Raw genomic sequence first — 57,671 nt, forward strand, 5'->3', positions numbered from 1 at the left:
TGGATCTGCTCGAATCCCGTGGTGTGGTCGGACCGTCCGAAGGCTCGAAGGCTCGTGAAGTGCTCGTCCAGCCTCAGGATCTGCCGGCGGTACTCGCCTTCATCCGCGGCGAAACCGATGGCATCACCCCCTCTTCAGCCCCCTCCGGCGACGGCGAGGCCTGAAGCGAGCCGGCACGCAAGGTAGAGCATGACGGGTAATGTGTGGGGGTATGACTGAAGAACAAACCCAATCGAAGAAGTCGTCGCTGTTGGACGGATGGAACGCCCCGCCGAATCTGGTCACCTACTGCCGCATCGTGCTGGTCGTGGTGTTCCTCGGCCTGTACATCGCCGCCGGCGCATGGGGGGTGAACAGCGCCTCCATGCGCTGGGCTGCGGCTATCGTGTTCATCATCGCCGCCAGCACCGATAAGCTCGACGGGTGGATGGCCCGCAAATACAATCAGGTGACCGAACTCGGCAAGCTGATGGACCCCATCGCCGACAAGCTCATGACCTGCGGCGCGCTCGTCGTGGCCTCCGTGTTCGCGGAATTCCCGTGGTGGGCCACCATCTTGTTCCTGATCCGCGAGATCGGCATCACCGTGATGCGCTTCTTCGTCATGGAACGCCCCGGCGGCAAGGTCATCGCCGCCGCATGGCCCGGTAAGCTCAAGACCCTCTTCCAGTGCATCGGTCTGGCCATGCTGCTGCTGCCCGCCCATATCGGAGGCCCCGCGCAGGGTGTTGCGGCATGGGTGAACGTGTACTACATCGTCACCTACGTCATGCTGTACGTCGCGCTGGTGCTGTGCCTGTATTCCGGCGGCATCTACCTGTACAACACGTTCGTCGGTTCCCGTAGGAACGCGGACGACTGAAGCCATGGGCATGGATGGGTCGTCGATTCGGCGCAGGCTCGCGTCCGACTTGCTGCACGGCCTCGAAACCCGTGGCGTGAAGTTGGCCTGCGCGGAATCGCTCACCGGCGGACTGCTCGCGGATGCTCTGGTGCGCATCCCCGGTGCGTCCGCCGTGTTCCTTGGCTCCGCGGTCACCTACGACATCCGGGCGAAAGCTTCGATCCTCGGCGTGGATCGCGCTTTGCTGGAGCGTGAAGGTGCGGTGCACCCCGAAGTCGCACGTCAGATGGCGGCATACACCGCCCGCCTGTACGACCAGCCGCAATACGAGGGGCGCGTCATCGGACTGTCGACCACCGGCGTGGCCGGTCCCGGCCCGGACGGTGACAAACCGGCCGGACTGGCGTACGTCGCCGTGGCGGTTCCCGACACCATGGCATCCGTTGCATCGGACCGTTTGACATCCGTGAACGTCGATCATGCACGCATGGTCGGTGAGGGGAATGCGGCGTTGAAGGACATGGGCGACGGATGGCATGCCGTGGCCTATGAGCTGAGGTTGGACGGCTCGCGCGAACAGGTGCGCGAAGGCGTCGTGACCCACGTGCTGCGGATTGTGACGCAGCTCACACTGCCTGTCGTGGAATAAAACGTCCTCCTTTCGCTGTTGGAGTATATGGACAGTGAACAGCCTCAGGAGCAAAGGGGACTGGATATGGAAACGATGACTCAGGTTCGCAGGACCTCGGATATGAACGAACTGAAGGCCGCGGCGCCGATGGTGAAGCCCGGTGCCGCCCGTATGCGTGAACTGGCCCCCGCACAGCGCCGTGCCGTCGCGCTGGCACAGCAGCAGGTGCTGAAGGCCCGTGCCGCCAAGAAGGCGAAGGATGAGGCCGCCGAAATGCGTCGCCGCATGTGGAGCGACGAGGAGCATGGCGCCCAGATCGCATTGCGCGGCGAAACCAAAACCAGCGAGCAGCAGGAGGACACCTTGTCCCTGCGCGGTGCCATCGGCTTGGTACTGCGTGACCTGCGCTCGCGCGACCACAAGACCCTGCGCGAGGTCAGCGAGAAGGCCGGCGTCTCGCTCGGATACCTTTCCGAAGTGGAACGTGGGCAGAAGGAGGCCAGCTCCGAACTGCTCAGCTCCATCGCCGAGGCCTTGGGCGTGAGCACCGCGCAGCTGCTGCGCATGGTGGCCGATCGACTCGATATGGCCGCGTGAAAACAGGTTCGTTCCGTCCGGCGCTGGTGATTCGGCGCCGGGTATGCATTCGATGGGGTGGGTCCATGCGGGCCGGCCCCATTTCTCATATTCCGGCAGATTAACGGGTTCGTAGCAAACGCCCCCTACGTTGTCCTTGTATCGGCCCACCATGTATGGGTCAAAGGATGAGAGAGGTTGCACAATAATGTCATTCAGAAGAATCAAGGCCGCGCTGGCGTTGTCGTTGAGCGCCGCCATGCTGCTTTCCACCGCCGCCTGCGGCACCACCGACGATTCCGGCTCCGATGGTGAGGCATCCGGTTCCTCCAAGATCGAAGGTTACGACGTGAGCTCCGTCGCCAAGGACGAGTCCATCGCCAAACTGCTGCCGGAATCCGTCACCAAGGACGGCAAGTACACCGTCGGCATGGACCTGTCATACCCGCCTGCGGAGTTCCTCGCCGAAGACGGCAAGACCCCGGTCGGTTTCGACGTCGACCTCGTCAAGGCCATGTCGAAGGTGTTCGGTCTGACCGCCGATCCGCAGAACGCGAACTTCGATTCGATCATCCCCTCGGTCGGCGCGAAGTACGATGTCGGCATCTCCTCCTTCACCATCACCCCCGAACGACTCAAGGCCGTCGACTTCGTGAGCATGTTCAAGGCCGGTTCCACCTGGGTGGTGCGCAAAGGCAATCCGAACAAGGTCGACACCTCCGACGTGTGCGGCCTGAAGGTCACCGTGCAGACCGCCACCATCCAGGAGGAGGAAGTCAACAAACTCAACGAGCAGTGCAAGGCCGATGGCAAGAAGGCCATCGACGTGCTGTCGAACAAGCTGCAAACCGATGTGACCACCAACGTGACCACCGGCAAGGCCGACGTCTCCTACGCCGACAGCTCCGTGGCCGGCTATGCGATCGCGCAGACCGACGGCCAGCTCGAGGCCCTCGGCAAGGCCAGCGGTATGGCCAAGGAGGCCGTGGCCATCAAGAAGGGCGACACCGCTACCGCGCAGGCCGTGCAGAAGGCGCTGCAGAAGCTCATGGATGACGGCACGTATATGAAGATCCTCAAGCACTGGGGCGTCGATTCCGGTGCCATCGACAAAGCCGAGATCAATCCGACCGATGTCAGCGAGTGACCGGTAAATCGGATCACCCCACGAGAAGCTCCGATTGCGATCGGGGCTTCTCCCGTTTGCCGGGTGTTGCATGTGGACGTTTATCGTGCCCATTGGCGATACTGGCATAGTTTGGAATTGCATGACGCGCGGAAGAGCGCGGGCATGCGGAAGAGAACAGAAGAACAAGAGAAAGACGACAAATGGCATTGAAGACCACGAAGAAACTGAGGGCCCTGACCGCAGCCGCGTTGAGCGCGGCCATGCTGGTCTCCTTCGCCGCGTGCGGCACCAGCGACGCCACGGACAAGGATTCCGGCGCGTCCAAGACCACCACCGCGGGCTACGACGTGAGCTCTGTCAAGAAGGACGCCGAACTCGCCACGCTCGTCGAAGGCAACACCGTCAAGGACGGCGAGCTTTCCGTGGGCATGGAACTGTCCTATGCCCCGGCCGAATTCCTCGCCGAGGACGGTAAGACCCCGACCGGCTACGATGTCGACATCTCCAAGGCCATCGGTAACGTGCTGGGGCTGAAGACCAAGATCGTGTCCTCCATGTTCGACACCATCGTGCCGTCCGTCGGCTCGAAGTACGATCTGGGCATCACCGCCATGACCATCACCAAGGAACGCATGGATTCCGTCGACTTCGTGAGCTACTACCGTGCCGGCTCCACGTGGACCGTGCAGAAGGGCAACCCGAAGAAGGTCGACACCTCCGACCTGTGCGGCAACAAGATCGCCGTCCAGACCGGCACCGTGCAGGAGGACGAGGCGAACAAGATCGCCAAGCAGTGCGAGACCGACGGCAAGAAGGACGCCGAGGTCGCTTCCTACAAGCGTCAGGCCGAAGCCGCCACCGCCGTGGCCACCGACAAGGCCGATGTGTTCTACGCCGATTCCCCCGTGGCCGGTTACGCCATCTCGCAGACCGACGGCCAGCTCGAAGCCCTCGGCAAGGATGTCGGTGTGGTCAAGGAAGGCATCGCCATCCAGAAGAACAACACCAAGATGGCGACCGCCGTGCAGAAGGCCGTGCAGAAGCTTATGGATGACGGCACGTATATGAAGATCCTCAAGCATTGGGGCGTTGAATCCGGCGCCCTCGACAAGGCCGAGATCAATCCGACCGATCTCGACTGAGTCCGACCGATCATCCGATAGGCATATCAGATAGACATATCAGAAGGAAGCAGGAAGCATGGCGAAGAAACAGGTTGATGGCGCGAACCTCGACATCCCCAATCGCATCACGGCATTGCCGGTAAAAAGGACTGGACCCATTTTGGCCGGCGTGGTCGTCGCGATCTTCGCCGTCCTTCTTGCGCAGGGACTGATCACCAACCCGCGCTTCGAATGGAACGTGGTATGGAAGTACCTGTTCAACGAGAACGTGCTTGAAGGCATCAAGTACACGCTGCTGCTCACGGTGATCTCCATGGCCATCGCCATCGTGCTGGCCGTGCTGCTCGCCATCATGCGCAAATCCATCAACCCGGTGCTGCGCAGCGTGAGTTGGTTCTACATCTGGTTCTTCCGCGGCACCCCTGTGTACACGCAGCTCGTGTTCTGGGGTCTGTTCGCCGTGCTGGTCCCGCGCATCGGCATCGGCGTCCCGTTCACCTCCGTCGAATTCTGGAGCATCGACTCGCAGTCCGTCATCACCGCGTTCAACGCGGCATGGCTTGGCTTGGCGCTGAACGAGGCCGCCTACCTGGCGGAGATCGTGCGTGCTGGCCTCGAAGCGGTTGACCCGGGTCAGGCCGAAGCTGCGCAGGCGCTCGGCATGAAGCGCTCGCTCATCATGCGTCGCGTCATCCTGCCGCAGGCCATGCGCATCATCATCCCGCCCACCGGCAACGAGTTCATCGGCATGCTCAAGACCACGTCGCTGGTCAACGCGGTGCCGTTCACCCTCGAACTGCAGTTCGCCACCACCGCCATCGCGACCCGCCTGTACAAGCCGATCCCACTGCTCATCGTGGCGTGCATCTGGTACTTGGTAATTACATCAATCCTGATGGTGATCCAGTCCAGGCTGGAGAAGCATTTCGGCAAGGGCTTCGATGCCCGTCCGGTGGGGTCACGTGGCAAGCAGACGCCTCTGCCCGGCAAAACCGAAGGTGAGCCAAAGGATGACGTCAACAAGCAGAACGAAGCCGTGTTCACCGGCATGACCGCGTGAGGGGAGCGACAATGACCAACGAAACGACAGCAACCTCGAAGAGCACCCCGGCCGTGAAGGCCGTCCAGGTACATAAGGCGTTTGGTGATTTGCACGTGCTCAAGGGTGTGGATATGACCGTCGAACCGGGCAGCGTCACCGTGATCCTTGGCCCGTCCGGTTCCGGAAAGTCCACGCTGCTGCGCCTCATCAACCAGCTGGAAACCCTGACCGGCGGCAGCATCGAGGTCGACGGCGAGATGATCGGCTACAAGTATGTCGAGAAGAAGGGCCAGCGTGTGCTGCAGACCCTGAACGACAAGGAAGTGGCCGCGCAGCGTGCCAAGCTCGGTATGGTGTTCCAGCGGTTCAACCTCTTCCCGCACATGACCGCGTTGGAAAACGTGATGGAAGCCCCGGTGCACGTGCGCCACATGGGCAAGCAGGAAGCTAGGGAACTGGCCATTCATGAGCTCAAACGCGTCGGTTTGGGAGAGCGCTTGGATTACTACCCCTCGCAGCTGTCCGGTGGCCAGCAGCAGCGTGTGGCCATTGCCCGCGCACTCGCCATGAAGCCGGAGATCATGCTCTTCGACGAGCCGACCTCTGCGCTCGACCCCGAACTGGTGGGAGAAGTGCTCAACGTCATGCTCGAACTTGCCCGTGAAGGCATGACCATGATCGTCGTGACGCATGAGATCGGATTCGCGCGCGAAGTCGCCGACCAGATCGTATTCATGGACGGTGGCGTGGTCGTGGAACAGGGCGGTCCGGAAATCATCGATAATCCGACCGAACCCAGATTCAAGGACTTCCTGCAGCATGTGTTGTGAGTGTCATTGACGCCGTTGCATGGTTGCGTAGTATAACGGGTTGAGCCCCATGGCATTCGTGCCGTGGGGCTTTTCGTTTGCGGCGAGTCCGGGTGGCATGAGGTGCATCGTTCCGATGGCGTACACTGGGACCCCATGCAGGAACGGGAATTTTGGCAGTTGGTCGAAGAGGTGTTCGGGCGCAGCTATGGCAGGGCGTTGGCTCAGGATCAGGAGCTGACGGGGCTGGAGGATCTGACGGCGGTGGAGGCGCTGAAAGCCGGTGAAGAGCCGCGTGTGGTGTGGAACGTGCTGTGCGATCAGATGGATATTCCCGATACGAAGCGCTGGGGGCGTGGCCATAATGCGCCTCCCATGCCCATGCGATGAACCGGGCGTCTTCGGACGGCCCGGGTATGACGCGCCGACGTTGCCGCGGAATGATGGGCATACGGTGATTATCGGCGCATCGATTCGAACAAATGTTCGCATGTGAGGTATAGTTGTCCACAGCGAATATCGCGGACACCTGCAACGGACGTCGTCGATGGTGGTATGAAAGGCGTTGTCCTGATTGGGATTCGTCGTCATCCGTGCATTCCGGCAGGGGCGTGTCGACCACAGGGGTGGGCCGTTCTTGACCGGTGGCGCATCGGCCCCATACCGTGGAAGGCATGTTCGTCAACTGATTCCCGAAGGAGAACATCATGGCACAGAACACCGGCGCCGGTCAGGCGAAGCACGAGCTTGATCCCAGGCGCAAGGCCGCCCTCGACACCGCGTTGGCGCAGGTGGAGAAGAGCTTCGGCAAGGGGTCCGCGATGAGGCTGGGCGACAGGCCGGAGCAGAACGTCGAAGTCATTCCCACCGGTTCGCTGGCCCTTGATATGGCGCTTGGCATCGGCGGTCTGCCGAAGGGGCGCATCGTGGAAGTGTACGGTCCAGAATCCTCCGGTAAGACCACGCTGGCATTGCATGTCGTGGCCAATGCGCAGAAGGCCGGGGGAGTGGCAGCGTTCATCGACGCCGAGCATGCGCTCGACCCGGTGTACGCCCGTAAGCTCGGCGTCGATACCGATTCGTTGATCGTGTCGCAGCCCGACAACGGCGAGCAGGCTTTGGAGATCGCTGACATGCTCATCCGTTCCGGCGCCCTTGATGTCATCGTGATTGATTCCGTGGCGGCGCTGGTGCCGAAAGCTGAAATCGAAGGCGATATGGGCGACAGCCACGTCGGCCTGCAGGCTCGTCTGATGAGCCAGGCGTTGCGCAAGATGACCGGTGCCCTGGCGCAGGCCGGCACCACCGCCATCTTCATCAACCAGTTGCGTGAGAAGATCGGCGTGTTCTTCGGCAATCCGGAGACCACCACCGGTGGCAAGGCGCTGAAGTTCTACTCCTCGGTCCGTCTTGACATTCGCAGGATCCAGACCATTAAGAACGGTGACGAGGCGGTTGGCAACCGTACCCGCGTCAAGGTGGTGAAGAACAAGATGGCGCCGCCGTTCAAGTCCGCCGAGTTCGACATGCTGTACGGCGAGGGTATCTCCCGCGAGGGTTCGGCGCTTGACATGGCCATCCAGGTGGGCGTGGTGAAGAAGTCCGGCTCCTGGTTCACTTATGAGGGCGATCAGCTCGGTCAGGGTCGTGAGAATGTTCGTAACTTCCTGAAGGACAATCCCGCCATCACCGAGGAGATCGAGAGTAAGGTGAAGGCCGAGTTCGGCTTGATTGATCCGATGGACCAGTTTGCCGAGGATGGTGCGACCAAGGCCGCCGCCGAGGCGGATAAGAACGTCGAAGCCGTGTCCGCCAGCGAGAAAAACACCGGTGCGAAGAGCGCCGGTGAGAAGAGTGCGGGCGCGAAGCCGGCGGATGGCAAGGCCTCCAAGGCGAAGCCCGCGGTGAAAGCCTGACAGGCATGATCTCCGTGCAGGAGTTCCTCGCGCAACACGGTTTCCCGGATGGGAAAACGGTTCCGGATGCCTTGGGGGATCCGGAACCGTCGAAGTCGTGCGGAGTGGTTGATGCCGCCGACCGTGATACCTCTGCAAGAGGCGCGTTCGGGACGGGTGCGGCCTTGGCAGGGAGAGCCGGATCGGGGCTTCCCGATGGCGGTCGTTCCCGTTCCGGGTCGTTCGGAATACCGTCGGCCCGGCGTATGGGGGCATCGCGTTCCTCTCATGTGGCTTCCGATGTGGCCGAAGCCTCTGATGCGGCCGGTGCCGCCGATGCTTCCGATAGATATTCCGCACCGCATGCGGGGAAATCCGAATCCTTCGATCCGCATGATTTCGACGCCTGTCGTGAGGCGGCGTTCCGTCTGCTCGATGCCGCACCCCGCTCTACCGGGGCGTTGCGCCAACGCTTGGCAGGCAAGGGATACGACGATGGCATGATCGATGATGTCATCGACCGTCTGGCCGAATTGCATCTGCTGGATGACGAGGCATACGCCAGATCAGTCGTCCGATATTGCTCGAATCGCATGATGGGCTACCGTGGCGCGGTGATGGAGATGCGCCGCAAGGGCGTTGCGCCGTCGCTCGCGCACAGGATCGCCGACGAGGCTGCCGCCCAGGGCGTATTCGAGGAAGCGGCTTGGGAGCTGGGGCGTAAGGTCGCCAAAAAGACCCGTGGACTGGACAGGCAGGTGCGCTTGCGCCGGTTTTGGTCGGCAGGGGGTCGCAAAGGGCATGATTCCGACACGCTGCGGCGTGTCGCGCATGAGTTGCTGAACGATTGATTCGGCGTGTCGCACGGCGTGTCGCGTCGTGTCGCCTTGACGGGAAGGAAGCGCAATCGACGTGAATCACGGGGGCGTAGGGGAGCGCGATTGCTTGGAATCATTGGCGTTACCGCCGGTGTGCCGCGTCCTCGAATCGGTGATGAGACAATTGCAAACAACGTACCGGTGAAAACGTGAACCCGTGACATCGCGGAATCGCCGGTCGCATAATCGCGTAACCATGCAGTCCCGAAGTACTCGCGTTTCGAAGTACCTGCGTGGAAAAGTATCTGAAAGTACCTGCGTGAAAAGCGTTGGATCCCCGAAACATGCATCGGCGCGACCGTGCGCTGATGCATGGAATGCAAAAAATGAAATGAGACCTCTTATACCCCGGGTTCTGTCGTGTGCCAGGCACACGGATGGCCATCCATCTCGACCCAACGTCACCGCTGGGCTCTAGCAGCCTACCCGATGGCACGGGCGAGCAGCCCTTGCCGCCATCTGTTTGGCCTTGCTCCCGATGAGGCTTGCCAAGCGACCCACTGTTACCAGGGGCCCGGTGGTCTCTTACACCGCCGTTTCACCCTTACCTTCCGGCCGAAACCGAAAGGCGGTCTGTTCTCTGCTGCGCTATCTCTCAGGTCACCCTGGGCGGACGTTATCCGCCATCGTGCTCTATGGAGCCCGGAAGTTCCTCAGACGGACATGCGAACACGTCCGACCGCGGCCATCAAGAGGTCTCAAACGCACAACTATACCAGCTTTTGCGAATATGAAAAACCAAGGAAATTCACAGATTTTTCTGCGGTTTGTTCCCGGTGTTTGCCAAAAGCTCGTTTACAATGAAACGTACCCGGTCAGTGAAGACACGGCTGGAACGCAAATAGCGGTTGGCGCCGCTTGAGTTTACTAGGAGGTCCACATGGAAATCGTCATTACCGGACGTCACACTCAGATCAAGCAAAGGTTCCGTGATGTCGTTGAAAGCAAGATGAATCGTGTGACCGCTATCGCTCCCGACGCGCAGCGCGCCCAGATCGTTCTGTCCCATGAGGGCAATCCGCGTCAGGCGGATACCGCCAAGCGCGTGGAGATCACCATCATCGCCGGCAGCACCGTGGTTCGTGCCGAAGCCTCCTCCGCCGACGAGTTCAGCGCGCTGGATATGGCGCTCGACAAGCTGACCCTGCGTCTGCGCCGCACCCGTGACCGCCGCAAGGATCATCGCCGCGGCTATGAGAACCCGGTTCCGGTCGATCTGGGTACCGTCGAGCCGCAGACAGAGCCCGAAGTCGAGGTCGAGGAAGAGCCCGCCGAGGATGTCGAGAACAGTCCCGCGGCCGCCGTCGCATCCGATCTCGGCCCCGGCGAATCCGTCGAAGTCCAGGTTGGCGACACCCCGATCGTGATTCGTCGCAAGCTGCACATCGCCGAACCGATGACCATCGATGAGGCGCTGTACGAGATGGAGCTCATCGGCCACGACTTCTTCCTGTTCGTCAATAAGGAGACCGGTCGTCCGTCCGTTGTCTACCACCGTCACGGTTGGAGCTACGGTGTGTTCGAGATCGATACCCCGGAGAACGTGAACTGACGATTATCCATAGACGATCATGAGTCAGAGATGACGGGGCCCGCGTCGTTCGTATACGGCACGGGCCCCGACTCATGTTCGGATCTTTCACCATCCAGCACGGCAATGACAGCGTTATCGGCAATGTCGCGTAAGATGGTTGGCAGTGTGCCCGGCCATAATGGCATAGAATGCCTCACGGGTACTTAATATCGCGACCGACACAGGAGCAGAACGTGGTAGATATTGTCGACAAGGCACTGCGCATGGGCGAAGGCCGTCAGATCAAGAAGCTTGAGGGTGTCGCAAAGGCCGTGAACGCTCTCGAAGATGAGATTTCGGCGCTTTCGGATGAGGAACTCAAGGGCCAGACTGCGAAATTCAAGCAGCAGCTGGAGAACGGCAAGAGTCTCGACGAGATGATGCCGGAGGCGTTCGCAACCGTGCGTGAAGCCTCCAAGCGTGTTCTCGGGCAGCGGCACTTCGATGTGCAGCTTATGGGCGGTGCGGCCCTGCATTGGGGAAACATCGCGGAAATGAAGACAGGTGAAGGCAAGACCTTGGTCGCCACCCTGCCGAGCTACCTGAATGCGCTGGAAGGCAAGGGCGTGCACGTGGTCACTGTGAACGACTACCTCGCCAGCTACCAGAGCGAGATCATGGGTCGTATCTACCGCTTCCTCGGCATGAGCGTCGGCTGCATCATCACCGATCAGAAGCCGCCGGAGCGTCGCAAGCAGTACAACGCCGACATCACCTACGGCACCAACAACGAGTTCGGCTTCGATTACCTGCGTGACAACATGGCGTGGGAGAAGTCCGATCTGGTGCAGCGCGGCCACCACTACGCCATCGTCGATGAGGTCGATTCCATTCTTATCGATGAGGCCCGTACCCCGTTGATCATCTCCGGCCCGGCCGAAGGTGACGTCACCCGCTGGTACCGCGAGTTCGCCAAGCTGGTCGTCAAGCTGACCCGTGACGAGGATTACGAGGTCGACGAGAAGAAGAAGACCATCGGCATCCTCGATCCGGGCATCACCAAGGTCGAGGACTTCCTCGGCATCGACAACCTGTACGAGCCGAACAACACCGCGCTGATCGGTTACCTGAACAACGCCATCAAGGCCAAGGAACTCTTCCTGCGTGACCGTGACTACGTTGTCACCCACGGCGAGGTCCTCATCGTCGACGAGCACACCGGCCGTGTGCTGCCGGGCCGCCGTTACAACGAAGGCCTGCATCAGGCCATCGAAGCCAAGGAAGGCGTGGAGGTCAAGGCCGAGAACCAGACCTTCGCCACCATCACCCTGCAGAACTACTTCCGTATGTACGACAAGCTCGCGGGCATGACCGGTACCGCCGAAACCGAGGCCGCCGAGTTCATGAGCACCTACAAGCTGGGCGTGCTGCCGATCCCGACCAACAAGCCGATGCAGCGCATCGACCAGGAGGATCTCATCTTCCGTACCAAGAAGGAGAAGCTCGCCGCCATCGTCAAGGATGTCGCCAAGCGTCATGCCGCCGGCCAGCCGGTGCTGCTCGGTACCGCGAGCGTCGAAAGCTCCGAGGTCGTGTCCACCCTGCTCGGCGTGGCCAAGGTCCCGCATCAGGTGCTGAACGCGAAGCAGCACGACAAGGAAGCGGCCGTCGTGGCCGTCGCCGGTCGTAAGGGCGCCGTCACCGTGGCCACCAACATGGCCGGCCGTGGTACCGATATCATGCTCGGCGGCAACGTCGAATTCCTCGCCGACGCCAAGCTCAAGGCCGACGGCTACTCCCCGGAGGACACCCCGGACGAGTACGAGAAGCGTTGGCCGGGCGTGCTGGCGGAGATCAAGGAACAGGTCAAGGACGAGCATCAGGAGGTCGTCGATCTGGGCGGTCTGTACGTGCTCGGCACCGAACGCCACGAGTCCCGTCGTATCGACAACCAGCTGCGCGGTCGTTCCGGCCGTCAGGGCGATCCGGGCGAATCCCGCTTCTACCTGTCCCTCGAAGACGATCTGATGCGCCTGTTCAACACGCAGCTCGTCGCCCGCATCATGGCCAAGGGCCTGCCGGAGGGCGAGCCGATCGCCGCCAAGAGCGTCTCCAAGGGTGTGCGCACCGCACAGAAGGCACGCGAATCGCAGAACTTCGAAATCCGTAAGAACGTGCTGAAGTACGACGACGTGATGAACAAGCAGCGTACCGTCATCTACGCCGAGCGCCAGGCCGTGCTGAAGGGCGAGGACATCCACGAGGACATCCTGCGCTTCATCTCCGACACCGTGCTGAGCTACGTCAAGGGCGCCAACAACAGCTCCGACAAGCCGGGCGACTGGGATTGGGACGGCCTGTTCAAGGCGTTGAACAGCGTGATCCCGACCGATGTGACCATCGACGAAGCCAAGAAGGCCGCCGAAGGCAAGAAGGGAGAGAAGGCCGCCGAAGCCGTTCGCGATGTGATCGTGGCCGACGCCAAGGCCGCCTACGAGGGCTTCGAGGACAAGCTCGGCGGCGAGGGCCTGCGTCAGCTCGAACGCCGTGTGGTGCTCGCCGTGCTCGATCGCAAGTGGCGTGAGCACCTGTACGAGATGGACTACCTGAAGGACGGCATCGGCCTGCGTGGCATGGGCCAGCGTGATCCGCTGGTCGAATACCAGCGCGAAGGCTACCAGATGTACAACTCCATGATCGAGGCGATCAAGGAGGAAACCGTGCAGCTGCTCTTCCACGTGGACATCCAGCAGGTCGCCGAAACCGAGGATCTCGAATCCGAAGCCGATGAGGACGCCGCGGTGAGCGCCACCCAGGCCGAACTCGGCATCGCATCCTCCGCGTCCGCGAACACCGAGGCCGAAGGTCCCAGCGAGGACGGCGATGAGGTCGTGCGCGATGAGGACGGCAACCCTGTCATTGTCGGCCCGGCACCGGTCAGCCACGCCGAAGGCAAGGTCCCGGCCAGCAAGCAGCCGAAGAGCGAGGAGCTGAAGACCCCGTGGGCCGACGGCCGCACGTTCCCCGGCACCGGCAAGAACGCCCCGTGCCCCTGCGGTTCCGGTCGCAAGTACAAGATGTGCCACGGCCAGAACGAGAAGTGAACGGCTGAACGGCTGAACGTTACGGCGTAACGCCTTACCGAGTGAGCCGCCGCACCCAGGCAACGGGTGCGGCGGCTCACTCGTTTCCCGAAGAGGCGGGGAGAGGAGAGGCGTCGCATTTCCGTGATACGGACGTTCATTGGCACGGAAACAGGAAGCCATTACAATGAGGCGGCAATGTAACAACAAACAGGCGTGCTGGAGCGCCAAGGAGGGCATCATGGCCGAAATCACATGGAAGTCGATCCTCACCAAGCTGGTCGGAGGGGACCATCTGAGCGCCGAGGAATCCGAGTGGTTCGTCGATGACCTCATGAACGGCAACGCGAACCCCGCCGCCGTGGGCGCGGTGCTCGCCACCCAGCAGCAGCTCGGTCTGACCGCCGAAGAGGTACGCGGCGCGGCCAAGGCCATGGTGGCGCACGCGGTGCCGCTGGAAGTCGACGGCGAGGTCACCGATATCGTCGGCACCGGCGGTGACGGCGCGGCGACCGTGAACCTGTCGTCCATGGGCGCGATCGTGGCGGCCGCCGCTGGCGTGAAGATCGTCAAGCACGGCAATCGTGCGGCATCCTCCGAATGCGGTGCGGCCGACTGCCTTGAGGCCCTTGGCCTGCCGCTCGACCTCGATCCCGCCGCCGTGGCCGAAGTCGCCCAGGAGGTCGGCATCACCTTCGCATTCGCCAAGACCTTCCACCCGGCAATGCGTTTCGTCGGTCCGATCCGTGCCGCGCTGGGCGTGCCGTGCGTGTTCAACGTGCTCGGCCCCCTGACCAACCCCGCCACCCCGAAGCATATGGCCATCGGCTGCGCCAACCGCGCGATGAGCCCCATCATGGCCGCCGTCTACGCCGCCAACGGGCAGACCGGCATGGTGTACACCTCCAACGAGGGATTGGACGAGATGGCTCCGACCGGTCCGATCTCCGTGTGGGAGTTCAAGGACGGCAAGGTCACGGAAACCGAATTCGATCCGACCGTCGAGCTTGGCCTCGCCAAGGTCACCATCGAGGATTTCAAGGGCGGCAAGCCCGCCTACAATGCGCAGGCCGCGCGCGACTTCCTCGCCGGCAAGGACGTGCCGTTCCGCTCGACGGCGCTGTTGAACGCCGCCTCCGCCATCGTCGCGGACGGCCATCAGGTGCCCGAAGACGGCACACTGGCCGAGCGCTTCAAGACCGCATACGCCATCGCCGAGGAGGCCGTGGATTCCGGCAAGGCCGAAGCCCTGCTGAACACGTGGATCGAGACGGCGAAGGCCAAGAAGGCCTGAGCCTGGCGGGAGACGGAGTCTTGGCTCCGTAACGCATCCGATTACAGCGTTGAGGGTTCCCACCTTCCCAGCGGAAGGCGGGAACCCTCAACGGTTCATAAGTCGAAATCACACGGATTCGACATGATGGAGCATCACCGCGTCACACGCGTGCGCCGTCGTCGAAATAGTCGGTGCGCGTCTCGTTGAAACCCCTGTGCCGCGCGAGCAGGCCGGCGCCGCCGATGATGATGCAGATGCCGGCGATGACGCCGAGCACACCCGTATACGCGGGGAGGAACACGGAGACGATGACGCCGAGGATGCCGGCGACCAGCAGAATCCAGAACAGCAGCTTCGCGCCGCCCACATGGCCGATCTTAGGATTCGGCGGTACGAAATCATCGCCGTAACGGTCCATCACATCATCGGTATCCAGCCAGCTGGAACCCGTGAAATCGCGCGGCCCACGCGCGGGACCGCTTTTCGCGAACGAATCCGCGGTCAGGTCGTCGACGCTGAGCAGCGCCTCCTTCTCCTTGCGCTGCGCATGCTTCTCGAAGCGTTTCGCGTTACGCGATGCGGCGACGTCGCTCAGATCATCCTGATGTTCGGTCTCGAACGCCGCCCATGCGGCATCCAGATCGGCCGGTTTGTTTTCGTCATCCGGCATGTGCTTTGGCCGCTCGTCACCTGCATTGGTATTGTTAGGGTCAGTCATATGTACCACTGTAAACCACGGTGGGCATCGAGTGGAAAGGAACGCCAGGTGCTGTATTGGTTTTTCGTGAACGGATTCGGTTCCATCGCACGTCATCGTCTCGGACCGACTGTCACCGGCCTGGAGAACATTCCCCGCGAGGGCGGCGCGATCATCGCGGCGAACCATCTGGCCGTCATCGACGACGCGCTGATTCCGATCACCTGCCCGCGTATGGTGCACTTCATGGGCAAGGCCGAATACTTCGAAGGCAAGGGCATCAAGGGACGCTTCAAGAAGTGGTGGTTCACCTCCGTCGGCGTGTTCCCCGTGGACCGTTCCGGCGGCAACAAGTCGCTCGGCGCGTTGGAGCATGCGCGTGAGATCATCGAGGACGGTCATCTGTTCGGCATCCACATCGAAGGCACCCGCAGCCCGGACGGACGCCTGTACAAGGGGCATACCGGTGCCGCCCGTCTGGCGTTGGAAACCGGATGCCCGATCGTCCCCGTGGCGATCATCGGCTCCGACAAGCTGCAGCCCGTCGGCACGGTCATCCCGAAGAAGGGCAAGACCCAGGTGCTGTACGGCAAGCCGATCGCGGTGGAGAAGAAGGCCGCGGATGAGATCACGCACGACGATCTGCGCACGTTGACCGATAAGGTCAGCGCCGCGATCCAGAAGATGAGCGGTCAGGAATACGTGCCCGAATACGCGCAGAAGGTCAAGGCCCGCCTGAAGGAGGAAGCCGAGGCCAAGGCTGCTGCCGAAGCCGAAGCCGCCGCTCACGGGTCCGAAGAATCCGCCGAATGATTCGATGATCCGATGATCTGATGATCCGAATCCGATAAACGCAAGTCGCCCGCCGCCGGAACAGTACCGGCGGCGGGCGACTTGCGTTTTTGACGTGGGAACATGCCCGGCATCGTGCGTCAGACGACGGTGAGCGTCACCACGGTCTTATTGCCGGCATCATCGTGCACCCGCACCTGATCGCCGGCGCTGGGGCTTTGCAGGCGCACCACGTGCGTCAGATCGCCCAACGGTGCGGACTTCTTCACTTCAAGGCCGAGCGCCTGCAGAATATTGCTCGCCTCCTCGTAGGTCTTGCCCACCACGTTCGGCATGGTCACGGTCTCCGGGCCCTTGGATACCACCACGTCCACGGAATCGCCCCAATGCAGCTGCGTATCCTTGGGCACGGAGGTCGAAATCACCTCACCGGAGGCGACGGTGTCGCTGTACTCCTCGGTGAAGTTGGCCTTGAGCTTCAGATCATCGAGCGTACGTTCCGCCTCATCCTTCGCCCGGCCCGTGATGTTGGGCATGGTCACCGGCATCGGGCCCTTGCTCAGCGCGACCTTCACCGTCGTCCCGTGCTTGATCGTGGCGCCGGGCTTCGGCGTGATGCTCAACGCCGCGCCTTCCGGCACATCCATCGAATACTCGTCCTTGGCCGTATCATGTTTGACGTTCGTGAACCCGGCGTTCTTCAACGCCGTCAGCGGATTCTTGCCGTTGGCGCTGGTCGGGTCGAGGATATCCGACGGGATCGTGACCATGCGCACGCCCTTGGAGACGACGACGCTCACCTTCTGGTTCTGACGCATGCTGACATGGCTGTCGACCGCGACGGGGCTGCCGTTCACGGAAGCCGAAACCACGTGGTCTTCCTCGACGGTGTCGCTGTACTCCTTGGTGACCTCGTATGGGATGCCGGCATCCTTGAGCATCGTCTCGTAGCGCTTCCATGAAGCGCCCTGCAGCGAGCAGGAGGAGTCGGATGTGCAGGTGACGTCCGCGGGCTTGGGCATGGTCCAGTAGCTGCCCGGACCCATGAAATACCACCAGGCGCCGCCGGCGCACGCCAACGCGGCCACAAGGGCGATGATCGCGATAAGCAATGCCTTCCTGCCACGTTTCGATGCGGCCGCGGCCTTCGGCGTACCGTTCGTCGTGGCCGCGCCGTCGGGCAGGGCCACCGTCTCATGATCGCCTGCCGCCCCCTGATTCGGAGTGTCGAACACCTGGGTGGAATCGGCATTGATGGGCGTGGTGGCGTTCGGCTGCGTGCCTGCGCTCGTGCGTGCGTTCGGGAATTGCGCGGTACCGGCGTCGGAAGCGCGGCCTGCGGCAGGAGGCGCCGGGGGAGCGGGAGGAAGGGGAACGTCCGCGGCACCTAGGTTGTTGCCGTCCGCGGCGGGCTTGCGGTACATCCACGCATCCGTGGAAAGCGTGCCGCATAGTTCCTGCAGTTCCGCCAGCGCGGCTCCCGCATCGGCAGGCCTCGCATCCACGGAACGCTGCGTGAGGTGTTCGATGAAACGCGATACGCCCGCATCGATGCCGGGGCATTGCCTCGATACCGGCGGTACATCCTCATGCACGTGCTTGAACACCAACGTCACCGGGTTCTCGGAGATGAACGGCACCGATCCGCTCAGCATCTCCCAAGCCATGATGCCCACCGCGTACAGGTCGCCCTGGGGCGTCGCCTCATTACGCTCGATGGTTTCGGGCGGCAGATACGCCGCCGTGCCCAGCAGCATGCCGGTGGACGACAATGTGGCCGCGGAAGCGACCTTTGCGAGACCGAAATCGGTGATCTGCACGCGGCCGCGGTCGTTGAGCATGATGTTCTCGGGCTTGATGTCGCGATGCACCACATTCGCCTGATGCGCCGACGCGAGTCCGTCAAGCGTCTCGCCGATCACACGCAGCGTCTCGCGCACGGTGAACGTGCCCTGCTGGTTCATCTCATACCGAAGATTCACGCCGTGCACGTATTCCATCACCAGATATGCCAACCCATTGAATTCGCCGGTATCGTACACCTGGACGATATGCGGGTTGGCGATCCTCGCCGCCGACTGCGCCTCGCGGCGGAACCGTTCGATGAACTGCTCGCGATGCGCGCCCTGGGCAAGCTGCGTATGCATCACCTTCAATGCGACGGTGCGATTCAGACGCTCATCGACCGCCTCGTACACCGTCGCCATGCCGCCTTGCGCGATTTCGCGTACGACACGGTACCGGTCGTCGATCAGCTGGTTCTGGGAGGATGCGTCTTCGCTCATGCTTATCGTCAAATCCTTGGTGAAATGGGAATCCATACGGCGTTGTTCTGGCAATCAGTTTAGTGGCTGGTGATGTCGGGAACGAAACGCGCACACGCCTCGGTGAGCCTGTTTTCGCCCTGTTCGGGCAACCTGCAGTCGCGTATCGCCTGCAGGGCGCGATCCCACAGATCCTCGATGCGACGATGCGACCGGTCGACCGCGCCGGTGGAGGAGAACAGGTCGATGGCTCTGCGCACGTCGGATTCGTCGCGTGACGGCGCCTCGAACATGGCGATGAGCTCGCCTTGCTCGGACGGGGAGGCGGCGGCGATGGCATCGGCCAGCAGCACGGTGCGCTTGCCTTCGCGGATATCGCCGCCGACGGGTTTGCCGGTGGCTCGGCTCGAACCGATCACGTCGATGAGATCATCCTCCAACTGGAAGGCGAGGCCAAGCGGTTCGCCGATGGACAATGCGCGGGCGCGGGCGTTCCCCGGATCCAGGCCGCAGCCCAACAGTGCCAGTTCGATGGGGGCGATGGTGGTGTAACTGGCGGTTTTCCAACGGAACACGTTCAACGAGGCGGTGGCCAACGCCTCGGCATCCCGCAACGGCGCCTGTTCGACGGCGAGATCGAGGATCTGCCCGATTTCCACCTCGCGCTGCATGTTCAGGAACGCGGAGGTCATCGCGGTGCCGTTCGGCATATGGTCGGCGGCACCATTGGCGATATCGATACACACCGTGGCCAGCAGATCGCCCAGCATAAGGCCCAAGCCCCTGCCGATGGCGGCGCTGCCAGTATCCTGCTCCAATGCGCGATGGGCGCTCGGCTTGCCGCGGCGCAGATCGGAATCGTCGATGATGTCATCATGCACCAGCGCCGCCGTCTGGAAGACTTCAAGGGCGCAGGCGACATCGAGCATGGCGCTGCGGGCGGCGGTTTCACCGCCGAACGCAGCGTAGGCCGCAAGCATCAGCAGCGCTCGCAGGCGTTTGCCGCCTTCGCTGCTGGACACCGCCTGATGGGTCACCGCGTCCATGACATTGCGGCATGCTTCGGGCATCGCGGCATCCTTGGGCATGGCGGACCAAGACCTCACCAAGGAGACGATGCGTGGCTCGATTTTCGAACGGTCGACGTCGGTTATGCACATAGCTTCTAAGGTATCCTCATCGCACTACGAATCACGGAATCCAATGTTTCCAAGGCCTCGCCGCGTGTCGACCACAACCCCTCATCCGGCGTGCGCACGGCTTGGCGAACGGCCATACTGTATGGATGCCATCGCACGGGGCGGTGGCGTGACGGATGACATCAAGGAGGATGATCCCATGAAGGAACGAATGGAAACGGCCAGATGCATGGTCTGCGGTTGCGATGACGGGCTTGGCGGGGCGAACGGGCTTGGCGGGGCGAACGGACTCGGCGGAGCGGGGGCGCGTGACGCATGCGGTGCGCACGATGCGCGCGGCGCGCACGACCTACGTGACGATTTCGCGTGCGGGTACGGCGCCTGTGGGGGTGGCCATGCCGGCGAAACCCATGGTTGCGCCCATGATGACGATCCGGTCGCATTCGCGGAGTTCCTCGATACGTTGGAACCGGTGGGCGAAAGCGTGGCCGACGATCTGCTTAATCGGCTGCGCGAGGACAGGCGCAGGTACGGTCCGCGCCGCGCTGACGGCGAGTGGATGGAGGAGCCGATGCGCGTATGGCTGGATTGCCTTGACAAGGGAAACTCGGAACTCGGCATGAAGGCGATGCTTCCGCTGGCGGTCGGCATCAACGAGGTGCTGTCGATGAGGGATGCGCTGATCATCTCGGTCATCGCCGAACAGGGGACGTGCGACCGGGACATGCTGATGGATATTGTGAGAACCCCGCATGCCAAGCAGGTGGTGACCGTCGTGCACAAGGTGCTGTCCGAGGCGTTCGATGACCGTGACGGTCCGGATCGTGACCGTTGCCGGACCGCGTTGCGCATGCTCGCCTCCATGGCCCGGGTGATGCCCGAACGTATGAGGGTGCAGCCGCTGGCGGTCATCTCCTATGTAATGTGGTGGACGGGTGATTGCAGGGCCGAGGATTACGCGTTGAGCAGCCTGTCCATCGACGGGGATTGCTCACTCGCCGCGATCGTGCTGAAATCGGTGCGCAACGGTATGCATCCCGCCTGCTGCGGAGGCTGATGGCTTTTGCCGCGTCACGTCTTGCGACTTGGCCGGCCCGGTTTGCGTGGTGTGGTTTCACGGCCCGTATTACGGTCGCGGATATGGACTTTCCCATGTCTTCGGGAATAATCGTCCCTATCAGGTGGTTAACTCACATAGTTGACGATTTGCCCTTGCCAGAAGTGCGCCTATATGGTATACGCGGCGGGGTGAGCATTCCGCGAGGAGGGATAGTTTGGCTACCAAGAGCACAGCGGCCGCTGAGAACACCGAACAGGTACAGGACGAGGCTCAGGCCGTTTCCGCCAAAAAAGCCAGTGCCACGCGCAAGACTGCCGCGGCTAAGAAGACCGCGGCTAAGAAGACCGCCAAGTCTGGCGAAGGAACGGGCAGTGTCAGGAAGAAGTCCGCTGCCACCAAGAGCACGAAGAACTCCAAGACCAAGAAGAGGTCCGAGGAGGATCTTGACGAAGTCGACGAGTTCGATGAGGACGCCGATCTGGACAATGCCAAGGACGAGGACCTTGACGTTGATGATGTGGACGATCTCGACGGCATCAACGGCGAGTCGGACGATGACGATGACGACTACGACGACGATGATGACGACGACGATGAGGAGGACGATAAGTCCGATGCCCCGGACATCAGCAAGCAGAAGGGCGCGTTCGTCGTCAGCGATGACGATGACGACGACGAGGACGTGAAGCCTCGCCGTCGCCGCGGCAAGATCGGCAACCCGAAGCGCCGCGTCGTCACCGCCGGTGCCACCGCCGACCCGGTGAAAGATTATCTCAAGCAGATCGGCCGTGTCAGCCTGCTGAACGCCGAACAGGAAGTCGACCTATCCGAGCGCATCGAGGCCGGCCTGTACGCCCAGCATCTGCTGGATACCGAAGGCGACACGATGGACTTCAAGCGTAAGCGCGAGCTCAAGTGGGCGGCCAACGATGGCAAGAAGGCCAAGGACCACCTGCTGGAGGCCAATCTTCGACTGGTGGTGTCGCTGGCCAAGCGCTACACCGGCCGTGGCATGCTGTTCCTCGATCTGATCCAGGAAGGCAACCTGGGCCTGATTCGCGCCGTCGAGAAGTTCGACTGGAAGAAGGGCTTCAAGTTCTCCACCTATGCCACATGGTGGATCCGTCAGGCCATCACCCGAGCCATGGCCGATCAGGCTCGCACCATTCGTGTGCCTGTGCACATGGTCGAGGTCATCAACAAGCTGTCGCGTGTGCAGCGTCAGATGCTGCAGGATCTTGGCCGCGAACCCACGCCTGATGAGCTGGCGCGTGAGCTGGATATGCCGGTCGAGAAGGTGCAGGAGGTGCAGAAGTACGGTCGTGAGCCGATTTCGCTGCACACCCCGCTCGGCGAGGACGGCGATTCCGAGTTCGGCGATCTGATTGAGGATACCGACGCCATCGCCCCGTCCGACGCCGTGGCTTTCTCGCTGCTGCAGGACCAGTTCAAGCAGGTGCTTGAGACGCTGTCGCCGCGCGAATCCGGTGTGATCAAGATGCGTTACGGCCTGGAGGACGGCCAGCCGAAGACGCTGGACGATATCGGCCGCGTGTACGGCGTGACCCGCGAGCGTATCCGCCAGATCGAGTCGAAGACCATGTCGAAGCTGCGCCACCCGTCCCGTTCGCAGACGCTGCGCGACTTCCTCGATCAGTGATGACGTTGCTTCCCCGAGGCCAAGCCTTGGGGAAGCTTTTTGTCACGTCAAGGTAGGTAATTAGTGGAAGAGGCACATGGCTAAAGAGGAATACGGCGCGAAGGATCTCGCCGTTCTTGAAGGGCTCGACGCGGTGCGCAAGCGTCCGGGCATGTATATCGGCACCACGGATTCGCAGGGCCTGATGCACTGTCTGTGGGAGATTATCGACAACTCCGTGGATGAGGCTCTGGCGGGATTTTGCAACAGGATCATCGTCACCCTGCATGCGGACGGTTCGATCTCCGTGGACGACAACGGCCGAGGCATCCCCGTCGACAAGGAACCCAAAACCAAGCTGTCCGGCGTGGAGGTCGTACTGACCAAACTGCATGCCGGCGCGAAGTTCGGCAACTCCTCGTACAACGCGGTGGGCGGCCTGCATGGCGTCGGCTCGTCCGTCGTCAACGCGTTGAGCTCCCGTCTCGACGTGGAGGTCGACCGTGACGGCAAAACCTATCATATGGCGTTCCATCAGGGTCATCCCGGCGTCTATACCGATGCCGATCCCGAGCATCCCTCTCCTGATTCCCCGTTCAAACGCACCCGCAAGAACAGACCCACCGAACTCGACATCATCGGCAAGGTGCCGGCGAAGCGTACCGGTACGCGCATCCGCTACTGGGCCGATCCGGAGATCTTCAACAAGACCGCGGAATTCTCATACGAGCAGCTCGTCGACCGTGTACGCCAGACCAGCTTCCTGGTTCCCGGACTGAAAATCACCGTGATTGACGAGAACATTCCCGAAACGCGGGAATCGGGCGACGCGGCTTCCGAATCGGAAACGAACGGCGCGAACGATACGGTCGCGCAGCCGGTTTTGGGCTCAGCCGACGAGGCTGCTGTGGCCGGAACCGCGGCGGCGTCGGATACCGCCGATGCGCAGTCGCAGCCCACCACGGGGGAGAAGGCGGACGGCGAACAGTCGGACGAGGACCTCACCCTCACCGGATCGGATGTCATCGAGGACGGCGCGTTCGGCGCCCAGCCCGACCACCCGCGCGTGGCCGAATTCCTTCACGCCGGCGGCGTCAAGGACTTCGTGGACTACCTGTCCAAGGGCGAGCCGGTCAGCGACATCTGGCGTATCCAGGGCGAAGGCACGTACGAGGAGGAGACGCAGGCGGTCGGCGCGAACGGCGAACTGCATGCGGAGAAGATCACGCGCACCTGCGGTGTCGACATCGCGCTGCGCTGGGTGAACGGCTACGACACGGTGATGCGCAGCTTCGTCAACATCATCGAGACGCCGGGCGGCGGCATGCACGTCGACGGCCTGATGAACTCCGTCACCAGGCAGGTACGCAAGGCCGTCGAGGCGAACGCGCGCAAACTCAAGGTGAATCTCAAGGACTCCAACATGAAGGTCGAGCGCGACGACATCATGGCCGGTTTGGTCGCTGTGGTCACCGTGCGTATCGCCGAACCGCAGTTCCAGGGGCAGACGAAGGACGTGCTCGGCACCGCGCAGGTCAAGCCGATCGTCACGCGCATGTCCGACAAACAGTTCGGCGAGATGATCACCGGTTCCAAGCGCGGCTACAAGGAACAGTCCGGGCGCGTGCTGGAGAAGATCGTCGGCGAAATGCACGCCCGCGTGCAATCCCGCAAGGCGAAGGAGGTCACGCGCCGCAAGAACGCGCTGGAATCCGCATCCATGCCGGCCAAACTGTCCGACTGCCAGCCAGGCAATGATGATGTGGCCGAACTGTTCATCGTGGAGGGCGATTCCGCACTCGGCACCGCCAAAGCCGCACGAAACGCCGGATTCCAGGCGCTGCTGCCGATCCGAGGCAAGATCCTCAACGTGCAGAAGGCGTCGATCACGCAGATGCTGTCGAACAAGGAATGCGCGGCCATCATCCAGGTGGTGGGCGCCGGTTCCGGCCAAAGCTTCGACATCGAGCAGTCGCGCTACCACAAGGTCATCATGATGACCGATGCCGATGTGGATGGCGCCCATATCCGTATTCTGCTGCTCACCCTGTTCTACCGGTATATGCGCCCGCTCATCGAGCATGGCTACGTGTATGCGGCTGTGCCGCCGCTGCATCGCATCGCGTTGACCGGTTCGCATAAGGGCGAGTTCATCTACACGTATTCCGATGATGAGCTTGCCGGCAAGCTGGCCGAGCTTGATCGCAAGCACATCGGGTACAACGACGACATCCAGCGTTACAAGGGTTTGGGCGAGATGGATGCCGATCAGCTGGCGGACACCACCATGGACCCGCGTACACGCATGCTGCGTCGTATCCGCATGGAGGACGCCGAGCAGGCCAGTCAAATCTTCAGCCTGCTGATGGGCGACGACGTGCCGCCGCGCAAGGCGTTCATCGTCGAGAACGCGGATGATTTCGACCGTTCCAAGATCGACACCTGATCGGCGTTTTGCCGATTCAACCGTGCGGGGTCGTGCGCATGTGGTCCGTTCGTTTGGGCCGCGCGTGCACGGCCCCGCACGGTTATAAGCGGTTGATCCGTGGCTAATCTACAGTCGGTCTACAGCTGTTTTGCGGTTGTCTTGCGGCTGGCCCATCCGCGCGGGTCAATCCCGGCGTTCCCTCCACAGGTTGAGTTTGTACCGGGTGATGTCGGTGTTCGGATCGAACTCGTCGTCCAGCCGTTCGCGGTACATTGCGATAAGCTCGTCGCGTCTTCCTAACGCTTCCAACGCGGCCTCGCGCATCGTTTCCCACTCGTAGGGGACGATATCTTCCGGGAACATCACGGTGCACTGGTTCGGATTGTCGCGTTCCACCAGATCGACGAAATCGATGAGATCGGTCCACCGTTCGGCGTCGACGAGACGGGCCGCATAGGTGTCGGCGAGCGGTTCGACCGTGTGATGCTCGCAGAGGAACCTGTCCGCTGCCGTCGCATCGCCGCTGATGCGCATGAGATCGTGGCGCAGGAACTGGATGGCGTGATCGAACTGGTGCCGTGCGCTTTCGGCGAGCTCGCGTTCCGTCAGCAGCGTTGGGTCGAGCGAGGCGAGGTTGGCGAGGTCGTCGGCGCTCAGGTTCTTATGAGGCTCGTCGACCCCTTTGCCCATTTCGTTCGCCTTATTCGCTTCGTTCGCTTCGTTCCCGGACGCGTGCTTGATGAGCTCATCCATCGCCGCCGTCGCCGCGGTCAGCGCGTCATAGGCGAACATACGGGTGTCGTCCCATTGCGCGAACGACAGACCGCAGGACAGCAGCTCCACCATTTGCATGGCATTCAGGCGGAATTCATCGTTGCAGGCGACCCTCGTGATCGTGCGCAACGCCTGCTCGCCGGTCATCGGGTCGGCATTGCAAGCCACGGCATCCATGTAGACGCGCACGCTTTGGACCAGATCCTTGAGATAGTCGAAGCCCTCATTGTCGCGATCGGCCACGTTGCCGACGAATCTCGCGGTCATTTCCAACGCCTTGGCGAGATTGGCCACGGCATCCGCCCAGCGCGTGCTGGCCAAGGCGTTGCCGACCACCGCGTCCACTCCGGACAACGCCTGCGAATCGAGGTGGAAGGTGGGCATGTCGCTGCGTGGCATTTCCACGCCGTTCTCGGTGCGTTCGGCCGTGGGCACGATGGCGGCGATGGAATCGAAATACCACTGCATGGGCATGCCGATGACGGTGTCCGCGTCGGTGAGTGGGGCGACGGGTGCATCGTTGCGGTTCTGCTCGTCCTGCTGCGAGGCTTCGCGGATCAGATGGTTCCACAGGATCGTCGGCCCATCGAACTCGCCTGATCGCAGCCAGCCGTTGTTGACGTAGTCGGTGAGCTCCTCGACCTCGCGTCGCGTATCGATCCGTTCATGTGGTGCGTCGACCATGATCATCCTTCCTCTCGCACAGGTAAGGCTACAACCTGCGTTGGTCCGACCTGCGCGATGGATGCGGATGAGTGTATTCGCGTGGTTTTCCTATCCTCCGCAAGGATGAGATTCGCTTTCGGCAAATCATCCTTAAAAACGACAAAAAGGTTCGAAATGTCGAATATCATAGTTTACGTAGTCATGTGGTTCGCAGTGATCGCAAGACAGGAAAGAGGCCGGCGAGGCAGGGAAAATTCAAAGTTCTCTCATCTCCTTTGGCTGAATGCCCTACCGTAGCCGGTCTCTTTCCGCTTCTTTTTCCCTCAATTCCCCGGGATCCCCACGATCCCGGGGAAATTTGCATTTCCGGACGGTTATGCGTCGGCGCGCGGGTCGCTCTCCGTTGTCTGCTGACTGTTGATGCGCCGTTCGTACCCGTTGTACCTTGCAACCCGTCGGTTTCCGCTTCATGCCTTCATGATGACTCGGCTGCCATCATGCCGATGATATGGTCGGCCTCGCATATACTGGGATGTTGGTTACGAGAGATGGATGGGAACATGGTGCTGCAGGATAAGGGCAACGCCGAAAACCGCGGAAACGGCGGCGACGGCGATGACAATAGACGCAAGAGTGGCAGGCTATCCCCAGCGGATATGATGCGCGGAATCGGGGGAGCGGTGATGCGCGTATCGCGCGGCATGGGCGGAACCCTCCGCAAATGGTGCTCCGGTGTGAACGGCGCGATCGCGAAACGCTGCAGAACCGTCGCCGATGCGCTGAACCCTAAGACCGCTTCGGGATTGGATGCGAAGAAGGTGTTCCGCATCCGTAGAACGGTCGTATTCTCCGGATTGGCGGTCATCATCCTGGTGGTGGCGCTCGTCGTGACTGTGGTCGTGCATACGCATAGCGGAGCCGCCGCCGACGGTTCCACGACAACGACCTCGCAGACGGACGGGCAGTCGGGCGAAGCGTCAACGACGAAGAAGACATCCGACGGCGAGGCGGCGGCATCCACATCCACGAAGTCGTCCGCGAAGACGTCCACAAAGCAAATGACCAAACAAACCACATCCACGAAGAGCGAACAGGAGAAGAACTCCTCATCCGGTTCCTCATCCGATTCCGCTACGGCGAAGAACGGTGAACAGGCGAAACTCGATGCGCTCGCGGCCACGATCAGCGATGAGGAATCCGCGAAGATCGCGGCGAAGGCGAATGAGACCGCGAACAAGAGCGGCAAGGGCGTTGCACAATACAAGTACTGCATCGCGGGCAAGGGGAACGTGGGCAAACTGGACGGATTCGCCAACACCGTGTACCGCGTGCTCAACGATTCGCGCGGTTGGCCGCGAGCCGGTGCGACCTTCACCAAGGCCGACGAGGGTTGCGACTTCACCATAGTGCTGTCCGAGGCGAAGTATCTGCCATCGTTCGACGCGGGATGCAGCACGAAGTACAGCTGCCGCGTGGGAAACCACGTCATCATCAACCTCGATCGTTGGAATGATGGAATCGAGGATTGGAAGAAGGCGGGCGGTGATCTCGCACGCTATCGCACCATGGTGATCAACCATGAGGTCGGTCATGCCTTGGGGCATGTCGATAACGAAACCACTTGCGCGGGCGCCGGCAAGCCCGCGCCGCTCATGCAGGAACAGTCCATGCATCTCGACGGTTGCACGGTGAACGAGTGGCCTCTCGACGTGGAGCTGTGGAGAAGCTGAAAGCGAGGGACTGTTCCATACTTGAGTCCTTGTGAAAGGTCTGGGCTCTTTCGGCTTATATATGTGCAAGGTACAATACGGATATGGATGATAGGCATATTTTCACTAAGGCAGAGGTCGAGAGCATTCTTAACGAATGCCATGGGAAAACGTTGGAGGAAATTGATTCAGCCCATGTTCTGCAGGTATCGAAGAAAGGGAACAAAGGATATCCGGGAGCTATCATCGAACAGTCTGTTTTTGGGTATCCAGCTGATAATAAGGCTCGTCCTGATCTTTTGATTGATGGGGTGGAGGTTGAGCTTAAAACAACAGGCATATATGAAAGAGGAAAAGGGAAAGACACATCGATTGAGGCAAAGCAGCCTGTGTCGATTACAGGAGTTAAGCCGTCTCAAATTGTTAATGAAGATTTTGAATCTTCTGTCTTCTGGCATAAATGTGCCCATCTTTTATTTGTCTATTATTGGTATGCGCATTATGCAACGCCAAAGGATCCTTCTACGTATGCGGATTTTCCAATTATGAACCATCAATTTGTTGATTTGGAGGGAAAAGACAAAGAGGCGGTTTGTAGAGATTGGACGATTGTCCGTGATTTTATTAAAAAATCCAGGAAGAATATCCAGAAAATCCGCAATCCCAATATCTCAGAATTTCATCTGAGCTGAATGGAACGAGAGGCAAGAATGGCAGAAAGGGAAAACTCACTGTTCTGGATACCTCTCCTAAATGGCCTAATAGCCCTCGCTTCCGTTTTAAGAGGTCTTTTGTTACGCATTTCGTTAAGAAGCTTTACGGTGACAGTTTTGAAGAGCTTCCACACGACTATTCAACTTATGAGGAAATCGAGGAAAAATGTCACGTGCTGACCAATCAATATCGCGGCAAAACTGTAGGTGAATTATGCTCATTGCTGAATATAAAGAGAAACAAACAATTCTCCAAAAGTGATGCAGAACGCATAATGGTGCGAATGTTTGACGGTAGAAGTATTCATGTAAGTCAGGTTGATGTTTTTAGCAGGTTCGGAATTAAGGCTAAAACCATTGTGCTTACGAAGAGCGGCAAACACACAGAAGACATGAAGCTTGATTCAGTTACCGACAGCGACTGGAGCGCCCTCAAGGTAAGTTGTGCCGATTTCGAGGATTCTGCATTTTATGATTGTTTTAAGGACACGCAATTTTTATGCATGGTTTTTGAAGAGCCAAGTCATGATGCGCCGTTCGATGATAATGTTTTTCTTGGATTTAAATGGTATTCCTTTTCTGATGATTTTATCGACAGTGAAGTAAGGCATGTATGGAAGCGGATGAATTCGCTAATTGCAGATGATAAGTTGGCATTTGTTCCCCAACTTAAAAAAGATGGAACTGTCAGATACAATCGCAACGGGTTTACTCGTGGTGCACCAAATCTGCCAAAAGCAAAAGACGGGATTGTATTTCTCAGAGGGGCAGGCGAAAATTCAGATTCAAAAAATAAGCCCCTCGTAATCAATGGCGTTCAAATGTATCATCAGAATATTTGGATTAAAGGGGCATTTATTGCTGGTGAGCTTAAGAAAGAAGAATATCTATAAAGACAGAAGGTGGTATCTCTTCTAAAGAGATACCACCTTCTCGGGAATTCAATCATTGTCTTCAGCAATGATTGCGCCGATGCGATGAGGTATTTCCGTTACTAGGGCATTACCCATGCAAAACGCACGATGCCCATCTGTCATGCCATCATTCGTCCATCCTCTTGGAAAATGCTGTAGCTGATCCAATTCATCAGGTACGAGCCGGCGTAATCTGCCATCTTGCTTGACTACATGCTTGGTTCGGCTTGCGCCACGTCCGCCTTCGCCGGTAAGAATTGTTCGACTTGGCTTATCGAGAGGATCAGGGAATGCGACCGGTCCTTCGGAATAGGTATAGGTAAATCCCGCCGACGTAGTACGTTCTTCCTTCTTGCCGCCCTTAAGATATTCCCATGCCTTGAGGTTCTTCCCGCTGATGAAGAATTCCTCGGGAACTTCCTCGATGGGGATAAGAATGTCTCCAAGGGTCTTTCGAGAGCCGTTGTATACGGGCTTTACTCGGTATGTAAGGACTTTTCCCGACTGCATAACGCCTGCATCTTTGAATTGCGATACTTTCATCCCTATCCCGAAAGCATTAGTTGATTCATAGGGGTCGTTACTGATACTAAAGGTCTCAGGAGCGAATCGCTCGTCTGCCTCGATGGGGAATGCTCGAGCTTCAACGCCACTGCTGAACAGTCGATCTTTCAAATCCCATTTTGGAGCATCATATTCCGCATAGATATAAACACGACGACGTCGCTGCGCCATACCGTAGTCAGCCGCATTGATTACATGCCATTCGACGGAATATCCAAGTCGGTACAGGCAGGAGAGAATGATTGCGAAATCGCGTCCACGTTGGGAACTCGGCGATTTGAGCAAACGATCGACATTCTCAAGCAGCACATATTTTGGATGGCGCATCTCGAGAAGTGTATTGATGCTCCACCACAGCACGCCTTTCTTGCCTTCAATGCCGGATGCGAGGACGAGAGGTTTTGCAACGGAATAATCTTGACAAGGGAAGCCTCCAACGAGCATGTCGAATTCCGGGATTTCACGTTTCCCCTGTCTGACTTCTTCTAGCGCGACGGCGATATCCTCATTTACACAGCTTCCTTTGCCAAAGCGCTGCTCATAGCAGCGCCAAGCAAATTGCTTGCTGTCGCGGCCATCGGGTTCCCACTGATTTGCCCAAACGGTGCGGAAGTTCCCTGCTGGATCCATATGAAAAGTCGGGTAATCAGGATTATCGTATCCATCAAGCCCCAGACGGAAACCGCCCACACCGGCGAACAATTCCGCAATCCTAATCTCTTTGGGCATGTTTTCCTCCAGTTTCGATCCGAACATATGTTCTAAGAACATGTGTCGATTATATTGAATCACTTCCCAAAGATCAACCTGGGGAGGGGATTGTGAGATTTTTGTCTCAAATAGTGTTGCTGTTTAGATTGGCCGGTGTGACAAGAGAGTAGTAGATTAAAGACAAGTTGATAGGGGGTACTATGGCTACTGAACTTAACGAGGAGCGTAGTTTTTCTTCGTTGGAAGAAGTAACGCGTCTGCTTACTGGCGCTGAAGGCAAAAGTTTTAGGGAAATCGATGAGACCGGCAGAGGCTTGTCTTCAGGTAATAAAGGGTCACTGGGTAATATTATCGAAGAATCGGTGTTGCATTATCCGGTTAATTCCGATAAGGAAGCGGATATTCTGGTAGGTGATACCCGCTACGAATTGAAAGTCACCCCGTTGCATCATGTGGGTAAAGGAGCAAAGAAAAAGACAACGGCCAAAGAGCGACTCGTCCTCGACATCATCAACTATCTCAATCTTCCTGATGAGGAGTTCGAGACGTCGCAATTTTGGGAGAAATCCAAGAATATCATTGTTGTGTATTACTACGATGATAGGGAGGACAAGAAAAGGCAGTCTCGATTGGACTGCAAGATTTTCAAATCGATAGTTCTTCACTATGATGCTGATGATTTGGCAACGATTAGAAAAGACTGGCAACTGATTCATGACAAAGTTGCGGAAGGGCATGCCGACCAGCTTTCTGAATCGGATACCGACTACCTTGCGGCGTGCACTAAGGGGGCGACTGCAAAGAAAAGTATGCGTAAGGCTCCCGCTCTGGATGATTGTGCAGAAGAATATATCTTGGCTAAGCAGCGTGCGTTTAGCTATAAAGCCTCGTACATGAATTCCATCATTGAAAGAGCTTTGGTGGAAAAGCTGCCACAATACAGGTTGCCCATGGAGGAGGGACAGACGCTTGCGCAATTTGTTGCGTCCATGATGGGGCGTTTTGAAGGGCGTTCCGTTGCTGAAATTGCCCATGAACTTGGACTTGATGTTGGGCGGGCGAAGCAGTCCAAAGCTCAGCTTGCATTAAGGATGTTGGGAACAAAAAGCAGTAAGGTCAATCAAATTGAGCAATTCCAAAAGGCGAATGTGACTAAACTCAAGACCATCGTCTTTTATCCAGACGGACTGCCCAAAGAACATATGTCCTTCCGCCAAATAACAGAGGATGAATGGTCTGATTTATCTAATCCTCGGTCATCGTGGGAGAATTCGTTCCTATACGAATTTTTTGAAGAGAATAAATTCTTGTTTGTCCCGTTTGATTCTCCTGTGCCGTATAAGAGCCACAGGCCTAATAACGATATTTTGCGGCACAGCTTCCTCTGGAACATGCCTGAGTCGGATATTCAACAATATGTGAAACCGGTATGGGAAAAATTGCATGAGCTTATGATGAGTGGGCAATCGGTTCACTATGGTCGTGGCACCAATTTGTTGCCGGGTGCTTCGTTCAACAATGTTTGTCATATACGTCCAAAAGGCCGGAACAGCAGTGATCGTATTACTCTGCCAAATGGAGAAACAATACCAAAACAGACGTTTTGGCTTGATAGAAGCTATATTGCGGCAGTAGTGAATAATGCTGGATGCCAAAAGTGATTGAAAGCTCGGTTGCCTTTCTCTGGATGTGAAACATCATTGAGCGTTTATCCGGTTCGCAAGTAACTTCGATTCTGTCGTCTTCTTCCAGTTTGTGACGCATTCCCGTTGCGAGGACAGCTGAGGGGACTGGCGAGTTTTTGCTTATGTGTGGCATGCAGGGTTGAGAAGATCGATACCAGGCATTGAACTTCCGCCAATCAGGAGACAGGGGTTCGGCTTATCATGCCACACGTAACAGAGATATGCCTTGCCGATATGATCAATTTGTCACGCGTTACGTGAATACGTGTCAAAGCAGGCCGACCCCAGGGCAGACGCACCGATATAATAAGTCGGTTTGATTTGCTTGGGAAAGGATGGGAGAACGCATGGCAAGTCTGCTGCTTGCGGTCATCTATGTCGCATTCATCAGCTTGGGATTACCTGACGCGATGCTGGGGGCCGCATGGCCATCCATGAGCCAGGACCTCGGCGCGCCGCTGTCGTGGGCGGGCGGCATCTCTATGGTCATCTCCGCGGGCACCATCGTCTCCGCGTTGCTTTCCGACCGCATGACCCTCCGTTTCGGTGCGGGCAAGGTCACTGCAGTCTCCGTGGGTCTTACCGCCGCCGCGCTCGCAGGCTTCTCCATCGCGCCGAACTACTGGGTGCTCATGGCTTTCGCCATTCCCTATGGTCTGGGTGCGGGCGGTGTGGACGCGGCCCTGAACAACTATGTCGCCATCCACTATGAGAGCAAGCATATGAGCTGGCTGCACGCCATGTGGGGCCTGGGTATGCTCACCGGCCCGTATGTTATGGGGTATGCGCTCGGTCATGGTCAAGGCTGGGGTTGGGGATACCGATACATCTCCATCATTCAGATTGTGCTCACCGCACTGCTTATCGCCAGCTTGCCGTTATGGAAGCAGCGCAAAGCCACTGTTGCCGTGCATAGCGGACAATCCGGCGAATCCGCCGAATCCGTTCCCGCTACACGAAAGCCACTGGGCATCCGTGGGGTTCTGCGCATTCGCGGCGCCAAGGAGATCCTGATGATGTTCTTCTGCTATTGCGCCGCCGAACAGACCGCCATGCTCTGGGCCAGCAGCTACATGGTGCTCGGTAACGGCATTGACAAGACCACGGCGGCCATGTGGGCCAGTTTCTTCGGCATCGGCATTACCGCAGGGCGTGTGCTCAGCGGCTTTTTGACCATGCGCTTCGGTGATCCGATCATGATTCGTATCGGCCAGAGCGTCATGTTCCTCGGTCTGATCGTACTGTTCGTCCCGCTTCCCGCACATGCCGGCACCATCGCCGGGCTTATGCTGGTAGGGCTCGGCTGCGCGCCCATCTACCCGTGCGTCATCCACTCCACGCCGGACTATTTCGGCGAGGACAAGTCGCAGGCCATCGTCGGCATGCAGATGGCGTTCGCCTACACTGGTTCCATGCTGATGCCGCCGCTGTTCGGCCTGCTGGCGCAGAACATCAGCGTCGCATTGTTCCCGTGGTTCCTGCTGGCCTGCCTGGCGGTCATGGTGATCATGCATGAGTCGTTGCGTCGCAAGTGCGGCAGCGCGTTAAGCGCCTGACGATTCCCGTCGTTTAGCGGCGTTGTACTGTATGACATGCCCACGGTGAAACCGTGGGCATCGTTGTATGCGTAACGGTTCCGGCGATATCTGAACGTAATGCCATAATCGAACATATGTACGAATGTCTGAATCTGTTTTCGGAGCCCGTCGCAGCATGGTTCGCCGATGCGTTCGGCACACCCACCGAAGCGCAGAATCAGGCATGGCCGGTCATCGGTTCGGGGCAGAACACGCTTGTCGTCGCGCCTACCGGTTCTGGAAAGACCCTGTGCGCGTTCCTGTCGGCGATCGACCAGTTGATGGCGGCCAAGGCAGTGCGGTCGTCCGAAAGGAATCCCGATGGGGGCAAAGCCGGGAGAGCCGGCGCAAGTGTTCACGGCGTCACCGTGCTGTACATTTCGCCGTTGAAGGCATTGGGCGTGGATGTTGCGAAGAATCTTGAGGCACCGCTTGACGGCATTCGGCAACGATACGCCAAATTGCATGGCGAGGTGCCGGAGATCGCCGTGGCCACCAGAAGTGGCGACACCACGCCGCAGGAACGCCGCAGAATCGTCAATCATCCGCCGGATATTCTCGTGACCACTCCGGAATCGTTGTTCCTGCTGCTTACCTCCAAAGCGCGGCGAATCCTATCCACCGTCACCACCGTGATCGTGGACGAGGTACATGCCCTGGCCGGCACCAAGCGCGGTGCGCATCTTGCTGTGAGCCTGGAACGCTTGGACAGGCTGACCGAACGCCCGGCGCAACGCATAGGATTGTCCGCCACAGTCAATCCTGTTGGCGAAGCGGCGCGTTTTCTTGGCGGTGAGCGTCCCGTGCACGTCGTCGACCCTGGTGTGCGGCCGAATATGGAGCTGAAAGTCGTTGAGCCGCTAACGAACATGCTCGACACCAGTGCTACGGGAGGTTCGGTATGGCCGGCCATCGAGCGTAGCGTGCTGGACGAGGTGCTTGAGCACACCACCACACTGGTGTTCGTGAATTCCCGTGGTCTTGCGGAAAAACTCACCGCACGGCTTAACGACCTGTATGCGGAGCTGCGGGCCTCGCGGCATCGCGAACCGGATTCGCCCGAAGGCCGTGAAGGATTCGCCAGGCATTACGATTCCGTCGTCGGCTCGACCACCATGCTCGTGGGAGCACATGAGGGCGGCGACGTCATTGCCATGGCCCACCACGGTTCCGTTTCCAAAGACAGGCGCAAGCAGATCGAAGAGGATTTGAAGCAGGGGCGTCTGCGTTGTGTTGTCGCCACGTCCAGCCTGGAGCTAGGCATCGATATGGGTTCGGTCGATCTGGTGATCCAGATCGCGCCGCCGTTGTCGGTTTCGTCCGGCCTGCAGCGGGTGGGGCGTGCCGATCATAAGGTCGGCGGGGTATCGCACGCCCTGTTCTACCCGGTCACCCGCAGGCAGATCATCGGCGTCGCGGCCAGCATCGAAAGCATGACGGCGGGCGATCTTGAGCCGCTGCACATTCCCAGCAACCCGCTGGATGTGCTGGCCCAGCAAACCGTGGCGGCCGCCGCGATGGACGATTTCGACCCGGACGAATGGTATGCGCAAGTGCGCAAGGCCGCGCCCTTCCGTGACCTGGACAGAGACATGTTCGACTCGGTGATGGGCATGATGACCGGCGCGTACAACAGCGAGGAGTTCTCCGCATTCCGCCCGCCGCTGCAGTACAACGAGGAAGCCGGTCTCATCTCAGCTCGGCCAGGGGCGCAGCGTCTTGCGGTGACCAGCGGCGGCACCATTCCCGACCGCGGCATGTACACGGTGGTGCTTCCCGAAGGCGAGTCCGGTACGGGTCCGCGCAAAGTGGGCGAATTGGACGAGGAGATGGTGTACGAGTCGCGCGTCGGCGACGTGATCACCTTGGGCACCTCATCCTGGCAGATTCAGGAGATCAGACGTGACCGTGTGGTGGTCGTCCCCGCACCCGGCCGCACCGCGCGCCTGCCGTTCTGGCATGGGGAAGGCGACGGTCGTGACTACGGTTTCGGCCTTGCTCAGGGCAGATTCCTCACTAGTCTGGCGCAGGGGTTGCGCAATCATACTGGTGGGACTGCCGGGTGCCATGAACGTGGCGACGGTCCGGATTTCGCCGTCGACATCGTTGAGCGCCTGCGCCATGACGGGCTCGACGATAACGCCATCGGGAATATGGCGGCCATCATCGCCGACCAGGTACACGCCACGGGGACTGTTCCCGGCGACAAGCATGTGGTTGTCGAACGATGCAAGGACGAAAGCGAGGATTGGCGGATCATCATCCATGCGCCATACGGCAAAAGGGCGCATGCGCCATGGGCCATGGCCATTGCCGCGCGAATTCGGCAGAGACACGGTTTCGACTGCCAGGCGTATGCCACCGACGACGGTATCGTCATGCGGATGCCGGACGGGTACGGTGCACTGCCGATGCGCCAGTTGCTGCTTTTCGACGTGGACGAGCTGCAGCACATTATCGAGACCCAGATCGGCGAGACAGTTCTGTATATGGCGCGATTCCGCGAATGCGCGGCACGGTCGCTGTTCCTGCCCAGAACAAGCCCCGGCAGGCGCGTGCCGTTATGGCAGCAGCGGCTGCGGGCGGCTCAGCTGCTCAACGCGGCGCGAACCCAAAGGAATTTTCCGCTGCTGCTGGAAACCGCACGCGAATGTCTGCAGGACGTCTACGATCTGCCGGCGTTACGCAAGGTCATGGACGGACTGAATGCCGGCGCGATAGCCATAAGCGAAACGGTTACGCAAGTCCCGTCGCTGTTCGCGGAAGACCTGTTGTTCGGGTTCGTCGGTTCCGTCATGTATCAGTACGATGTTCCGCAGGCGGAACGCAGCAGCCGGCTGCTGTCCATGGATCCGGAGGTATTGGAACGGCTGCTTGGCGATGCGAATATGCCGTCGCTGCTCGACGGCGAGGTGATCGCGCAGGTGGAGGGGGAACTTGCCGGCAGAACGTTCTGGAACGATCTGCCGGAAGACGACGTACCTGGAAGGGTGGCGCGCTACGCCAAAACACATGGTCCGTTCACCGCCGACCGCATGATTGCGGATCTGGGGCTTGACGCGGAGCAAGGTGTGAGGATGCTTAACGATATGTACGCCGAGGGGGAAGTGCTGCGAGGCCATTTCACCCAAGCCGAGCACGGCGAGGAAGACGAATCCGATACTGGGCGAGCGGGGCAGGCGTATCAATGGCTGCATCGCGAAGTGTTCCGCCGTATTCGTACGTTGTCACTGGCTAAGGCTCGTAAGGCCGTCAAACCGGTCGGGCAACGCGAATACCAGTCGTTTCTGCTTGCCCGGCAAGGTGTGGGGTCGGTCGGCGGCGAACATCACTACGGCGCAGAGGGGCTCATGCGCGTGATCGAACAGCTGGAAGGCGTGTATCTGAATGCGTCGGTCTGGGAATCCGCGGTTTTCCCTGCACGGGTGAACGGGTATCAGCCGCAGTTGCTTGACGAATTGCTGGCCAGCGGCGATGTTGTGTGGGTGGGCGGCAAATCCGGTGCCGGCGACGCCCTGGAGACCGGACGAATCGCGTTCTACCCGCAGGATTCGCCGCTGCTGGCAGGGCTAACGGACGGTAGCCTGACTGTGCATGCGGATGCCAGGAAGAATACGCCTGAGGCCACCGAATCCTTCGACTCCACCAATGAAGCGGATGTATCCGAAAACGAGCCTCGCACCGTGATACAGGCGATTCGCATGGTGCTTGGCGGTGGAGGCGCATTCCACGCGCGACAGCTGGCCGCCGCCGTCAAAGCGCTCTGGCAGCGCCATGCTCCAGAAGAGGTGGACGGCATCACTGGTGAATTGCTGCCTCCCGTATGGGATGAGCATCGCTTCGAACAAGCATTATGGCTTCTGGTATGGCAGGGTGAGGTTACGAACAGCTCATTCGCGCCGGTACGGGCTCTGATACAAGGGGCACGACTATCCTCGGCGGCTTCCCCGCGAAGGCGGGCGCGCACACTGGCACACACGCGGGCGCACGGTTCGACCCCGGCATGCATGACCGGCCTGTGGTCGCTGATCGGAACGCCACACAATGCATACGGTGACGAAAACGCCGCCCATGGTCCGGACGGTCCTGAACGCCACGCCATCGCACTGGTCGAATCATTGCTGGACAGGTATGGCGTTGTAGCGGCGCCACTGCTTGAAGTCCAACCCGTTGCCGGAGGCTTCTCCGCAATATACCCGGTGCTGAAGCGTATGGAAGAGCACGGAACGGTAGCGCGCGGCATGTTCGTCGAAGGATTCGGCGCCGCACAATTCGCCGATACTGGCACTGTGGACGCCTTGCGCTCCCACGCATGGGACGACGGTTCATGTGTGGCGCTGGACGCGACCGACCCGGCCAATCTATCGGGCGCGGCGATCGCATGGCCGCAATCGAATCAGCCAGAAGACCGTGGCAAAACGGATGGGATGGCGGCGCCGCGTTCCGGGCCTGGTCATGCCGTCAAGCCTGCGCGCCGTGCAGGATGCATCACGGTATTGGCACACGGATCGCCGGTACTGTTCGCCATGCCGCGCTCGCATCGCATCCAGACCTTCACCGAAGACGAGGCATTGCTGAGGCATGCCTGCAGCGAACTGGGCAACATGCTGCGCAGGCAGCCGAGCGGGAGCATAACCTTCCACGAGATGAACGGCATGCCACTGACCCGACGGAACGATTTTGTCCGGTTACTCCACATAGGCGGGTTCACCCCCTGTCCGCAAGGCATGCGGCTGTATGGCTGAGCGGACGGCAACCATGGCATGGTATACAGACGAAAAACGAAGGAAACGAATGATACGGGTACTGCATACGTCCGATTGGCATATCGGTCGACGGTTCAAAGGCGTCGACCTGCTTGAATACCAGCGCAAGGCGCTGCAATGGCTGGCGAATCTCATCGACAGCGAGCATGTGGACGTGCTATGCGTGGCGGGCGACGTCTACGACTCGCCACGTCCTTCAACCGAAGCGGTGCGCCTGTTCAACGATATATTCGCCATGCTTGGTCGAATGGAGGTCAACGGTCACCCGTTGGAGATCATCTTCACGCCAGGCAATCACGATTCGGCGGATCGTCTGGGCACTGGTGCCGCGCTGATGCGGCCGAACGTGCATATGCGCTGCGATATCGAGACTATTGACGAGCCTGTGCTGATCGGCATAGGCGGCGAACAACTGGCTGTGTATGCGCTGCCATATCTCGATCCCGACCTGTCGCGGCCGGTGCTGCAGAGCATGCTTGATGAGCGCGGCGGCGCATTGGGCGCGTATGGGGAGCAGGAACGCGACGAAGACGGGCATGCTCGCATCGCCCGGTCGCACGAGGGCGTGATGAAGGCGGCTCTGCAACTGATTGTCAACGATCTGGCCGAACGCCGTCGCAAGAGGCCTGCGCTGGCCGCGATACTCATGGCGCATGCCTTCGTTTCCGGTGCCCAATCTTGCGATTCGGAACGCAATATCAGCGTGGGCGGTGTGGACAGCGTTCCCGCGGCATTGTTCTCGAACAGCGGGCTCGACTATCTTGCCCTGGGGCATTTGCACAGGCCACAGAGCGTCACCATCGCCCAATCCGATTCCGATGAATCGATATTCCACCAGTCACGCACCCCTCAGGCACGCTACAGCGGTTCGCTGCTGGCCTATTCGTTTTCCGAAAGCCGTACGCCGCCGGTCGAAGGAAACGGTAAAAGCGTGGTGTTGCTTGATATGGATGCCGCCAGCGTGCCGAAAACGGGAGGCAATGCGCTTGGCGATGTTCGTGTTGTTGACGTGGCATCCGGCGAACCGGCATTCGCCCAAATCGAAGGCGATCTGGACAAAGTGCTCGGCCCGTTGGCCGATGCGTACGGCGACGACTGGGTGTCCATCACCGTTCATCTGCAGGAATACCCACACGGGCTCTACCAGAAAATAGATGCGAGATACGCGCATGCGCTGGAGAAGAACCCCGTATACGACAGACGATCGTCGGCTCCCGCTCATGCGATGGCCGACATGCGCTCGGCGGTCGACGAGATGGATGTGCTGGCCGGTTTCGTGCGTTATTCACTTGGGCGTGAGGTTCGTGACGATGAGCGTGAGGTGCTGAGAACAGCCGTGGAGGCGGTGCGTTCCAACGGTGCCGAACATGCCGGATCGGCAGGGAAGAGCAAGGATGCCAACGTCAAGCATGCGGATAAGGAGAACGGTCGATGAAGCTGATCGGATTGAAATTTCAGGGCGTAGGGCCGTATAAGGGCGAATTCTCGATCGATTTCGCGGCGTTGACGCGATCGCACATGTTCCTGATCGACGGCGAGACGGGCGCCGGCAAGACCACGATTCTCGACTGCATCACCTTTGCGTTGTATGGCAACATCTCCGGCAACACCGAGGGACGCAACGGTGCCGGAGACAAACAGCGGTTGCGTTCCCGTTTCCTTGATGGCACAGCGGAGAAGACATATGTGGATCTGATCTTCGAGGAGGGCGGCCACTACTACAAGGTGTATCGTTCCCCGGAATACCCGCGTGCGAAGGCTCGTAGTGAAGGTTTCACCAGCGAAAAGTCCAAGGCGAACATGATGCGAATCGCCGGTGACTATGAGGCGGAGTTTCGCTTGCTGATAGACGAAGTGCCACAAAACGCCGAAAACGGTCGGGAAGCGGAACGATACTATGCGTTCTTCGACATGCCGGCGCGTGCCGAGGCCATCACCTCCAAGGTGAGCGAAGTGTCCGTCGAGGTGACGGGGTTGTTGGGATTGAACCGTAGCCAGTTCTCTAAAACCATCATGCTTGCGCAAGGCCAGTTCGCCGAGTTTCTGCGGATGAGACCGGAACAGCGGACCGAACTGGTCAAGGATCTGTTCTGCGCGCAGGAATATGAGGACATTCAAAACCAGCTGAACGTCATGCGGCAGCAGTACGGCAGGCGTGTCGACGAACAGCGGCATGACCTTGCCGCCGCGATCCGCGACAATCAGGCGAATGCTGGGCGTATCTGTGAGGCGTTGAACGCGTATCGTGACATCGATGGCGCTTTGAGCGACCTTACGGCGGCTTCGGATGCCGCGCAACCGGAGGCCATGCCGTTCGGCGATGATGCCCGGTGGGGTTTGAACGAGGCCGGCGACATCGATGAGCCAGCCTACAGCGCCGATCAGATCGTGGCACGACTCGATGGCACGCTGGAATCCGTGCGAAGCGACGCGCAGACGTTGGTCACAAAGGCCGAAACGCAGTTTGCCGAAGCGGACAGTGCATGGCGGGAATCCCAACGGCGAAACGATACCGCCAACGCGGTGCGCAAGGCGCAAGGGGATCTGCGGTCCGCGCAGGTACGGATGGAAGAGCTGAACGCTCTTGAACAGGAGAACAAGCGTGATGAGCAACGTGTGGAGCAGGCCATGCAGGCAAACCCCATCATGGATCTCGCCCGGGATCGCAAACGGCAGGACGAGCTGATCGCAAGCAATGTGCGGGATCGCGAACGGCTGCAGTCGGAACTGGACCAATACGAGAGCCTTGACAGCCTCAATCGCGATCATGCCCAGGCGTTGCAGGCCGCCGGCGTCGCTCAGGCGGCCGAACGTGAGATGGAAATCGCGCAAACCCATGGCAAACTGGTCGGCCAGATGCAGCAGGCGCAGCATGCGCTGCAGAAGGCGGAAACAGCCTGGCGACAATGCCAAGGCAAGCTGGAACACGCACAGCGGGCAATCGGCCAATTCCCCGAGGAAAGCCGGCTCGAACAGCAACTGGACGAGATCGCCACCAGGCTTGGGACACAAGGGCAGCTTACCGAAACCGTCAATCGCGCACGTGAACTATTGGAGCATGCGCAACGCCACGAGACGCTGCTGCCAGAACGAGACAGGGCCGAAGCCACGGTCAAGGCATTGGAACGTTCCCACGAGGATGCCGTTGCGGCGTATGAGCGGGCGCAGCGGCAACTGTATGCCGCAGGCGCCGCCCGGTACGTTCAGGAGCTGCATGACGGCGAGCCATGCCCGGTGTGCGGCAGCAGAGAGCATCCGCATCCCGCGCGGCAGCCCGAACAGACTCCCACCAAAGCCGGCATCGACGCGTTGAAGGTGCAGGCGGAACGACGTGCGGGCGAACTGGGCGAAGCACGCATTGCATTAGCCGAACTCAGGCAGAACATCGAAGCGGAGCATGAAGCCAGCGGTGGATGCGACGTTTTGGAAGCCGAAAATCGGCTCGCCGAAGCGAAGCGCGCATTGCAGAAGCTCGAACCGTTACGTGATGAATACGGGAAGCTCAAACGCAGCAGGGAACAACGTCGTGCGTTCAAGAACGAATTGGACCGGGCCAAGCAGGATTGCGTGGCGGTGCAGGCGCAACGCGCAGCGGCCCGACAGGCGTTGGAGCAGGCCGCCGAAAGAGCGGAGGGCATTACAGCGCAAAGCGTGGAACAGGAACGCGAGCGGGCCGAGCGGCGCCTTGCCGAAGCACGGCGCCAGGAGCGGCGTGCGCAGCAGATCGAGCAGAAGCTCAAGGAACGCAATGCCATCGAAACGCGCATCACCGAACTTACGGCGCATAACGAGACGCTGAACCAGCAACGCGGCACCATCGCGCGCGCATTGCGGGAAAAGCTCGCATCGAGCGCATTCACGGACCTTGACGCAGCATGCCATGCCGCACTTGACGAACGAAGCATACAACAGCTCAAACAGCGCATCGACTCCTATAAACGGAATCATGCCGCGGCGCAGGGCGAACTGGAACGTGCCGACGACGAGCTGACACGGCAACGGCATGCCTGGAAGGCCATCGGCGGCCAATACAGCATCGAGCGCACTGCCGAAGCGTTGGAAGCGTCCAGACTGCGGCGTGACGAGGCCATGCGCTTGCAGAGCACCGCGTCAGCGCTTGACGCCGAACGTCGGCGCTATGCGAGCCAGTTGCGCGTTATGGCGTCCGACTGGCGGCAGGCCATGGTCTCCTATGCGCCGATCCGTACCATGGCCCTGCTTGCCATGGGGGATAGGAATTCGCCTGCGGCGCACAAGGTGTCGCTCATCACCTATGCCGTCACCGAACGTTTCCGCGACGTGCTCGACCGTGCCAACGAGCTGCTCAAAGACATCCGTGGAGGAATCTACGAGTTGCGTCTTGGCGATCATGAAGGGCGGGCCGGAGGCAAAACGGGTCTGCCCATCGAGGTGCTCGACAGGCGTACCGACATCGCCACCGAGCCCAGCACGTTGTCCGGCGGCGAAACCTTCTTCGTCTCGTTGGCATTGGCGTTGGCGCTTGCCGATGTCATCCAAGCCGAGAACGGCGGGGTCTCGATGGATACGCTGTTCATCGATGAGGGGTTCGGCACGTTGTCCGATGAGTTCCTGGACGATGTGATGGATGTGCTGCGAGGCATCGCCCGCGGTCGTGACATCGGCATCATCTCCCATGTGGGGCGCTTGAAAGGGCAGATTGCGGAACGGATCACGGTGGAACGCGTGAGCGAGAACGCCGAAAGCCGTCTTTCGGTGACGATCTGACGGATATCGTCGGTCGGTAAGGCTCGAAACGTGTTGTGCCATGGTCTCACGGATTGTTGGTTCATTCATCAAAATAAGTGACGAGCCGTTGCGATAGCAGTGTTTTGAGCCTTATGCCAACACGATTTTCGTGTGTACTGATGTGAGAAAAATGGCGTTTGGGCGGGTAGGCTACTATGCTGAAGCGCATGCTTGAAGAGAGTGAAGAGCGCGAACAGATGCCCGAGGCCATTCGGGAACGATTACGTTCACTGGAAGGCGCACGAGGCTCCATCGTTGTCGTCGGCTCCATGAACGCTGATTACACGGTTGCGGCGAAGCACTTGCCGGCACCGGGTGAGACGGTCAGCGGCGGCAGCCTCAAGATCCTGCCTGGCGGCAAGGGCTCCAATCAGGCGTCCGCGGCGGCGCGTCTCGGCGCACAGGTGTGCATGCTGGGTGCCGTGGGCGAAGACGATAACGCGAACTTCCTGCTGCGTAAGTTGGATGAGGCCGGTGTCGACACCGCCGAGATCCTGCATGAGGAAGGTGTGAGCGGTACCACCATCATCACCGTGGATCCGGAAGGCAAGAACACCATCGTGTATTCGCCGGGTTCGAACGCGAAGGTCAGTGCGGGGTACGTGCAGTCGCATCAGGACGTGATCTCCGAGGCCAAGGTGCTGGGCCTGTGCCTGGAAAGCCCTTTGGCCACGGTCATCGCGGCGGCGCAGACCGGTCATGAGGCCGGTGTCACGGTGCTGCTCAACGATTCGCCGTTCATCGACGAATTGCCCCATGAGCTTATCGAAGCAGTGGATATTCTGCTGGTCAGCCAGCATGAGGTGGCCCAGTTGCTGGGCATGCCGGATGAAGACGTCTCCACCATCGACTGGTTCGACGCGGTGTCCCGTTTCGAGGATTACGGTTTCGACCGCGTGGTGGTCACGCTCGGCGCATCCGGTTCGATTGTGATTGAGAACGGCAACTGGCATCGTGTGTCTGCGGTGCAGGTCAAGTCCGTGGATGCCACCGGCTGCATTGATTCCTTCATGGGAACCGTGCTCGCCGGATTGGCGGCTGGCTATACGCTGCTGCAGTCCGCGCAGATGGGTTCCTATGTCTCCGCATATGCGGCCACCAAGCTGGGCGCGCAGTCCGCGTACGGCTCCGCGACCGAAGTGATCAACTACTTCAGCGACGGCGAGTAGCCGATTCGTCCCCATACAGACAAGCGGGGTCTCCCATCGGAAGGTGGAAGACCCCGCTTGTCGTTCAGGCACGCAGACGGCGTGCGACTACCCGGCGAAGGAGATGGGGGAGTCCAGCTCGGTTCCCGAGCCGTCGCGGCGCATGTCCGGTTCAGGCAGCTCCACCGGCGAACCTGTCTCGGTGGAGGCATGCACCGGGTAATCGCCCACCCAGGCGAAGATCAGCGTGTTCTGCCCCTTGAGGAATCGCTGCGAGCGTACACCGCCGGTGGCACGCCCCTTGGTCGGGTACATTTCGAACGGGGTCACCTTGGCTGCGCCGTTTTCGGTTCCCGGCAGCGCGTCGGAATCGCCGGCCACGGTAAGCACCACGGCGCCGGACGCCGAAGTCAGTCCGTTATCGCCTTCCTCATAGGTCCATGCGACCTTGTCGGCTGCGACTACATTGAATGTGGCAACCTTGCAGCCTTCCGCAAGCTTGATGCCCGCCATGCCTCCGGCCGTGCGGCCCTGCGGGCGTACATTCTTCGCCTCGAAGGTCAGTAGCGAGGAATCCGTGGAGATGAACACCAGTCGATCCTCGTCGCGGGCGATTGCGGCGAATACGATCTCATCGCCGTCCTTCAGGTCGATTACCGACCAGGAATCCATGGTGGTCGGGGCTTCGCGGTTCCAGCGTTTCACCACGCCCGCGCGCGTGCCGATGGCCAATGGCGGCAATGCCTGCGGCTCGGTCGTGTCGCTATCCGTCGCGTCATCGGAATGCTTTTTCGAAACGGGCTCCATGGCGATTGCGGTGACGACATGCTCGCCGCGGATCGGGTCGGTGCTTTCCGTCTGCCCGATCAGCTCATCCGCCTTCACCCCGCTGCTCAGACTGAGCGTGTTCGTAGCGGGTACGACCGGCAGATCGGCCACCTGCGCGAGCACCAGCCGTCCGGCCGATGTGATCAGCGCATAGGTGGCGCGTGTGGTGGTGCAGAAGATGGAGACGATCTGGTCGTCGGTGGCACGTTCACCGGAAACGGAACGTGACCGGAACATGCTCAGTGCTTCCGGCGTGGCCCGTGCGATCAGTCCGGTGGCGCTCATCATCACCGTGCAGGGCTCGTCTTCGATTTCCAAAGCCATGCTTTGCTCGCCGGCCTTCTTCGCCGCCGCCACATCCGCAGCGGCGGATGACACCGTGTTAGCGGATTTGACGGCTTCGAGCGCCGAAGCGGAGACGCCGGTCATGCCTTCGGCCACAACCGGGGCGAGGTTGCCTTCGGCGTCGGTGTCCAGCAGCACGGTGCGGCGCGGCGTTCCGTATTCGGCCACGGCCCCGTCCATCTCATCGACCACGACCCGGTCGAGCGCCTTGTCGGACGCCAGGATGCGCTCGAGTTCCTCGATGCGTTTGTGCAGATCATCGCGTTCGGATTCCAGTTCGATGCGGCTCATCTTGGTCAGTCTGCGCAGACGCAGGTCGAGAATATACTGCGCCTGGATGTCGTCCAGGTCGAATACGGCCATCAACCGTGTTTTGGCGGCATCCGCGTTTTCGGAGGAGCGGATGACCTGGATCACCTCATCGATGTCGATCAGCGCCAGCAACAGCCCCTCGACCAGATGCAGTCGCTCCAGTGCCTTCGTCCGGCGGAATTCGCTGCGACGCCTGATCACTACACGTCGGTGGTCGATCCACACCTGGAGCATCTCCTTAAGCCCCATGGTGTGCGGGCGCCCATTGACCAACGCCACGTTGTTCATGGCGAAATTATCCTGCAACGGGGTGTGCTTGAGCAGCTGCACGAGCACGGCGTGCGGGTCGAAACCGGTTTTCAGCTCGATCACCAAACGGGTGCCGTTATGGCGGTCGCTCAGGTCGATCGCGCCGGAAATGCCTTCGAGCTTATGATTCTTCACGCCTTCGGAGATGCGTTCGAGCACCTTCTCCGGACCCACCATGTAGGGCAGTTCGGTCACCACGATGGCTTGTTTGCGTGCGGTCACATGTTCGATATGCGTGGTGGCGCGAGTGGAAAGCGTGCCGCGTCCGGAAGCGTATGCCTCGCGGATGCCGTCGCGTCCGATGATCATGCCGCCGGTCGGCCAATCCGGGCCGGGCACGTAGCGCATCAGCTCCTCAAGCGTGGCGTCCGGGTGCACCATCAGATACTTCGCGGCGTTCACGACCTCGCCGAGATTATGCGTGGCGAGGTTCGTGGCCATGCCCACGGCGATGCCGGAGCCGCCGTTGACCAGCAGGTTCGGGATGGCGGCTGGAAGTACGGTGGGTTCTTTGAGCTTGTTGTCGTAGTTTGGTGTGAAGTCGACGGTGTCCTCGTCGATATCGGCGTTCATGCCGAGCGCCGCGGGAGCGAGTCGGGCTTCGGTGTAACGGGATGCCGCCGGGCCGTCGTCCAGCGAGCCGAAATTGCCGTGACCGTCCACGAGCGGCAGTCTCATGGCGAACGGCTGTGCCAGTCGGACCATGGCTTCGTAGATGGCTGAATCGCCGTGCGGGTGGAGCTTGCCCATCACTTCTCCCACTACGCGCGCCGACTTCATGTACGGACGGTCCGGGTTCAGGTTCATCTGGCCCATCTGGTAGACGATGCGCCGCTGTACGGGCTTCATGCCATCGCGGGCATCGGGGAGTGCACGAGCGTAGATCACGGAGTACGCGTATTCGAGGAATGATTTGCTCATCTCCTCATTCAACGGCGTCTCGACGATGTTCTCTTTCACTGTGCGCGGATCGTATGCCGGCGCGGCTGCCTTACGATGTGATGCCATGGGACTCCTTGGAATTTGCAAACTCGCTCCATTTTAGCGTCTTCACCGCCGCCGCGGTTTGCCGCCTGTATATCGTCCGCATATCGTTCGATGACGCCGGATATCATTCGACAGAACGATGGATACCGTTGTCATGCGGCATACAATCGAAAAACGTGATGCCGCGGGATGATGCTGCGGATTTCGTGCCAAGCCGCGGGGCGTTGTTTCGTACGTAGTTGGTTACGGTGTATATGGCCATCACGAAAGGAAAGAGAAGCAATGCTCAATCAGCCTTGGCTGAAACCTGTCATGGAATGCTCGCTGGTAAGCGGGGCATTGCCATGGACGTTCTGGATACTCACCATAGCCGGGATGATCGCGGTGCTGGCGTTCCTCATCAGGGGAGGGAATCGTAGGCAGGTGATCGTCACGCTGATCGCCACGGTGGTGAGCGGCGGCTTGGGATATCTGCTGACTTGGCTGTGCTCCGACGTGTTCGTGGTGTTCGGCGTCGAAATGGGAGCCAAGGTGATTCGCGCCGTGGCGATCGGTTTCGCGGCGCTGGCGCTGCTCATCTGCGGTGTGGTGTTCCTACGCAAGTGGAAGCGCGTCGTGGCATCCGTGGCCGTCGTCGTGGCGCTGTTCGCCACCTGCATCCATGTGGATGCGATCTACGAGGAGTTCCCGACCGTCGGCAGCCTGTTCGGTTACACGGGGTATTCGAAACTGTCCGCATCCAAATTGCATAAGAGCACGATGAGTGTCAAGGAGTGGAAGAAACTCGCCGCCGAAGGCAAGAAGCCAACGACCCCGAAGGAAGGACGCATCTACAACATATCCATTCCCGCCACGGAATCCGGGTTCAAGGTCCGCGACGCCATGGTCTACCTGCCGCCTGCCGCATTGAGCGCCAATCCACCCAAACTGCCGGTCATGGAACTCATGGCCGGGCAGCCGGGCAGTCCGGGGCGTTTCTTCCAAGCCAGCCATATCAAGGGCATGCTCGACGAATACGCGTCCAAGCATGACGGGCTGGCGCCGATCGTGATCTCCCCGGACCAGAACGGGTCGAACTCCAATAACAGCCTGTGCGCCGACACATCGCAGGGCAAGGCGGAAACCTATCTCACCCGGGACGTGGTCGACTGGGTGAAGGAGAACCTGCCCGTGTCCAATCAACGGTGGGCCATCGGCGGCTTCTCACAGGGCGGGACCTGCGCCACGCAGCTGGGGCCGAGGCATCCGAAGCAATACTCGTTGATCATGGCGGTCGGCGGCGAACTGCAACCGACCAGCGGCAGCGTCGAGCACATGGTCTCCGAGTATTTCAACGGGAACCAGAGCGCCTATGACAGTCAGATCCCGGCCAACGCCATCAAGGAGCATGCGCCCAGCGATCAGGTCATGATCCTCGGATCAGGCGCCCTTGACCACCAGTCGCTTACCAATCTGGAAACCAACGCGCAGGCCGGTATCCAGGCGGGCATGACGGTCGTCAAGATCAAGGTGCCCGACACCGCCCATGACTGGCATGCGGTGCAGGCGGTGCTCAAGCCGACCATCGACCGGTTCGCCGACATGAGCGGACTGGGAAAAATGACGAAAACCTTTAATGAATATGAATCAGTGGAGGTATTGCCGTGAGCGGTGAAACCAAGGAAGAAAAGAAACCAAGGCCCGCAACGCCTTGGACCATGCTGTGGGATGACGCCAAGCGATGGAACAAGAACCATAATTTCGCCACCATCACGACGGCGGCGTTCGTGGCGATCAACATCGTCCTGTGGATCATTCTGGCGTGTTTCGGCCATAGGCTGCCGTTGCGTTACCTCAACACCACCATCGCCGACTTCAACATCGGCAAGTTGCTGGTTTCGCTGGTACTGACCCGCGGCGTGCTGCAAATGCTCGGCGGCGCGTTGCTGATCATCTTCGTGCTGACCGTCGCCGAATCACGCATGGGTGTTATGCGCACCATCGTGGTGTCGCTGGTGAGTGCCCTCGGTGGTCTGGTCGTCGGCATCGGCCTGTGCTACGGCATCGGCCTGGCCTATCAGGATGTTGGATTCATCACCCGACAGCAGTTCACGCTCAGCCCGGTGGTGCTGGTCATCGGCGCGCTCATGGCGGCCAGCGCCTACAGTGATACCCTGATGCGCCGTCGTATCAGACTGCTTGGTTACATCGCCATCCTCGTGGTGTTGCTGTATGGCGGCAATCCCGGTGACTATTGTGTGCTCGCCGCCGCCCTGATCGGTCAGATCATCGGTCGCGTGTGCGCCGGAGCGCCCAAGCGCAGGTCGTTCCTAGCCAAGGGTGGAACCGAGGCATCCAAGGGTATGCATCCGTGGCAGTTCAGTTCCGTGTTGGAAAGCCGTCGAATCTTCGGTGCGATCTCGGCCATCATGGCCTTGGGCCCGCTCACCGCGATCACCTCGCCCAACCATGCCGGCCCGTTGAGCACGCTCGGCCTGCTGATGAGCCCCGATTACGTCGATAATGTCTCGCTCGCCGATTGCCTGGCGAACAACACCAAGCAGGGCTGCTTCCTCCAGTTCGATCTGCTGCGCGTCTCCATGCCCGGTGGCGTGCTGCGCTCCCTGCTGCCCACCGCGGTGATGCTGGTGCTCGCGTGGGGCGTATACCGTGGCCGTCGTTTCGCGGCGATCGGCACCGTGGCCGTCGACATCCTGCAGGTGTTCGTCGCGGTGGTCTACTACCTGTTCATCCCGATGACGTTCTCCGATGGCGGTTTCTCCTCTTTGGCGCGTCATGGTGCGATGTTCGCCTGCATCACCACCGCGTTGCCGTCGTTGCTGCTTGCGGTCGCGTTGATCATGTCGATGAACCACTTCAACATTGCGATCGGCTGGCAGCGTCTGGCGCATGGCCTGAGCGCCATGGCCATCGCGTTCCTCGCCTGCGCGGGTCTGTTCCTCATCTACGGCATGGCCCATCCGGACTCCTTCAAGCCCACGGTCACCATGGAAAGCCTGCTCGGCGAATTGCCTAGCCGTTTCCTGCCCATCGGTTTCCTGCACTTCTCCGGGCTGAGTTTCGAACCGAAGACCCTGATCGCGTCCGTGGTGTTCCAAGGTGTCGGCCTGGTGTTCTGGCTGATCGTGCTCGTGGTGATGCTGCGTTGGATGAAGGACGCCATCCAGGAGAACGAAGCCGTCCGCGAACGCACCGGCCGTCTGGTCGAGCTCGACGGCGAATCCATGAGCTTCATGGCCACGTGGGAGGGCAACCAGTATTGGCTGTCGCCGTCCAAGCGTTCCGCGGTGGCGTACCGTGTCGTCAACGGCATCGCGCTGACCTGTACCGGTCCGTTCGGCGATCCCGCCGAGTGGGAAAGCGATTTGAAGGAGTTCTCCTCCTTCTGCGCCAAGCAGTCGCTGATCCCCGTGTTCTACAGCGTGCATCGCGGGCAGCGTGACTTCCTGCTCAAGTCCGGCTGGCATTCCATCGAGGTCGGCGGCGAAATGGTGGTCGATCCGCGTAGCTGGAAGACCACCGGCAAGAAGTGGCAGGACATCCGCACGGCCATCAACAAGGCCAAGCGTGAAGGCATCACCGACGTGTACTCCAGTTTCGCCGACGCGCCGTTCGACGTGCGTGAGCAGATCGAGGACATTTCCGACGAATGGACGTCCGGCAAGGCGCTGCCTGAAATGAAGTTCACCCTCGGTGGCGTGGAGGAGCTGCGCGATCCCCGCGTCAAGCTGCTGTACGCCATCGACGCGGACGGTCGCGTGCTCGGCGTCACCAGCTGGATGCCGACATGGCGCGATGGCCGTCTGGTCGGTTGGACGTTGGACTTCATGCGTCATCGCACCGACAGCCCGAACGGCATCATGGAGTTCCTCATCGCCCGTATGGCCCAGCGTCTGCATGACGAGGGCGAGGCCGATCCGCAGAACGCCGTCGAGTTCATGAGCCTGTCCGCGGCGCCGCTCGCCGGCATGAATCCGGAGCGCGACAACACCGATGAGAACGGCAACACCAGTGAAGGCATGGTCATCCTGCAGCATGGCCTGCAGCTGGTCGCCAACCTTATGGAACCGGCGTATGGCTTCCGTTCGCTGTTCAACTTCAAGCGCAAGTTCCAGCCCGCCGAAGAGCCCGTATACGTGTGCTACCGCGATTCGGCGAAGCTCGCGCAGATCGGTTTGGCTGTGGTGCGCGCCTACGTGCCGACCGTCACCGTGAAGCAGGCCGTGGGCATGGTGAAGCCCCTCGGCAACGGCCGCAAGTGATGCCATGAGGCTCCGGAACCGGGCGTGGAAACGCTTCGGCCCGGAGCCTTCGGTTTGAATCGATCGCTCACCCCTCAACCGGTCCGGCAACGGAATCCCGGTTGGGGGGTGAGGTTTAGGATAGGGACATCATGGAAATGCCGGAAAGAAAAGAACTGCTGGGGCTGGTGCCCACGGCGACGTATGGTGATCACCTGCCGCAGGAGGGGGAGCGCGGGGGAGCGTTGCACCTGTCTTCCATCCTGCCGGCCTTGTCCAGCGCCATCGGGCATCCCGTGCCCACGGCTGTGCATGGCGACCCGAAGAGCTTGCAGCGCGCGTTGGGATTCCCCGACGTGCGTTCCGCCATCGTGGTGCTGGTGGATGGTCTTGGCTTCTGGAATCTCACCGACCGCATCGGGCACGCGCCGTACTTGCGCTCGCTGCTGAGGGACGAGGCGAACCGCCGCCCCATCTCCACTTGCGCTCCCAGCACCACCACGGCGGCCATGGGCACGTTCGGCACGGGCACCTGCCCGGGGTTGACGGCCATGGCCGGGTATACGCAGTTCGTGCCTGCACTGGACAGGCTCATCCAGCTCATCCAGTTCAAGGATCCGCTCGCGCCGAAGATGAATGGTCCTCTCGCGCCCATCATCGATCCGCATGATCTGCAGCGCCAGCCCACCGTGTTTGAGACGCTGAGCGCTCAAGGGGTGCGTGTCACGAGTTCCGGGCTGGCGAAATTCAAGGGGTCGCCGTTGAGCGAGGCGGCATTGCGCGGAAGCGAGTACATCGCCAACGTCACGCCGCGCGAACGGGTCAGGGCGGCCGCCGGTGCCGCGCGCAAGCCGGGATTGTCGTATCTGTACATTCGTGACGCGGACAAGGTCGGTCACAGCAGCGGCTGGGACAGCGATAAATGGATCGCCGCGTTCGAGCATATCGACGCTCAACTGGCATTGCTGGCCAGGGAGGCTCCGAAGGGCACGCTGATCGTGATCACCGCCGACCATGGCATGGTGAACGCCGATCCGGCCAAACGTATCGACATCGCAGGCGAACCGGCATTGCAGCGGGGTGTCCGCTTCGTGGGCGGAGAACCGCGTGCGGTGATGCTGTATGCGGAGGATGATCCGGAGGCCGTGGCGGGTAGATGGCGTGATTTCCTGGGCGATAGGGCGTTGGTCCGTACCAAGACGCAGGCGATGGCCGATGGTTTGTTCGGCATGGTGAGCGAACGCGTGGCGCCGATGCTCGGCGACGTGATCGTGCAGGCTGCCGATGAGGTCACGATCGTCGATTCGCGCACCCAGGCGGATAAGGCCACGCGCCTGCTCAGCGTGCATGGATCGCAGACCATGATGGAAATGGACATCCCCTGCATTGTGGATGTGGCCTGATCACGCCGATACGGCGGCTCTGACGGGCTTGGAAACAGTGAACGGCCTTCCCGGTGAGGACCACCGGAAGGCCGTTCTGTATGGGCGTGTGGGAAGGCGTTTGCCGCCTATCGATCATTCGCCGAAGAGGATCTCGTCCCAACTGGGTACCGCGGAACGACCGGAACGGCGCTTCGCCCGCACCGTCTTGGCCACGCGCGGCGTTTCATCCGTATCCGTCGCGTCCTGCGCGGCGACGGCCTGCTCGGACGTGATGCTGCGGGTCTCCGGTGTGTTCGGATCGCCTTGGGGCTGGTCGGTGGATTGGCTTTGCGCGTCATCGGACTGCGGCTGACCGTCGTCGCCGTTGCTGTTGTTGCCTTCCGCGTTCTGGGTATCGGCGACGTTCGTATCCGTGTTCGCGCCGGTGCCGCCGGCGTTTTCGGCGTGCTCATCGGGGGAGTCTCCCCGCTCGTCGCCATTCGCGGCATCACCCTCATCGCCGCCGTTCCGGGAACCATCCGTCTCGTTGTGCTCGTTCGCCATGGCCTCGGCGGTCTGCGCGGTGTATGCCACGGTGTCCACCGCGAGACGCTGCGTGCCGTTCACCCGCTCGGTGATCAGCGGAATCGTGGGCGAAGGGGAATCCCCATCCGCGGTGTGCGCGGATGCCGTGTCGTCCAACGGAACCGTCTCATCGAAGATGATGTTGGGGGAACGGTCGACGATGCGATGCTCCTCCATGATCCGCTTCGCGATGTCGTTAAGGCTCACCACGGAATTGTCATGCATATTCCAAGTCCATTCGGCGCGCATCTGTTCGCCGGAAATCATGAAATCGGCGAAGATATGCCACGGCTCATGCCCACGGCGCGTCGCGCTCCAGGCGAGCGTGTCACGTTCGATATGCGACTCGCTGATGGCGATCGCGATCAGATCCTCCACCGTGTGCGCACGGCTCTCCTTCGGGGCCGGAACGCGTTTGAACTGTTCGATGGCGTACTGCTTCTCGGTCTGCACCGAGGAGGAGAACCGTCGGACCAGCGCCTCGTTGAGGTTGTACTGCTCGGCCACCTCCGAAGGGGTGAAACCGGCGCGAATCAGCTGCTGGATCTTCGAAATCGGCAGCGTGTCGTGGGTCTGGGGTTGCTGTTGTCCCGACGCTTCCAAGCGAATCTGCTTGGCTTCAAGGATGGCTCGCTCCAGTTTTTCGTCCACCGTGACGAGGAACTTCTCGCCGCCCGCGACGAATACCAGGTCACCTGCGTCGGAGACATGGTCCAGTCGGGCGCCCCGAGGCGAATTATCAGCCATGCGCACACCACTTTCCGCTAAAACTTATGCACTTCTTTAAGTATGCCCCACGTGTCGAACTTTACGAGTATTTCTTTTCGTGTATCCTCTACGGGAGTAGACCCGACACCGAGTGCGTGTCGCTTGGACCGAAGAAAGGAAATGTGATGGCTCAGGATTACGATTTCCCCCGCAATAAGGACGAGGACGAGGAATCGCTGCAGGCCTTGGGCAAAAGCTCGCAGAACTCCGCGAGCGATCTTGATGACGACGAGAACGCCATCGCCGAGGATTACGAGCTGCCCGGCGCCGATCTGAGCAACGAGGACTCCTCCGTGACGGTGATTCCGATGCAGGGTGACGAGTTCATCTGCTCCGAATGCTTCCTGGTGAAGCATCGCAGCCAGCTCGACCACACCACCGAGGATGGTCCCGTCTGCAAGGAATGCGCCGCCTGATGTCGTTCGACGAAACCTACAACGAGCCGGAGAACACCGAGGTTCTCATCAAGGCCGTGAACGAAGGTCAACCGGCGGAACTGGTGCAGTTGCACTATGCGCACGCCGGGGACGCCGGCGCCGACCTGAGAGCCGCCGAGTCATTCGACCTGAAACCGTTCGAGCGAAGACTGGTACCCACCGGCGTCGCCATCGCGCTGCCGGCCGGATACGTGGCTTTGGTGCATCCCCGCAGCGGTTTGGCCGTCAAGCAGGGCATCACGGTGCTCAATGCGCCCGGAACCATCGACGCGGGCTACCGTGGCGAAATCAAGGTTCCGCTGATCAACCTCGATCCGGAACACACCGCGCATTTCGAGATCGGCGACCGTATCGCGCAGCTGGTCATCCAGCGGTACGTGGAAGCCAGATTCATTCCGGCCGAGACATTGCCGGGATCGGATCGCGCGGAACAGGGCTTCGGATCCACCGGAATCAAAGCATGACGCATCGGCTTGCCCGCCGCTCGAAAGCGGGTCGGCGGGCAAGCGGTGATAACGTGGAGACATTCGCGTGTAATACCGCAAGCGATGGAGAGGCAAGTATGGCAGACGACGACATGGAGTTCGATTCCGCGAGAAAACTGGGCTGCGAGGTCAGCTCCGACCCCGTAAACCCGTTGCTGCCCATCATGCAGGCGTGCATGGTGCATCACCCCGGCGAGGACATGACGATCCTCGAACGCGCCTACAAGCGAGCGGTCATCCAACATTCCTCGCAGCGGCGCAAATCCGGCGAGCCGTACATCATCCATCCGCTTGCGGTCGCGCAGATCCTCGCCGATCTGGGTATGGGACCGCGCGTGGTCGCGGCCGGACTGCTGCATGACACCGTCGAAGACACCGATTACACGCTTGACGAATGCCGCGCCGAATTCGGCGACACCGTCACCGGTTTGGTGGATGGCGTGACCAAGCTTTCCAAGATGGAATACGGTGATTCCGCGCAGGCGGAAACCATTCGCAAAATGGTCGTGGCCATGAGCCGTGACGTGCGCGTGCTGGTCGTCAAGCTCGCCGACCGTGTGCACAATGCCCGCACCTGGCGCTATGTCAAAACCGCCAGCGCCGTCAAGAAGGCTCACGAGACGCTCGACGTGTACGCGCCGTTGGCCAATCGTCTCGGTATGAACGCCATCAAAACCGAGCTTGAGGAACTGAGCTTCAAAACCATCTACCCGAAGATCTACAACGAGATCGTGGTGCTCGTGGCCCGCCGCGCCGGGCAGCGCGACGTGTATCTCAAGCAGATACTCGCCGAGATCAATGAGGATCTGGACGAGCAGAACATCAAGGCGTATGTGACGGGACGCCCGAAGGACTATTTCTCCATCTATCAGAAGATGATCGTGCGCGGGCATGATTTCGCCAACATCTACGATTTGGTGGGCGTGCGCATCATCGTCGATTCGATTCAGGACTGCTACGCGGCCTTGGGCGCCGTGCATGCGCGGTGGAGCCCGGTTCCGGGGCGTTTCAAGGATTACATCGCCATGCCGAAGCTCAATATGTACCAGAGCCTGCACACCACGGTGGTGGGTCCTGGCGGCAAGCCGGTGGAGATTCAGATCCGCACGTGGGACATGCACAGGCGGGCCGAATTCGGCATCGCCGCGCATTGGAAGTACAAGGAGAACGGTCAGGCGGGCCGTGCGCTGAGCTCGCCGGACAGCTCCGACCGTAAGCGCGGCGAAAGCCAGGACATCAGCGAAGCCGATAACCTCAAATGGATCCAGCAGCTGGCCGATTGGACCAGCGAAACGCCGGACTCCAACGAATTCCTCGGCTCCCTCAAGGAAGACCTCGGTTCGGCCGAAGTGTACGTGTTCACGCCGAAGGGCAAGATCGTTTCCTTGCCCGCGCAGGCCACGCCGGTCGACTTCGCGTACGCCGTGCACACCGAAGTGGGTCACCGCACCATGGGTGCCCGTGTCAACGGACGTTTGGTGCCGCTCGACACCAAGCTTGAGAACGGCGATACGGTCGAGATCCTGACGTCGAAGTCCGACACCGCCGGCCCGTCGCGCGACTGGCTGAGCTTTGCCAAAAGCCCGAAGGCGCGCAACAAGATCCGTCAATGGTTCAGCAAGGAACGCCGTTCCGAAGCCATCGAGGAGGGGCGTGACGAGCTGACGCGCGCCATGCGCAAGCGTAATCTGCCGATTAACGCGCTGCTCACCACGGAGGCGCTGGTCGGTGTTGCCGACGAACTCAACTTCCCGAACGCGGATGGTCTATTCGCGGCCATCGGCGACGGTCAGATCTCCACGCAGAACGTCATCTCGCACTTGGTCAAGGACGCCGGTGCCGACGAAGTCGACGAGGAGATCGAGCAGGAGGTCCTGCCGCTCAAGCCGGTCGAACGCCGTGCCAAGCGTACAAGCTCCAGCGGTGTGTCCGTCAAGGGCGTGGGTGACGTGTGGGTCAAGCTCGCCCGTTGCTGCATGCCGGTGCCGGGGGATAAGATCGTCGGATTCATCACGCGCAACCAGGGTGTTTCCGTGCATCGCGCCGACTGCCAGAACATGATTGATTTGAAGAAGCGTCAGCCGGAACGCGTGGTCGAAGTCGAATGGACCAGCACGCAGGGCGTGTTCATGGTCAAGATCCAAGTGGAGGCGCTTGACAGGCGCAACCTGCTGTCTGACGTGACCCGCGTGCTCTC

General features: G+C 60.3%; 40 protein-coding genes and 1 other RNA gene (2 of these 41 only partly in view). 33 read left to right on the forward strand and 8 right to left on the reverse strand.

Translation table 11 applies throughout. From position 1 onward, the window contains the following. From BUB29_RS01395 to BUB29_RS01445, 11 genes are all read left to right on the forward strand, one after another. Positions 1 to 164, forward strand: partial view of an FtsK/SpoIIIE family DNA translocase gene (locus BUB29_RS01395; RefSeq protein ID WP_033523841.1) — the end only. 2,710 nt of this gene lie to the left of the window's left edge; only the last 164 of its 2,874 coding nucleotides appear in the window; its start codon lies off the left edge, out of view; its stop codon occupies positions 162 to 164. 47 nt (positions 165 to 211) lie between these two features. Then, a complete protein-coding gene (gene pgsA / locus BUB29_RS01400; protein WP_033523839.1) occupies positions 212 to 862 on the forward strand; it encodes a CDP-diacylglycerol--glycerol-3-phosphate 3-phosphatidyltransferase in 651 nt (216 codons plus the stop codon). Positions 863 to 872: 10 nt separating this feature from the next. Beyond that, positions 873 to 1,493, forward strand: coding sequence for a CinA family protein (locus tag BUB29_RS01405; protein ID WP_407640898.1), 621 nt, complete (start codon positions 873 to 875; stop codon positions 1,491 to 1,493). Positions 1,494 to 1,553: 60 nt separating this feature from the next. Then, complete coding sequence (locus BUB29_RS01410) at positions 1,554 to 2,072, forward strand: helix-turn-helix domain-containing protein (RefSeq protein WP_033523866.1); 519 nt, start codon at positions 1,554 to 1,556, stop codon at positions 2,070 to 2,072. 187 nt (positions 2,073 to 2,259) lie between these two features. After that, the gene (locus tag BUB29_RS01415; RefSeq protein WP_081888405.1) at positions 2,260 to 3,198 is read left to right on the forward strand and encodes an ABC transporter substrate-binding protein; all 939 of its coding nucleotides are present in this window, start codon (positions 2,260 to 2,262) and stop codon (positions 3,196 to 3,198) included. Positions 3,199 to 3,380: 182 nt separating this feature from the next. Beyond that, the gene (locus BUB29_RS01420) at positions 3,381 to 4,322 is read left to right on the forward strand and encodes an ABC transporter substrate-binding protein (protein WP_033522976.1); all 942 of its coding nucleotides are present in this window, start codon (positions 3,381 to 3,383) and stop codon (positions 4,320 to 4,322) included. Positions 4,323 to 4,380: 58 nt separating this feature from the next. Further along, the gene (locus BUB29_RS01425) at positions 4,381 to 5,364 is read left to right on the forward strand and encodes an amino acid ABC transporter permease (RefSeq protein ID WP_033522975.1); all 984 of its coding nucleotides are present in this window, start codon (positions 4,381 to 4,383) and stop codon (positions 5,362 to 5,364) included. Positions 5,365 to 5,375: 11 nt separating this feature from the next. Beyond that, positions 5,376 to 6,176, forward strand: coding sequence for an amino acid ABC transporter ATP-binding protein (locus BUB29_RS01430; protein WP_033522974.1), 801 nt, complete (start codon positions 5,376 to 5,378; stop codon positions 6,174 to 6,176). Positions 6,177 to 6,311: 135 nt separating this feature from the next. Beyond that, entirely contained in the window at positions 6,312 to 6,545 is a 234-nt protein-coding gene (locus tag BUB29_RS01435; RefSeq protein WP_033523030.1) for a DUF3046 domain-containing protein, read from the forward strand. A 317-nt stretch (positions 6,546 to 6,862) separates the two neighbouring features. Then, a complete protein-coding gene (gene recA / locus BUB29_RS01440; RefSeq protein ID WP_033522973.1) occupies positions 6,863 to 8,071 on the forward strand; it encodes a recombinase RecA in 1,209 nt (402 codons plus the stop codon). Between the two features lie 245 nt (positions 8,072 to 8,316). Then, positions 8,317 to 8,901 carry a regulatory protein RecX gene (locus BUB29_RS01445; RefSeq protein ID WP_081888406.1) on the forward strand — a complete coding sequence of 195 codons (585 nt, stop codon included), beginning with the start codon at positions 8,317 to 8,319 and terminating at the stop codon, positions 8,899 to 8,901. A 355-nt stretch (positions 8,902 to 9,256) separates the two neighbouring features. Here the strand turns inward: BUB29_RS01445 and rnpB are convergent. Beyond that, an RNA gene (gene rnpB, locus BUB29_RS01450) (RNase P RNA component class A) lies at positions 9,257 to 9,629 on the reverse strand. Between the two features lie 179 nt (positions 9,630 to 9,808). Between rnpB and hpf the strand changes: the two genes are divergently transcribed. The 3 genes from hpf (at position 9,809) to trpD (ending at position 14,818) form a co-directional block, all read left to right on the forward strand. After that, complete coding sequence (gene hpf, locus BUB29_RS01455) at positions 9,809 to 10,480, forward strand: ribosome hibernation-promoting factor, HPF/YfiA family (RefSeq protein ID WP_033522971.1); 672 nt, start codon at positions 9,809 to 9,811, stop codon at positions 10,478 to 10,480. A 215-nt stretch (positions 10,481 to 10,695) separates the two neighbouring features. Beyond that, a complete protein-coding gene (gene secA / locus BUB29_RS01460) occupies positions 10,696 to 13,545 on the forward strand; it encodes a preprotein translocase subunit SecA (protein WP_033522970.1) in 2,850 nt (949 codons plus the stop codon). Positions 13,546 to 13,765: 220 nt separating this feature from the next. Next, entirely contained in the window at positions 13,766 to 14,818 is a 1,053-nt protein-coding gene (trpD, locus tag BUB29_RS01465; RefSeq protein ID WP_033522969.1) for an anthranilate phosphoribosyltransferase, read from the forward strand. A 142-nt stretch (positions 14,819 to 14,960) separates the two neighbouring features. Here trpD and BUB29_RS01470 read toward each other — a convergent pair whose 3' ends face one another. Continuing rightward, the gene (locus BUB29_RS01470; protein ID WP_033522968.1) at positions 14,961 to 15,518 is read right to left on the reverse strand and encodes a hypothetical protein; all 558 of its coding nucleotides are present in this window, start codon (positions 15,516 to 15,518) and stop codon (positions 14,961 to 14,963) included. Between the two features lie 48 nt (positions 15,519 to 15,566). On the opposite strand from BUB29_RS01470, the gene BUB29_RS01475 reads away from it, so the two are divergent. Then, positions 15,567 to 16,310, forward strand: coding sequence for a lysophospholipid acyltransferase family protein (locus tag BUB29_RS01475; RefSeq protein WP_033522967.1), 744 nt, complete (start codon positions 15,567 to 15,569; stop codon positions 16,308 to 16,310). 119 nt (positions 16,311 to 16,429) lie between these two features. Here the strand turns inward: BUB29_RS01475 and BUB29_RS01480 are convergent, their stop codons facing one another. Continuing rightward, positions 16,430 to 18,574: a protein kinase domain-containing protein gene (locus tag BUB29_RS01480; protein WP_033523028.1), complete on the reverse strand. Its 2,145-nt coding sequence runs from the start codon at positions 18,572 to 18,574 to the stop codon at positions 16,430 to 16,432. 59 nt (positions 18,575 to 18,633) lie between these two features. Continuing rightward, positions 18,634 to 19,713, reverse strand: a complete 1,080-nt coding sequence (locus BUB29_RS01485) for a polyprenyl synthetase family protein (RefSeq protein WP_033522966.1) — start codon at positions 19,711 to 19,713, stop codon at positions 18,634 to 18,636. Positions 19,714 to 19,891: 178 nt separating this feature from the next. Here BUB29_RS01485 and BUB29_RS09480 point away from each other — a divergent pair, with 178 nt between their 5' ends. From BUB29_RS09480 to BUB29_RS01500, 3 genes are all read left to right on the forward strand, one after another. Next, positions 19,892 to 20,749: a DUF4192 family protein gene (locus BUB29_RS09480; RefSeq protein ID WP_159046713.1), complete on the forward strand. Its 858-nt coding sequence runs from the start codon at positions 19,892 to 19,894 to the stop codon at positions 20,747 to 20,749. A 172-nt stretch (positions 20,750 to 20,921) separates the two neighbouring features. Beyond that, positions 20,922 to 22,412: an RNA polymerase sigma factor gene (locus BUB29_RS01495; RefSeq protein ID WP_073117547.1), complete on the forward strand. Its 1,491-nt coding sequence runs from the start codon at positions 20,922 to 20,924 to the stop codon at positions 22,410 to 22,412. 76 nt (positions 22,413 to 22,488) lie between these two features. Continuing rightward, a complete protein-coding gene (locus BUB29_RS01500; RefSeq protein ID WP_033522964.1) occupies positions 22,489 to 24,837 on the forward strand; it encodes a DNA gyrase/topoisomerase IV subunit B in 2,349 nt (782 codons plus the stop codon). Between the two features lie 165 nt (positions 24,838 to 25,002). Here BUB29_RS01500 and BUB29_RS01505 read toward each other — a convergent pair whose 3' ends face one another. Then, on the reverse strand, positions 25,003 to 26,277 hold the full coding sequence (locus BUB29_RS01505) for a hypothetical protein (RefSeq protein WP_033523026.1): 1,275 nt from the start codon (positions 26,275 to 26,277) through the stop codon (positions 25,003 to 25,005). Positions 26,278 to 26,819: 542 nt separating this feature from the next. On the opposite strand from BUB29_RS01505, the gene BUB29_RS01510 reads away from it, so the two are divergent. From BUB29_RS01510 to BUB29_RS09490, 3 genes are all read left to right on the forward strand, one after another. Then, a complete protein-coding gene (locus tag BUB29_RS01510; RefSeq protein WP_081888407.1) occupies positions 26,820 to 27,989 on the forward strand; it encodes a DUF3152 domain-containing protein in 1,170 nt (389 codons plus the stop codon). Between the two features lie 83 nt (positions 27,990 to 28,072). Further along, positions 28,073 to 28,660, forward strand: a complete 588-nt coding sequence (locus BUB29_RS09485; RefSeq protein ID WP_052109184.1) for a MutH/Sau3AI family endonuclease — start codon at positions 28,073 to 28,075, stop codon at positions 28,658 to 28,660. Positions 28,661 to 28,854: 194 nt separating this feature from the next. Continuing rightward, complete coding sequence (locus tag BUB29_RS09490) at positions 28,855 to 29,574, forward strand: PDDEXK family nuclease (protein ID WP_143155116.1); 720 nt, start codon at positions 28,855 to 28,857, stop codon at positions 29,572 to 29,574. Between the two features lie 48 nt (positions 29,575 to 29,622). Here the strand turns inward: BUB29_RS09490 and dcm are convergent, their stop codons facing one another. Next, a complete protein-coding gene (dcm, locus tag BUB29_RS01520; RefSeq protein ID WP_033523024.1) occupies positions 29,623 to 30,888 on the reverse strand; it encodes a DNA (cytosine-5-)-methyltransferase in 1,266 nt (421 codons plus the stop codon). Positions 30,889 to 31,070: 182 nt separating this feature from the next. Here dcm and BUB29_RS01525 point away from each other — a divergent pair, with 182 nt between their 5' ends. The 6 genes from BUB29_RS01525 to BUB29_RS01550 all read left to right on the forward strand — a co-directional run bounded on the left by BUB29_RS01525 (position 31,071) and on the right by BUB29_RS01550 (position 44,834). Continuing rightward, on the forward strand, positions 31,071 to 32,531 hold the full coding sequence (locus BUB29_RS01525) for a Sau3AI family type II restriction endonuclease (protein WP_033522963.1): 1,461 nt from the start codon (positions 31,071 to 31,073) through the stop codon (positions 32,529 to 32,531). 371 nt (positions 32,532 to 32,902) lie between these two features. Continuing rightward, positions 32,903 to 34,111: an MFS transporter gene (locus BUB29_RS01530; RefSeq protein WP_033522962.1), complete on the forward strand. Its 1,209-nt coding sequence runs from the start codon at positions 32,903 to 32,905 to the stop codon at positions 34,109 to 34,111. A 116-nt stretch (positions 34,112 to 34,227) separates the two neighbouring features. Then, complete coding sequence (locus BUB29_RS01535; RefSeq protein ID WP_033522961.1) at positions 34,228 to 38,877, forward strand: DEAD/DEAH box helicase; 4,650 nt, start codon at positions 34,228 to 34,230, stop codon at positions 38,875 to 38,877. 49 nt (positions 38,878 to 38,926) lie between these two features. Then, positions 38,927 to 40,333 (forward strand): metallophosphoesterase family protein, encoded by a 1,407-nt coding sequence (locus tag BUB29_RS01540; RefSeq protein WP_051915030.1) that lies wholly within the window; start codon positions 38,927 to 38,929, stop codon positions 40,331 to 40,333. Further along, positions 40,330 to 43,644: an AAA family ATPase gene (locus BUB29_RS01545; protein WP_033522960.1), complete on the forward strand. Its 3,315-nt coding sequence runs from the start codon at positions 40,330 to 40,332 to the stop codon at positions 43,642 to 43,644. The genes BUB29_RS01540 and BUB29_RS01545 overlap by 4 nt, the downstream gene beginning before the upstream one ends. A 218-nt stretch (positions 43,645 to 43,862) precedes the next feature. After that, positions 43,863 to 44,834, forward strand: coding sequence for a ribokinase (locus tag BUB29_RS01550; protein WP_107315360.1), 972 nt, complete (start codon positions 43,863 to 43,865; stop codon positions 44,832 to 44,834). A gap of 87 nt (positions 44,835 to 44,921) precedes the next feature. Here the strand turns inward: BUB29_RS01550 and BUB29_RS01555 are convergent, their stop codons facing one another. Further along, positions 44,922 to 47,615, reverse strand: coding sequence for a DNA gyrase/topoisomerase IV subunit A (locus BUB29_RS01555; protein ID WP_033522959.1), 2,694 nt, complete (start codon positions 47,613 to 47,615; stop codon positions 44,922 to 44,924). A 261-nt stretch (positions 47,616 to 47,876) separates the two neighbouring features. Between BUB29_RS01555 and BUB29_RS01560 the strand changes: the two genes are divergently transcribed. The 3 genes from BUB29_RS01560 to BUB29_RS01570 all read left to right on the forward strand — a co-directional run bounded on the left by BUB29_RS01560 (position 47,877) and on the right by BUB29_RS01570 (position 53,238). Next, positions 47,877 to 49,241 carry an alpha/beta hydrolase gene (locus BUB29_RS01560; RefSeq protein WP_033522958.1) on the forward strand — a complete coding sequence of 455 codons (1,365 nt, stop codon included), beginning with the start codon at positions 47,877 to 47,879 and terminating at the stop codon, positions 49,239 to 49,241. A gap of 50 nt (positions 49,242 to 49,291) precedes the next feature. After that, positions 49,292 to 51,856, forward strand: a complete 2,565-nt coding sequence (locus tag BUB29_RS01565) for a bifunctional lysylphosphatidylglycerol flippase/synthetase MprF (RefSeq protein WP_081888409.1) — start codon at positions 49,292 to 49,294, stop codon at positions 51,854 to 51,856. 131 nt (positions 51,857 to 51,987) lie between these two features. Further along, positions 51,988 to 53,238: an alkaline phosphatase family protein gene (locus BUB29_RS01570; RefSeq protein WP_033522957.1), complete on the forward strand. Its 1,251-nt coding sequence runs from the start codon at positions 51,988 to 51,990 to the stop codon at positions 53,236 to 53,238. Positions 53,239 to 53,352: 114 nt separating this feature from the next. Here BUB29_RS01570 and sepH read toward each other — a convergent pair whose 3' ends face one another. Then, the gene (sepH, locus tag BUB29_RS01575; protein ID WP_034249690.1) at positions 53,353 to 54,531 is read right to left on the reverse strand and encodes a septation protein SepH; all 1,179 of its coding nucleotides are present in this window, start codon (positions 54,529 to 54,531) and stop codon (positions 53,353 to 53,355) included. A gap of 146 nt (positions 54,532 to 54,677) precedes the next feature. Here sepH and BUB29_RS01580 point away from each other — a divergent pair, with 146 nt between their 5' ends. From BUB29_RS01580 to BUB29_RS01590, 3 genes are all read left to right on the forward strand, one after another. Then, complete coding sequence (locus tag BUB29_RS01580) at positions 54,678 to 54,968, forward strand: DUF4193 domain-containing protein (RefSeq protein ID WP_033522956.1); 291 nt, start codon at positions 54,678 to 54,680, stop codon at positions 54,966 to 54,968. After that, positions 54,968 to 55,453 (forward strand): dUTP diphosphatase, encoded by a 486-nt coding sequence (gene dut, locus BUB29_RS01585; protein WP_033522955.1) that lies wholly within the window; start codon positions 54,968 to 54,970, stop codon positions 55,451 to 55,453. Before BUB29_RS01580 ends, dut begins: the two co-directional genes overlap by 1 nt. A 98-nt stretch (positions 55,454 to 55,551) precedes the next feature. Beyond that, on the forward strand, positions 55,552 to 57,671 hold the 5' portion of the coding sequence (locus BUB29_RS01590; protein ID WP_033522954.1) for a RelA/SpoT family protein. It continues 205 nt past the right edge of the window; only the first 2,120 of its 2,325 coding nucleotides appear in the window; it begins with the start codon at positions 55,552 to 55,554; its stop codon lies beyond the right edge, outside the window.

This window comes from Bifidobacterium merycicum DSM 6492 (genome assembly GCF_900129045.1).
In the GTDB taxonomy this organism is placed as follows: Bacteria; Actinomycetota; Actinomycetes; order Actinomycetales; family Bifidobacteriaceae; genus Bifidobacterium; species Bifidobacterium merycicum.

What these genes read in the sequence shown, in the direction of transcription:
- pgsA (WP_033523839.1), top strand. Translation starts at nt 212, where the DNA reads ATGACTGAAGAACAAACCCAATCGAAGAAGTCGTCGCTGTTGGACGGA.
- BUB29_RS01405 (WP_407640898.1), top strand. Translation starts at nt 873, where the DNA reads ATGGATGGGTCGTCGATTCGGCGCAGGCTCGCGTCCGACTTGCTGCAC.
- BUB29_RS01415 (WP_081888405.1), top strand. Translation starts at nt 2,260, where the DNA reads ATGTCATTCAGAAGAATCAAGGCCGCGCTGGCGTTGTCGTTGAGCGCC.
- BUB29_RS01420 (WP_033522976.1), top strand. Translation starts at nt 3,381, where the DNA reads ATGGCATTGAAGACCACGAAGAAACTGAGGGCCCTGACCGCAGCCGCG.
- BUB29_RS01425 (WP_033522975.1), top strand. Translation starts at nt 4,381, where the DNA reads ATGGCGAAGAAACAGGTTGATGGCGCGAACCTCGACATCCCCAATCGC.
- BUB29_RS01430 (WP_033522974.1), top strand. Translation starts at nt 5,376, where the DNA reads ATGACCAACGAAACGACAGCAACCTCGAAGAGCACCCCGGCCGTGAAG.
- BUB29_RS01435 (WP_033523030.1), top strand. Translation starts at nt 6,312, where the DNA reads ATGCAGGAACGGGAATTTTGGCAGTTGGTCGAAGAGGTGTTCGGGCGC.
- recA (WP_033522973.1), top strand. Translation starts at nt 6,863, where the DNA reads ATGGCACAGAACACCGGCGCCGGTCAGGCGAAGCACGAGCTTGATCCC.
- BUB29_RS01445 (WP_081888406.1), top strand. Translation starts at nt 8,317, where the DNA reads ATGGGGGCATCGCGTTCCTCTCATGTGGCTTCCGATGTGGCCGAAGCC.
- hpf (WP_033522971.1), top strand. Translation starts at nt 9,809, where the DNA reads ATGGAAATCGTCATTACCGGACGTCACACTCAGATCAAGCAAAGGTTC.
- trpD (WP_033522969.1), top strand. Translation starts at nt 13,766, where the DNA reads ATGGCCGAAATCACATGGAAGTCGATCCTCACCAAGCTGGTCGGAGGG.
- BUB29_RS01470 (WP_033522968.1), bottom strand. Translation starts at nt 15,518, where the DNA reads ATGACTGACCCTAACAATACCAATGCAGGTGACGAGCGGCCAAAGCAC.
- BUB29_RS01480 (WP_033523028.1), bottom strand. Translation starts at nt 18,574, where the DNA reads ATGAGCGAAGACGCATCCTCCCAGAACCAGCTGATCGACGACCGGTAC.
- BUB29_RS01485 (WP_033522966.1), bottom strand. Translation starts at nt 19,713, where the DNA reads ATGTGCATAACCGACGTCGACCGTTCGAAAATCGAGCCACGCATCGTC.
- BUB29_RS09480 (WP_159046713.1), top strand. Translation starts at nt 19,892, where the DNA reads ATGAAGGAACGAATGGAAACGGCCAGATGCATGGTCTGCGGTTGCGAT.
- BUB29_RS01500 (WP_033522964.1), top strand. Translation starts at nt 22,489, where the DNA reads ATGGCTAAAGAGGAATACGGCGCGAAGGATCTCGCCGTTCTTGAAGGG.
- BUB29_RS01505 (WP_033523026.1), bottom strand. Translation starts at nt 26,277, where the DNA reads ATGGTCGACGCACCACATGAACGGATCGATACGCGACGCGAGGTCGAG.
- BUB29_RS01510 (WP_081888407.1), top strand. Translation starts at nt 26,820, where the DNA reads ATGGTGCTGCAGGATAAGGGCAACGCCGAAAACCGCGGAAACGGCGGC.
- BUB29_RS09485 (WP_052109184.1), top strand. Translation starts at nt 28,073, where the DNA reads ATGGATGATAGGCATATTTTCACTAAGGCAGAGGTCGAGAGCATTCTT.
- dcm (WP_033523024.1), bottom strand. Translation starts at nt 30,888, where the DNA reads ATGCCCAAAGAGATTAGGATTGCGGAATTGTTCGCCGGTGTGGGCGGT.
- BUB29_RS01525 (WP_033522963.1), top strand. Translation starts at nt 31,071, where the DNA reads ATGGCTACTGAACTTAACGAGGAGCGTAGTTTTTCTTCGTTGGAAGAA.
- BUB29_RS01530 (WP_033522962.1), top strand. Translation starts at nt 32,903, where the DNA reads ATGGCAAGTCTGCTGCTTGCGGTCATCTATGTCGCATTCATCAGCTTG.
- BUB29_RS01535 (WP_033522961.1), top strand. Translation starts at nt 34,228, where the DNA reads ATGTACGAATGTCTGAATCTGTTTTCGGAGCCCGTCGCAGCATGGTTC.
- BUB29_RS01540 (WP_051915030.1), top strand. Translation starts at nt 38,927, where the DNA reads ATGATACGGGTACTGCATACGTCCGATTGGCATATCGGTCGACGGTTC.
- BUB29_RS01545 (WP_033522960.1), top strand. Translation starts at nt 40,330, where the DNA reads ATGAAGCTGATCGGATTGAAATTTCAGGGCGTAGGGCCGTATAAGGGC.
- BUB29_RS01550 (WP_107315360.1), top strand. Translation starts at nt 43,863, where the DNA reads ATGCCCGAGGCCATTCGGGAACGATTACGTTCACTGGAAGGCGCACGA.
- BUB29_RS01555 (WP_033522959.1), bottom strand. Translation starts at nt 47,615, where the DNA reads ATGGCATCACATCGTAAGGCAGCCGCGCCGGCATACGATCCGCGCACA.
- BUB29_RS01560 (WP_033522958.1), top strand. Translation starts at nt 47,877, where the DNA reads ATGCTCAATCAGCCTTGGCTGAAACCTGTCATGGAATGCTCGCTGGTA.
- BUB29_RS01565 (WP_081888409.1), top strand. Translation starts at nt 49,292, where the DNA reads ATGCTGTGGGATGACGCCAAGCGATGGAACAAGAACCATAATTTCGCC.
- BUB29_RS01570 (WP_033522957.1), top strand. Translation starts at nt 51,988, where the DNA reads ATGGAAATGCCGGAAAGAAAAGAACTGCTGGGGCTGGTGCCCACGGCG.
- sepH (WP_034249690.1), bottom strand. Translation starts at nt 54,531, where the DNA reads ATGGCTGATAATTCGCCTCGGGGCGCCCGACTGGACCATGTCTCCGAC.
- BUB29_RS01580 (WP_033522956.1), top strand. Translation starts at nt 54,678, where the DNA reads ATGGCTCAGGATTACGATTTCCCCCGCAATAAGGACGAGGACGAGGAA.
- dut (WP_033522955.1), top strand. Translation starts at nt 54,968, where the DNA reads ATGTCGTTCGACGAAACCTACAACGAGCCGGAGAACACCGAGGTTCTC.